We start from the raw sequence: 57,671 nt of genomic DNA, 5'->3' as shown, positions 1-57,671 counted from the left end.
GTTGAAGTAGACCAAGATAGTAAGAGTGTTCGTATTGATATGACATTGACTGCACCTGGTTGTGGTATGGGCCCTGTGTTAGTCAGTGATGTGGATTATCGCGTTGCTATGGTTCCTAATGTAGAAACAGTTAAGGTCGAGCTGGTGTTTGATCCACCTTGGTCTCGTGAAATGATGAGTGAAGAAGCGCAGTTAGAAGCAGGGCTTTTCTTTTAACTGACTTTAATCTGATTCAAGAGGTTCACCCTCAGCAGTGTTTCTCATACAATAGCGACCCTAGTTGATATTCCAACTAGGGTTGTTTTGTTTTAGACCGAAGTTTTTATGGCCACAATTAAAGAACTGGTCAATTCCCCTTCTTATTGAAAGAGATTTTTATTTATATGTCATTACCAAGCACAACTGAAATTATTGAAGATTTAGAATTTTTCGACGACTGGGAAGACAGATATAAATACATCATAGATTTAGGTAAATCTTTACCTGCTATGGATGAAGCGCTAAAAACTGAGTTGCGCTTAGTTAAAGGCTGTCAAAGCAGTGTTTGGATTGAGCCAGGTCAAGACGGCGAACGGATGACATTTGTTGTTGATAGTGATGCCATTATTGTTCGTGGTCTTTTAGCTTTGGTGATGGCTGCTTATGATAATAAAACAGCGACAGATATTGATGCATTTGATATTGATGCCTATTTTGCTGAGCTAGATCTTGAGCGTCACTTAAGTCCGACTAGAGGTAATGGTCTTAAATCTATCGTCGCTAGAATTCAGGCAATGGCAAAAGCAGCACTTTAGGTCTGCTAGTTTAATAAAGCTTATAGAATATATGATCTAAAGTAAGTTAACACTTACTTTTATGGAGAAGAAAATGCGTTCCCCTGTTTATCTTGATTATTCAGCAACTACACCGGTTGACCCAAGAGTGGCTGAGAAAATGATGCAATGCCTTTCTTTAGAAGGCAATTTTGGTAATCCTGCATCTCGTTCACACATGTTTGGCTGGCGTGCAGAAGAAGCCGTTGAAGATGCAAGACAACAGGTGGCGGATTTGATCAAGGCTGATGCGAGAGAGATTGTTTGGACCTCAGGTGCAACCGAAGCAAATAATTTGGCATTAAAAGGAATTGCTCATCAATATGGAAAGAAAGGTAAGCATATTATTACCTCCATGATTGAGCATAAGGCTGTTTTAGATCCTTGTAAGCAGCTTGAGCTTGAAGGTTTTGAAGTCACTTATTTAAAGCCTGATGAGCAAGGTGTTATTCAGCCTGAAATGGTACAAGCGGCATTACGTGAAGATACTATTTTAGTTTCTTTACTGATGGCAAATAATGAAATCGGTATAGTGACTGATATTGCTAAAATTGGTGAGTTAACGCGAGCGAACGGCACTTATTTACATGTTGATGCCGCTCAAGCAACAGGTAAACTTGAAATAGACGTTAATGCCATGAAGGTAGATCTCATGTCTTTAACTGCCCATAAAACTTATGGTCCTAAAGGCATAGGTGCTTTATATGTACGCCGCTCTCCAAAGGTAAAAATTGAAGCGCAAATGCATGGTGGCGGCCATGAGCGCGGTATGCGATCTGGTACGCTTGCTACCCATCAAATTGTGGGTATGGGTGAAGCGTTTGAATTGGCTAACCAAGATATGCAAGCTGATAAAGAGCGTATTACTGCTCTTAGAGATAAGTTATGGAATGGCATTAAAGACTTAGGTGGTGTGCACTTAAATGGTCACCCTGAGCAAAGAGTTGCTGGGGTGCTTAATGTGGGTTTTGCCGATGTTGATGGTGAAGTCTTGTTGATGTCTCTTGGGGATATTGCTGTTTCTTCTGGTTCTGCTTGTACATCTGCAAGCTTGGAACCTTCTTATGTACTAAGAGCCATAGGTTTACCAGATCAATTAGCCCATGCTTCTTTACGTATTTCAGTTGGTCGTTTTACGACGGAAGATGATATCGATTTTACGATCGAAACGATTACAAAGGTAATCAGCAGTCTTAAGAGCTAATCCCTTACTTTTATCTACCAAGTATAGGCATAAAAAAACGGGGCAATAAGCCCCGTTTTTTTATGCCTGGTTAACTGGTTTTCCAACTGGACAGTTGCAAACATTCGCCTTTAAAGAGAACTGGATCAGTTTCTTTATTCCCTTTCGTTAACCAAAGTTCTTTGCTGTTTTTTATTAGTTGCCATTGAGCAACACTTAATTTTTGTTTGTTGTTTGTGTTGACAAGAGGCCCTAAAGAGACTTGCTCTCCAGTGCTTTTATCTATGGTCCAAAGCGTGAGGTTTTGATCTCTTTCCAGTTTGAAATTCTGCTGATTATCCGTATTTTTATTCCACTGAATATGCAATTCAGATTGACCTGCTTCTGGGCTTTTATAGGCACTAACAATCAGTTCAGGGAGTGTTTTATTTGATTCCTCTGTGGATGTTAAAACCGCTAAATAACTTGGCCCTTGTAAGGCTAAACTTGGTGGCGTGTTGGTGTGCTCTAATCCAAGTTTACCGATAAATAGACTGAGCATGAGAGCGAAACTTATAGCACTCACTCCTCGCCATAAGAATAGAGATTGCCACCAAGAGGGTTTCGTTTGTTTGGTAAAATTGAGCTCGCGACTTAGTTTTGTCCATACTTTTTTTGGTGGAATGACTTCATCTATGCTGGTGTTAATTGGCTCTAGCCGACTTTGCCACTGATAAATAGCTTGCTCTAGTTCCTTATCAATCTTCATTAGGCGGATAACTCTTTGCTTTACCTTAGGAGATAAGGTGCCTAAGACGAATTGGCTGGCAAGGTGAGAGCGTACTTTAGGGTTTTGATAGCGAAGGGCTAAATTTAATTTTTGAGACATAATTCTAGCTCCTTTAGTCCTCGTCTTATCCAAGACTTTAGGGTGCCGATTGGGGTGCTTAACTTGTCTGCTAACTCTGAATGGGAAAAACCATGAACATAGGCCAATACAATCACTCGTCTCGGCTCTTGCTTTAGTTGGTTTAGGCAGTAATTAAGATCTCTTTGTTCTGCTATTGCCATGCCTTCGTCCGTAATCTGGTTTATATCAGTTTCTTCTAGAGGAGATTCAGGGCGACGATTTGTTTTTCTTATGTGATCTAGTGCTGTATTTCGAGTAATTTGACACATCCAAGCCCAAGCCCAGTTTTCACCTAAATCACTACGATACGAGGAGGCTTGGTGCCATATCTTATTAAAGCTTTCTTGCAAGATATCAGCAGCAATCTCTTTATCTTGAATCATCTTCAGTATTAAGCCATATAGCTTTGGGCTGGTCTCTTGGTAAAGACTTTCAAATGCTGTTTGGTCTTTTAAACAAACCTGTGCCAGCAAGATTTCAACTTTATGTTTAAAACTTTTGTCCTGTGTCTTATTCGTTATGGCATCAAAACTCAAAATAGTTTCCTTGTAAGGCTCGGCCTAAAAGCCGAGCTAATGCTGACATTGAAGGTTTTAAGGTTTCTTTGCAAGGTGCCAAACGCCTTTAACACCATCGCCTGTGATATCACCAGGTTTAGTATCTCTAACCCAAGTATAAAGTGGCTTGCCGTTGAGAGCCCATTGTAAATTTCCATCATTACGGGTGATGCGTGTATAGCTTGCAGGTTTTTCCTCTCCTTCTTTTACCAAGAGTGGTGGCCAAAGGGTTGCACATGCGCCATTGCAGTTTGACGTATTGGCTGTGTCTTTATCAAATGTATAAAGACTCATGCCATTTGCATCTGTAAGGTGTGTTTCCATTTTGCTGTCGCTGCTTTTGCTACTTGAATAGTAAGAATCAGAGCTCGCAGCACAAGCAATAAGAGAGTGAGCTAGGCCAATAACGCAAACAGTTTTAACGAGAGTTTTCATATGATTTTCCATTTTTATTTATGTCGTCCCAGAGAGAAACGTTTGCTGTGGCGTTTTGGATGCATAGGGCAGAATTTTTTTATAAAACTTTTTATAAAAACACCGCCTTATTTGTATGAGAAATATCAATATCTCTTTTGCCTGTAATCTTGAGTAATAGCCATATTAACTGGCACAGCTTATCGTCATTTCCAAGTTAGGTATGAGTGTTTTTGAAGTTGGGTTCAGGGTTACAGAATCATTTTTTGAAAGCCTAAAGAGATGAACTGCTGAGTCCTACAAATTGAGCCTTATCTTAAAAGGCAATACAGGAGCTTTTGTTTATTTTTATAATTCGGTTGGATTCTAAGGCTGGCTAATTAATAAGGTGCATTGTGTTTGCGTTTATTGTGATGTTTGAGTTTGCTTCTATTTTTTTATTAATGGCTTTTTGTTTTTTGCTAGAGCTTGGCTAATTCGCTCGGCCGTTATTTATCCTCCTTTTTCTTTTTAGTACCTAATCACTTAAATAAAGTATGCATTTTCAAAATAAATGTAGGGATAACTGCGCCCTAAATTTATCAAATATAGAACTAATCGTGTTTTATATTTTTCTAAGTAACTGATATTTATAAAAATATTAAATTAAAGGACTAGAGATGGATCAATATGTAGAGTTAATGGAACACAACAAAAAACTTGATAGGAAGCAAGATATTGTGCCGCCAAGTGGTCAGTTTACCCAAGTTTGGATAGATGATCAGAGGGTGGATGCAGTGCTTGGGGAAAATATTTTAAGTGTACTTTTTGCCGTAGGTAAGAATGAAATAGCTCAAAATGACCATGCAAAAATTACTGGTGCTTATTGTGGTATGGGAATCTGTCATTGCTGCAATGTTCAGGTAAACGGCAAGCATAAGATGAAAGCCTGTCAAACCTTGATTGAACCAGGTATGCGTATTAATACCCAAACAAACCGTTTAGAAGAGGGCTTCTAAATGACTCATACATCACCTGTCGTTATTGTTGGAGCTGGCACAGCAGGTATTTCCGCTGCTGTTGAATTAGCGCAAGCGGGTATTCATTCTATTGTATTGGATGAAGCACCGAAAATCGGTGGCGCTGTTTTTCGAGGACCTTATCGAGAAGCGATTGAACTACCTCATTTAGATTCTAAGCTACGCAAAAAAATTTCAAATATCAGACAGCAATACCATGAACATCAAGCCTTTATTGAATTAAGGCTAAATACACGAGTATTAGGGCCAGCTGGAAAATCTAGTTTGTTAGTTCGCCATAAGGAAGAGGTGAGTGAACTTAGCTATGAAGAGCTCATTATTGCTACTGGGTGCCATGAACGTAGTGTTCCTTTTGATGGTTGGCAAATGCCGGGTGTCATGCTTCTCGGAGGTGTTCAGCTTCAGCTTAAGTCAGGGTTAGTAAAGCCGGGGCAAAAAATGGCGGTTGTGGGTACGGGGCCTTTGTTGCCTCTTGTCGCTTGCCAGCTATTCAAAGCAGGTGTTGAAGTATTGGGTGTATACGAAGCGGGTAAGTTTAGTGACTTTGCCAAGGAGAGCCGAGCTTTACTTAATCGCCCTGTTCTTGCCTTAGAAGGGATGGGCATGCTGAGTTACCTAAAGGCAAATGCCATTCCAATGCATTATGGCCAAGGGATTGTATCTGTTTCGGGAGAAGGTAACCTCAAAAAAGCGCATTTTGCGAAATACACAGATGATTGGTACCCCATTGAAGGAACGGGAACAAGTTTAGAGCTAGACTGCCTTGCTGTGGGCTATGGATTTGTATCACGTAATCAGCTCAGCCAGTTGTTCCAGTTAGAGCATGATGTTTGCCCTATTAGTGGTCTTAAACCTAAGATAGATACTTGGCAAAAATCTAGTCAGGAAAATATCTATATTGCAGGGGACAGTGTTGGCATTTTAGGAGGGGAAGGAGCCATGGTAGAAGGGCGTATCGCTGCCTTATCTATTGCACAAACTCGTCAAAAAGTAACATCGGAGCAAGCAAATAGTAAAGCAGATGACTACTTTACATTATTGCAAAAAGTGAAAAGTTTCAGAGCTGGTTTTGATCGAATCGGACGTCGTCGAGAAGGTCTTTTATCTTTATTGAAACCAAATACCATAGTGTGTCGTTGTGAGAATGTCACTCGATCGGATATTGATGACGTGATTGAACAAGGTGTGAAAGATATCACATCTTTAAAAATGAGGACGCGAGCAGGTATGGGAGACTGCCAAGGCAAAACCTGTAATAGCTATTGTCAGGATAGATTAGGACATGAGTTAAAAAATCCAGATGTCGGGCATATTAAGCCACGTTTTCCACTTGATCCTATTCCTTTTTCTGCCTTATCTGATGGAGTGCAATTATGAGTACTAAGACAAATAAAAAATATGACATAGTGATCGCGGGTGGTGGTGTAATTGGCGCTGCTTGTGCTTATTTTTTGAGTAAAGAAAAAGACTTAAAAATTGCATTGGTCGACCTTAAAAAACCAGGTAATGCCTCTCGTGCTTCTGCTGGTGGTTTGTGGGCAATTGGTGAATCTGTTGGTTTAGGATGTGGTGTTATTTTCTTTAATCGCATGACGATGCAGCAAGCAGACGCAACCGGTGAAGACTTACCGCCAATGAGGCCGCATGTTTTACCTGATTACTTTTTTGAGTTTGCGTTAAAAAGTAATGCTATGTACCCAGCTTTATGGCAAGAATTAAAAGACAAACATGGCGTTGATTTTAAGTTTGAAAAAACGGGCCTGAAATATGTCATGTATGATGAATACGATAAGATGTATGCCGATTCTATTGTAGATCATATTCCTGGGTTAATAGACCAAGTGAGTTGGCTAAGCGCAGAAGAACTTGCTGAAGATGAACCATACATTAATAAAAAGTCTATCGGTGCATTAGAGTTTAAATGTGACCATCAGGTTAATCCTTATCGTTTAAATGAAGCTTATCTAGAAGCCGCTCGTCAAAATGGTGTTGAGCTCTTTTTAGAAACTGAGGTCCTTTCGATCGAAAAACGTGGCAATAAGGTGATTGGTGTTGAAACTGATGCTGGTTTTATTGCTTGTGATACCTTAATTAATGCTGCAGGCAGCTGGGCGGCTCAATTGAGTAAAATGGCAACGGGAATTGAGTTACCTGTCTATCCAGTTAAGGGCCAAATTATCCTATCTGAGCGTTTGCCAAAAATTCTTAAGGGCTGTGTTTCTACAACAGACTGCTATATTGCGCAAAAGGATAATGGTGAAGTCTTGATAGGAAGTACCACTGAAGAAAAGGGCTTTGATACTACTAATACCCTGCCAGAGCTTAAAGAGTTAGTAAATGGTGCGGTGAAGTGTATCCCTATGCTGAATGATCTGAATATTAAACGCTGTTGGGCTGGGTTAAGGCCAGGTACACCTGATGAGTTTCCTATTTTAGGAGAAATGGAAGGTGTGGAAGGTTATATCAATGCTTGTGGTCATTTTAGAACAGGTATTTTAACTTCAGCTATTACGGGTAAGCTAATTAATGACTTATATCGCGGTTTGCCTTTAGATATGGATATTACGCCATTTAAATACTCCCGTTTCTTGAAACCAAAAGAAGATACAAGTGAAGATTCGAAGATGATTGAAGACGCATTAGTTTGATTTAATTTTAGCTAATCTGACTAGTCCTGATATAGGTTGACACTTATTTCAGTTAAAACGCTCGATGTACCTCATCGGGCGTTTTGTATTTTAGGCTTAAATGCGGCCTACTTTCATTATAAAGTGTGATTGATTCTTTCACCATTTTCTTCGCCTCCTGTAAATTCATCGGCTTTTCTAATAAATATTCATTCTTCAAAATTCCGTTAACTCTTTCTGCTAACGCATTCTGATAACAATCATAACCATCTGTCATTGAGCAACGAATACCATATTTATTATGTATTGCTTGATACATTGCCGAACAGTATTGGATACCTCTATCAGAGTGATGAACAAGCCCCCTTACATCTCCTGCGCACTTAATTGCTTTCTTTAAGGCAATCACAACATCACATGTTTTAAGGCTACTATGCACATAATGGCCTACTATTTTTCGTGAGAACATATCGGTAATCAAACTAAGGTAGGCTTGCCCTTCTCGTACCGGTAAGTAGGTAATATCGGCCACCCATACTTGCTTTGGCTTATTCACAACAACCTGATCTTTACTTGCTTTGATTAAGTTGGGATGACACCAAAAGCGATGATTGCTTTGAGTGGTTTTATGATATGCCCGACGACATGGCACTAGCAGTCGTGCTTCTCTCATTAACTGAAACAGTTTGTCTCGACCTATCGCATTAGATAACGTTTTGTTCTGTTTCATAAAATAAAGAAGCTTACGCCCACCCATTCTGGGGTGTTGCATTCGCTTAGTTCGAATAAAACGAATGATCTCTTCATTGCGTTGCTCCTTTTCTAAGGCACAACGACACTGTTTATAATAGGCTTGTCTGCTTATGTTCAAAAACACACATGACTGAGTCACGGTTAATGCTTTGATCTTTTTTTCTTGGATAACATCTCTTGCTGCTTTTTTGGCAAGCTGACACCATAATCACGTTTCATAACGGTGACGACAGCCTCAAAGAACTCAGCTTTCAATTGTGTTTCAGCCAGTTTTTGTTCGAGTTCTTTAATGCGTTGCTCGGGTGTTTGTTCTGTTTTTTGATCTTTCATATGACTACCTTTTAGAAAAAAAGGGGGAGTCCCTAAAGACCAATCTAGCTTGCCATGCTTACGAAGCCAAACTAAAACAGTAGAGCAACCTTGAATGCCGTACTTATCTTGAGCTTGTTTATAAGTTAATTCGCCTTTTTCTACCTGATCGACAATCGATAATTTAAAAGCGAGTGAATAGTCGCGCTGAGTACGCTTAGATGTTGATTGCATAACACTCTCCAAATGATTAATTGGAAAGTGACAACCTTATTCAGGACGGGACAATCAAGTTAAATAAAAAGTCAGCAACTGCTGGCTTTTTATTTATATAAATTCAGTAATTTTATTAAAGTTTCATATACTTATTATTGGTGGTCAGAAAATGCAGGAGGGAATATGCGATTATTGACTCTTTTATGTTTTATTAGCTTTTCTCATTTTCTTTATGCTGATGAAGAAATACTTGAATCTGATGTAAATGATACTTTTTATTTAGGTGGGGCATTTGTTACCTGGAATTATGATGAATCTGGTGAGGTTTATTCTCCTATATCGTTTGAAGGTATGTTTGATTACGAGCTATTTAATCCCCTAGAGATTTCTTTAAGGCTTGGAATGGGCTTTGGGGATGCTGAAAATGAAGATGTGTCAAATCGTACTGTTGGAGTAGACCTATATAAACTCTTGTATTTTAAGCCTTACTTGAGTTTTGAGGATGCTCGTTTATATGCTCTTTTTGGCTATGCTGACTATGATATTTCTTCCAATACCAAGGCTCAGGCATCCGGTGTCAGTTATGGCATAGGCGCAGATTATAACCTTTTTGATGTCAGTAAATTGTTTATAGAATGGCGAACCATGCCAGATAATAGTGCGTTTGAGTTGAGTTCAATTAGTATTGGTCTGACGTTCCCCTATTAGTGGGAATAATTTTAAAAGGGAGCTTATTATCCAAGCTCCCTTTGTATGTTAATGATTCGAAATATCGTATTTACCTTCTTGATAAAACCAGCTTCCAAGCAGAGGGTAAGCCATTGCTTCTTTGATTAGATCTGTCTTATGTTGTGCTGATTTAATAAGCTCTCCTTCAATATATTTAAAGCTTTTAGGGGCTTTATTTGGCTGTAAAACCACCACATCATTACCTTTCATATAAGCTTGGTTGCTCGCAAATTGCATCATAGCTCGTCCTTGGTAGTTATCATCAAGCTTGGTGAAGTCACGACCTACCATAGGGTGGATACTATTAACCCCAATTAAAGATAAGAGTGTGGGGGCTAAATCGATATGACTGGCAATACGAGAATCTTTTTTAGGTTTGATATCTTTACCCAAAATAAGCCCAGGAATGTGGAAATTATTAATAGGTACTAGATTTGCCTTATGCACTCTAGCGTCATGGTCAGCCACTACAAGGAAAACTGTATCGTCCCAGTAGCTGGATGTTTGGGCCTTTTCAAAGTACTTACCTAAGGCATAATCAGCGTATTTAACAGCATTGTTGCGTGTGTTTTTAGTTTCATCATAAAGCGCTATCTTATTATCGGGAAACTCATAAGGATCATGATTGGAAGAGCTAAAAACTAGGCTGAAGAAAGGCTTGTTTTGCTTGGCTTTTTCCGTAAAGATTTGATGGGCTTTATTAAATAAGTCTTCGTCACTTACCCCCCAAGAGCCTTTAAAAGTTGGGTTCTCATAATGTTTTTCTTCAATAATTTGCTTAAAGCCATTACCAATAAAAAAGCTACTCATATTATCGAAATGAGCACTGCCCCCATAGATGAAGCTAGTATCAAAACCTTTTTGATTAAGTAACTTTGCAATGGTAAAGAACTGAGACTGTGATTTTGGCAGTTTTACAACGCTTCTTGCCGGTGTAGGAACAAAACCTGTTATAACGGCTTCAATACCTCTAACCGAACGAGTACCTGTTGCGTAAAGGTTTTCAAATGCCCATCCATCTTCACTTAAGGCGTCATAATAAGGCGCTAGGTCAAGCCCTCCTAGGCTTTTTACAAACTGAGCACCAAGGCTTTCTTCTAGAATGATGACAAGGTTTTTTGGTTTGTTATAGCGCTTACTGGCAAGGTGTTTGTGTAGGGTTGGGTATTCTTCAGATACAAAGTCTGTTGGCTCTACCCCCATACTCTGTCTAATCGTATTTGTAATTTCCTGCTTGGACATTTTTGGATAAAGGTCAAAAGAGCTCACTTCATTTTTCATTCCCTTAGCTGCGTAAAGCACAGAATAACTTGAATTAAGAGTGAGGCTATTTACTAGTGGATCATTTGTAAAAGAGGTAAAACTTGGGTTGATTGGCCTGTGCTCTAGTGAGGATCTTGCAACAGCAACCGCTAATACAAGGACAAAGGCAGCAAAAATCGGGCGTTCAAACCACTTAGGATTATCTTTTGTCAGTGTGCTACTTAGATAAAACAGTTTGTAGCAAAAATAAACCGCAGCAACCGTCACAATTGAGCTTAAAAATAATGTCAGTTTATGGCCTGACCATAACATTGAAAATACTTCTTTTGGATAAATTAGGTATTCAATGAAGAGACGGTTGGGTCTTAAACTGTATTCTAATATGAATGCTGGAGTTGAGACCTCCATAAAGATAAAGAAGACAAGTACAGCCATAAGCCATAGCTGACAAACCTTATCCCAGACTCTATTTACCCAAGGGATACCTGAGATGAGTAAGGTGATTACAGCTGGAATACCAATAAACATTGCAATGGTTACACTGTCTATCCTTGCTCCAAAACCTAACAAAGTGATCCAGTCGGTAAAAGATTCAATTCTTGCTTCCTGCCAAATACTTAAGCCAATCCTGCAAAGAGAAAGAATAAGCATAGCGACGAAAGTGAAAAGAGCGAAGGGTTTGAGAGGGGCGTAAAACCGCCTTAGCAATGTATTTGAGGATTCCATTAAAACCTTACTTATCTAAAAGATGACTATTAAGTGTTCGATTTAAAATCCCTGTTTACTGCTAGGCATGTCCTTGCTGAATAGCCCAAGTCTAAGGTGAGTTAAAAACTTGGAGGCTCAGCATAGGTGAACCTATGTGAAATTTTTGTTGCTTCTGCTTAGGGGAGTGCTCTTGGAAAATAGAGTGATATAGATGTTGTTTGGTCTTCTATGCTGGAGGAAATTGACTGATTAAGTGGTTCGTTCTTACTTTTTAGTTGTAGGAGCTTTGTTCATAGTATGGATGTTTTTTCATAATACGAATGCTATGAATTGGAAAAACACCTTATTAGCAGTTAATGTTTTATGTATATCGAAGCGAAAATCACTAAAAACTGAATAAAAACACCTAACTCAAGCTTTCCTGCTTTTAGACAAATTTGTCCTAGCGTTTTTATGATATGTATTTAAGGGTGATTTATTTTTTAACTGAGTCTCTTTGTAAGGAAAATCGTATGAAATTAGGTTTATGGATCTCTGCAGTTGCGATTGCTTGTTTACCTTTTACTGTAAACGCCGCTGATATATCAGCGGGTAAAGCAAAATCGGCTGTGTGTGCGGCATGTCATGGTGCAAATGGCATTGCAATGATTCCTACTTATCCAAATCTAGCGGGGCAAAATGCTGGCTATATAAGTGCTGCATTAAAAGCCTATAAGGCAGGTCAAAGAACGGGTGGTCAAGCGGCAATCATGACGGGAATGGCAGCACCTCTTTCCGATGCAGATATTGCTAATTTAGCGGCTTACTACAGTTCATTAAAATAGCGAGTTTGTTCATCGTTAAAGCGAGCCATTCGGCTCGCTTTTTAGATTTATGCCTTAGTAAACTCAAAATTCTTGATATCAGTTTCGACTTCTTTCAATCGAAAAGCCTGAAAATTACCAGTGTGTAGAAAATTCCATTTTCTTATGTGAGCTTGGCTCAACTTCTGTAATTACAACTAAAAATCATTGTTTTAAATTGAAACTGAATAAAAAGGCGCTAATTCTAACGAGAAAAATCAAGTGAAATGGAAGGCTCTATTTTTATAGGAGTTAACAAAGAGGGCTTTTTCTAAATATTGGTTAACTGTCTTACTGCATTTTATTTATTTCATTAAAAACATGTAGTTACAAAATTTCGAAAATGCTTTCTCTCGTCTTTTATTTATCAAGTAATGCATATCTTACTGATTGATCACTTTTTAAAAAATGTCCCAGAATTAAAATTTCATAAAAAATTTGGCATTTTTATTGTTAGCTTTATATTTTAAAAGTTTATGTTTCGTTCTGTAATCAAAATTCTGTTTTTTGTTTTTTAATGGGGTTATTAACCAAAACGACTAGAATTGAATAATTAAAGTGGTCGATAAAAAAAATTGCCAAGCTAATAATTCTGCAATTGAGTAATTAATTGATTGAAATAAACAGAAAAGATATGCCTATGTTTATAGCACCTACCGAAACCAGAAAACCAGGACGACCTTTAAAAAGCTTAAATGGAGATGAAAAAAATCAATCCAGAAAGGCTTTGTTACAAGCTGCAAGAGAGCTTTTTGCGAAAAGCCCTTATGCCAAAGTATCAACTAGAAAAATTGCAGAAAGAGCAGGGGTTAATCCTGCCCTGATTCGTTACTACTTTATTAATAAAGATGGCCTTTATCAGCAGATGCTGATTGGTATGGCAGAAGAGTTGCAACGCCATATCCTCAGTTCAGACTGGAGTAAAGTCTCAAGTCCGATTGAGCCTATTGTCCGCTCTTATGCTGCAATGTTTGCTAAAGAGCCTGGTATTGCAAAATTAATTTTTAGAGAGTTGCTTCTTAATGATGAAGGGAGTCGCTCTAAGGTCATTGATTTAGTGATTCGCCCAGATAAAGAGTTTGTACTTAAATTTATGCAGACTCCTCACTTTAAGCCTCTAAAACTAGGTGTAAACCCTGTTTTCCTTGTCTTTCATATTATGGGGAGCACTGTCCTTCCTTATTTGATGAAAGAGTCAATAGAAGAGGTAGAGGGGGAGCCTTTAACCCATGACCACTTTGAACAAATGATTCAGCAAAGTATTCAATTTATAGAAACCGCATTTATTGATCAGGAGAAAAGTGAGTGAGTATATCTAAGCTTTTGCAAACAAAAATTATGCTGCCAATAGCTGCTGTGGCTGGCGTGGCTATTTTAGTGGTTTCTAGCCAAACACCTGAAAAAATAGAGATAAATGAGACTCGTAAAAAAGGTCCTTTGGTTGTGATTGAAGAGGTTCAGTATGCTCGACTAGACCCTGTAGTAACCGGGTTTGGGCGTGCAAAACCTGTCACTACTTGGGATGCTATCAGTGAGGTTAGTGGGCGTGTTGTTTATCAACATCCAGGTTTAAAAAATGGGGCCTTTATCACTGAAGGGACTTTAGTGTTAAAGATTGATCCTGTTGACTACGAGCTGGATTTAGCTCAAAGCCAAGCAGACTTACAGACAAAAAAAATAGAAATTAAGCGCGTTAATTTAAATGAGCAACAGTATTTACGTTCCCTAGAGATTGAAACAAGCCGTCTCGCATTGACTAAGAAAGAGTTAACAAGAATTGAAACCTTACAAAAGAAAGGCGTTGCTTCTAAATCTTCCTTAGAGGATCAGAGAAATGCAGTTCTATCTCAAGAAAAAGTTGTATGGGACTTGCAGATGCAGCTAGACAATATTCCTACCGACAGGGCGGTAAGCGAAGCGAATATTAAGGTAGCAGAAGCAAGCTTAGCTGACGCTAAGCGCAACCTTGAAAGGACCGAGTTTAGGTTACCATTTGATGCGCGAGTTGGAGATGTGAATACAGAGCTACAGCAAGTTGTGAACTTACAAGAGCTACTCATTTCAGCACATGATATGCAAGTCATGGAGGTGACGGCAAACATGCCTGTCGCTGCTTTTGTTGGTGTAATTAGAGCTATTTCTCAGCAATCCACAAAAGAGAATCCCGTTACCTTTAGTGATATTAGTGGTTTTAACTTTAATGCTGTGATTACCGCAAGGTTAGGTAATAAAAATACTCAATGGGATGCAAAAGTCACCAGTGTGAGTGATGGCATTGACCCATCGAGTAATACGATTGGTGTCACCGTTGAAGTTAAGAATGATATGGATAATCTTAATCCTGTGGATTCGCCACTTATGGTGAAAGATATGTATGTTCAGGTGGATGTAACAGGGCCTGCTAAAGAACAAATAGTGTTACCTGTTAAGGCTATTCATGGAAATAAAGTATATCTAGTGGATGAAAAAAATGAGTTAGTAATTAAGACAATTAAAGTGGCGTATGTCCAAGGTGAATTTGCCGCAATTATGGAAGGAGTACAGGCTGGCGATAAAGTTATTCTTACTGACTTAATTGCACCTGTTAGTGGTATGCCTATTCGTACTGTGACACAGGAAATAGAATAATGATTCGATTTTTTGCGATACACCCAACCGTAGCTAACCTCTTAATGTTGGTATTGATTTTATTGGGATTGAATTCTTTATCTGACCTTAAGCGTGAGACTTTTCCTGACTTCAGTATTAATGCCATTAAAGCCACAGTGGTTTATCCAGGAGCTACACCAGAAAGTATTGAAAGTGCTTTGTGTATTCCAATGGAAGACGCTGTTGATGGTTTAAGTAATATTGATGAAGTTAGCTGTGAAGCAACTGAAGGTTTAGCAACCCTGACGGTTGAAATGCTTGAAGGAGGGGATTTTAGTAAATTAATGTCAGAGGTGAAGAATGAAATTGATGGCATAAATACCTTTCCAGAAGATGCTGAGAGCCCTTTTATTACAGAAGCAAACCGAACTGACGAAGTAATTGATCTTGCCATACATGGTAAGAATATGAGCGTCACTGAGCTAAAAGAGTACAGTGAAGAAGTAAAAAGAAAGCTTAAACAAGAGCCGGGTATTTCTTTAATAGATATTAAGGGCTTTTCGACACATCAATTACAGGTTGATGTGTCGTTACCTTTATTAAGGCAAGTCGGTTTGTCTATTAATGATTTGTCGGATGCTCTCTCAAATCAAAATATTGAAGCGCCAAGTGGTGAGCTTAAAAATGAAAATAGAGCTCTGTTAATTCGAATAGACCAGCAGCAAGTAACCGCTGATAAATTGGGCCAAACCGTTATTTCTGCTAGCGAGGCTGGTGGTCAAATCTTGCTTTCAGATATAGCGACCATTACAGATAAGTTTGAGTTGGACGAAGATAAAATATGGCAAGATGGCGAACGAATTGCGCTTTTAAAAATTAATAAAAATAAGTCACAAGATGCTATAGATATTGCAAGCACTGTTAGAGAGTTCGTGGTGAAAGAGCAGGCGGTCTCACCTGCGGGGATTTCTCTTGTTTTGTCTAATGATCAATCCATTAATATTCTCGATCGACTGTATATGTTGCTTGAAAATGGTTGGCAAGGAATACTGCTCGCCTTTTTCGTCATGTGGCTTTTCTTCACTTGGCGATATGCATTCTGGGTTGCTATGGGGTTACCGGTTTCTTTCTTAGGCGCCTTGTGGCTGATGTCTATGTTAGGGATCAGTGTCAATATGATTTCCATGGTGGCTATGCTAATTGCGATTGGCCTTTTGATGGATGATGCTATTGTTATTGCAGAAAATATTGCCTCACAAGTCGCAGCTAATCAGGATATTAATGACGGTGTTGTTAAAGGTGTCTCTATGGTTTTCCCTGGGGTGCTTTCTTCCTTCTTAACCACATTGGCTATTTTTGGGGGGATGGCGTTTATTTCCGGCACCATTGGCCAAGTATTAAGAGATATTCCAATCGTGTTAATTTTGACATTAACGGTCTCCTTGGTTGAAGCGTTTTTGATATTGCCAAGTCATCTTGCCCATGCATTACATAAAACGCCTAAAGCAGATGTTAAATTGAACCTGATTAATCGCTTTAAAGAAGGCTTTATTAATGCCTTCGAAGGTTTCCGCAATAACCAGTTAGTAACGATTGTTGAGGCTATAATTCGTTTTAGGTATCTCTTTGTCGGTGGCTTAGTGGGTATGTTATTTATCTCTGTGTCCTTGATGGTGAGTGGCACTTTAGCCTTTAAAGCTTTCCCAAATACTGAAGCTGATATTCTTGTGGCTAGGATTATCATGCCGCCAGGAACCGCTTTGCAGCAAACTGAGAAAGTGGTGAATCATGTCGTTGATGCAGCAAATAGAATAGAGGCGAATTTACCTGCAAGTGGTGAGCAAAAGTTGATAGAACATATCAGGGTTGAGTTTAATAAAAATGCTGATGCTTTTATCACAGGAGCCCATGTGGCGACGGTACAGGTTGAGTTTCTGACAGTCGCTAAGCGAAAGTCGAGCATTTATGAAATAGAAACCGCATGGGAAACAGAAATAGGTGAGTTACCTGGCGTCGTTGCCTTATCCATAAAAGAGCCTTCCAATGGTCCTGCTGGTCTTGCAATCGATATCCAATTACAAGGGAATGATATGCAGCAGATGATGGAAGCAGGGAATCGCATTCTGTCTGAAATTAACCAATATCAAGGTGTGTCAAACGTCATCTTGGATGTGCGTCCAGGTAAGCAAGAATTAGAGTTAAAGCTTAAGCCTGGTGCCTTATCTTTAGGTGTGAATGCTGCCACTTTATCAAATCAAATAGGTACGGCTTTTAACGGGGTGAAAATTGATGATATTCAGCGTGGCTCAGAGCAGCTTGAAATTGAGTTAAAACTATCAAAACAAGATACTCTTTCTCAAAGTCAGCTTGAGCAATACCCTATTCGGTTAAGTGATGGTAGTGAGATCCCTTTATCTGCTTTGGTAGAGTTTAATTATGAAAGAGGTTTTTCGCGTATTAACCGTGTAAATGGGCTACGCACTTTGAGTGTGATTGGGGATGTTGATAACCAAGTACTCAATACCAACGTATTATTAGCACGCCTTTCTAATGGTATCCTGAAAGAGATTGAAAAGGATTATCCAAATATTAGGGTTAATCTTGAGGGGGAAAATAAAGAAGGGAATGAAACATCAGGCTCAATTGTTGATAAATTCTTAATGGGATTAGTTGGGATTTTTATTATTCTAAGCTTCCAGTTCAGAAGTTATATTGAGCCATTGATTGTCATGATGGCGATACCGCTTGCCTTGATAGGCTCTCTTTGGGGGCATTTCTTTATGGGCTATGATATGACTATGCCAAGTATGATCGGCTATGTTTCCCTCGCTGGGATAGTGGTTAATGATTCAATCTTATTGGTTGATTATATTAAACGGAATGTCGCGGCAGGTGTGTCTGCTCATATTGCCGCCGTGAATGCATCTAAGGCAAGGTTTAGAGCCGTGTTTATCACTAGTGCAACAACCATAGCAGGTTTAGTACCTTTAATGTTTGAGACAAGTACTCAAGCGCAAATTATGCAGCCTATGGTGGTTAGCATCATTTTTGGTATGGTTACGTCTACCTGCTTAATTCTCTTTTTGCTGCCAAGTCTGTATGTCATTTTAGATGACTTTGGTTTAGTAAAAAAACCATCTCCTTCTCATTAATTAGGTGACTAATGGGTATGAATGGAGTGTCGCTCTAATCTTAAGAGCTAATTAATATAGGGCCCTTGTTATAGGGCCCTTGTTGAAGAAGCCTAGTACAAAGAGGCGTGTTTAGTTACAGCTTCTTTACTTATCACCTCTAAAAAGTTTTGTTTTTACCTCAACTTTCAACTCTCTTCACTTTGTGACAAAAATTTGCCTTGTTCTCAACTAAGCTATAAATCATGTCTTTGATATTGGTGTGCACATCATCTCGTTTTTTTAATGCTATATGAGTTGGGTTTGCACCTTCTTTGTATGCTTGTTTGGAGCGTTAATGACTGACACTTTAAAGCAAAAAATCAAACAAATTTCACATGAGCTCTCGATACATCAAACCGCATTAGACAATGTGAGTGCCTATATTTTTATGAAGGACCGTGAAGGTCGCTACACCTATGCAAATAAAATGGTACGAGAACTCTTTGACTCTTCTTTAGAGGAAATTATTGGTCAAGATGATAGTGCGTTTTTTTCTTTAGATGATTCAGATGAGATCACAGTTAACGATACCTATGTGATGGTGAATGGCGTCACCATAGAGAAGGAAGAGCGTAATGTCATTATGGAAACGGGTGAGGTGCGCTACTACTGGACGATAAAAAAACCTCTGTTTGATGAAAACAATAAGGTGATTGGTTTAAACGGTATCTCTACAGATATTACCGAGCAAAAACAAATGCAGATTAACCTTAAAGATAATGAGCAACAATTAAAGACCATTATTAACCATGTCGATGCTTATATTTATATGAAAGATAGGGAAGGGAAGTTCTTATTTATTAATGATAAAACGGCTGATTTGTTTGGAGTGAAAGCCTGTGAGGTTAAAGGAAAAACAACGAAACAACTTCTTCCACCTGAGTTGGCTGATAACTTTGATATTTTGGATCACAAAATACTAGCATCAGAAGAAAAAGTAGAAGGAGAAGAAGTCTTCTCGAATGAACTTGGTACTGACAAATATTATTGGTCTACTAAAATTCCGGTTAAAAATGAAAAGGGAAAACTCGTTTCTTTTGTTGGCTTTTCAACAGAAATAACTCAGATAGTAGAACAAAGAAAAGAGTTTAAAGCGCAAGCCTCGACAGATGAATTAACGGGAATTGCAAACCGGAGACACTTTATGTCTGAAGCTTATACCAAGCAAGTTAGTGCGATTCAGAGTGGCTCAAGCATGTCGGTGATGATTATTGACCTTGATTATTTTAAACAAGTAAATGATAGCTTTGGGCATCATGTTGGCGACACCGTATTAAAAGAAATTGCCTGTGAATTAACTAAAAATGTTAGATCAAATGACCTAGTGGCAAGAATGGGTGGAGAGGAATTTGCCGTCTTATTACCCTGTACTAGCTTACATAAAGCTAAGTTAGTGGCTGAAAAATTACGTTTAAAAATAACCTCTTTGGTGATCCCTGAAAAAAAAGATTTGAGCTTAACAGCCAGTATTGGTGTCGCAAGTTGTGAGTTGCACCCAGAAGGGGTGGGTACTGCTATGATTAAAGCTGATGAAGCACTTTATCGAGCGAAACGAAATGGTCGAAATCAAGTCGCTATATAAGGTCAAGTGCTTAAACGTTAGTTTTAATCGCAATAGATTTTGAGCTTTTAGGGTTGATGACAGCATGCAAAAAATAAAACTAATACTCAGTTTCTGCTTACTGATTTGCCCCTTTTTACATGCTGAGGTTTTGTCTCTTACCCATATTCGTCCTCATGATGAGAATGATGTTCGTAATGCCTACTTTATTGATGTTCTTAAACTTGCTCTGTCTAAAACAGAGGAGCGTTATGGTCGCTTTGAGTTGAATAAGGCTGATATAGAGATGAATCAATTACGGGCTCTGAAAAACCTTGAGAATAAAAATAATATTGATGTGGTTTGGACTATGACATCAATTGAAAGAGAGGAATTGCTTGAGCCAATTAGAATCCCTTTATTGAAGGGGTTGCTTGGGTATCGTGTTTTCATTATTAGAAAAGGCACACAGCCAAGTTTTTCGGCAGTTGAAAGTCTATCTCAGCTTAAAGCTCTATCAGCAGGACAAGGAGCTGATTGGCCTGATACCAGTATCTTAAAAGCGAATGGGCTGACGGTAGTGGAAGCAAGTGGCTATTCAATTTTATTTAGCATGCTAGAAAGAGAAAGGTTTGATTATTTTCCCCGTGGTGTAAATGAACCTTGGGCGGAAGTGAGTGCACATGCGGATAAAGGCCTGGAAGTGGAAAAGACATTGATTCTGCAATATCCAGCCCCTATCTATTTTTTTGTTAACAAGGATAACCAAGCGCTCGCCGAGCGAATTGAACTTGGCTTGAGAAGAGCAATAGAAGATGGTTCCTTCGATATTATTTTCCGTAATCATCCAGCCAATAAAGAAATCTTTAATTTAGCTGAGATAGAAAAGCGTCGCATTTTTAAATTAGCTAATCCTTTTTTACCCGAAAAGACTCCAATTAATGACGAGTCGCTTTGGTACCAAGGTAACTAGCTTACTTTAGTCTTGTTACCTGATATCCAAATACGATAGTTCCATTAGTTGTTTAGGGTTAAATAGAGGAGGTGTTCGACAATGGCTTTTGTCTCATTCTGAAAAATAAAATAACGACAATGATAATGGGAAGGCCATGGAATAGGCCTACTACATAACCATGTGCTAGATATTCGAAGGCAAAGGCGCTAATTAGCATACCAACCCCAAATCCTGTGTTTTGCATAAAGGATATTGAACTAAAAAGCGCTAATCTGATTTTGTTTTCCGTATTTTGGGCTCGGGTGATAAAGCATACTTCTGAAATACCATCACCGGCTCCAGCAATAAAAAAACAGATCAGGCTTGGTATTAAGGAGTCTTGGTTAAAAGCCAAAACAAAGCCTGATGACATTAAGAGGATTGCGATGAAAAAACTTTTCTCCATGCGCCTTTTATCATCTTCGCTAGCCTGTTGTTTGGGGATTAATCGTATGTATTTACTTAATAAAGCACCACTTAATTTGCCTATGGCCCATATCGCTATGATGTATCCCATTATTTGAGGTGCTGAGTTTTGGTCAAAATATTTAGCAATAATAGGGAAGCCAACATTGTGAGATGCGCTGCCTAGAGTATCTGCAAGAGTTATTAGGAGCATGGCAGATATGATAGGGGACTTTGATAGAGTTTGTTTTAATACCCTAATATCTTCTTTAAGCGATTGCTGTGATTCGCCTTGTTTAATTTCTTCTGGGTATAAATGAATAACTAAAGCAATACAGGCCGCAGCACCTAGGTAACCTAAAATATTCAAAAGAATGACGGACTCATAACTGAATACGCCTATTATGATGCCTGAGCTAAGTGCTCCTAGGACCATACCAATGGAGGAGAGTGTCGTTATCCATGAGTTTGTATTTCCTAGATTTTGGGTACCAACAAAGGAGGCTAGTTGGCTATTAAGTCCTATGCTAAATAGGCTGTTACTCATGCCAAGAATGAAACCAATAAAAGGAATGATAGTTAAATGATTATCCATATGTGTGATTAAAAGAAGAGATAAACAAGTCGCACGAATGATGTCTAGGCATACAAGGGATACTTTGCCTGGGTAAAGGCGAAAAAGGCGGTTAGAAACTAGGCTAGCAAGCATACCGCCAATGACGCGACAGGCTAAGAATACGCCTACCATAATGGGGCTTTCTGATAAGTAATAAATATATGAGCTGAGGGCAACCATATTCATGAAAGCCGCAAAATCAGAGAGGAATTTTGCACTGAGAATAAAGTTAATGTTCGAGAGAATTCTATCGTTTGGCCATCTACTGGGGTTACTGCTTGCGGGCATTAGTTGGTCGTCCTGTCCAAATAGTCTAATGAAAGGGTACGACTGTAAGTTTTAATGAGTGTTCAGGATAGCTAAGATTTTTTTATATGTATTGAGTTTAATATTTTGCTCTTCATAGACTCAGTATTTGAGCCCCTGTCTTGTATAAAGACGGTTAAATCTCATATTTACCCTCAAGGAATGTAAGAGACTTTTTGAGTGCTTTTTCGACTTGGAATTCCATTGCCATTCTTTCACTTTGAGGTAAGTAGAAGGCCATATCAACTTCGTGCCTTATATATCTTGGTGGAAGATGATTTAAAGTAAGGCAAATCAGGTCGGCAATAAAATTGTCGGAGTGGTCTTCTGCAAAGTGTGTATTGATATAATCAAGTACGAGATGCTCATAGTAATTATGGATACTGTTATCTAACCTCACCGTCTTAGCCTCTGCTTTTGTTATTTATGGATGTGCCATATTTCAGTATAGGTCTCTTGATATGAGTTGCCTTGGGTTTGCCTAAAAAAACTATGTTTCAAGCTTAAAATTTGATGCTGGAAACTAAAGGAATTTATAAAAATCACTATTAATTGTCGCTTTTGTTAAAAAAAGCATTATTTGCATACAATTTTAATAAATAGATGCGTATAATCTGCGCGCTTATCATTTTTTGGAAACTGATAGGTACTAAATTCGTAGGAATTACCTATCAATTAATTAAATTTTTTGGAGTTTAAAATGGCTGTAGAACGCACTCTATCTATCATCAAGCCTGATGCTGTTGCTAAAAACGTTGTTGGTGAAATTTACTCTCGCTTCGAACGTTCTGGTCTTAAAGTTGTTGAAGCTAAAATGGTTCAACTAGATGACGAATTGGCTGGTGGTTTTTATGCTGAGCATAAAGAACGTCCTTTCTACAAAGACCTAGTTGGTTTCATGACTTCTGGTCCTGTAATGATCTCTGTTCTTGAAGGTGAAGGCGCTGTACTTCGTCACCGTGAACTGATGGGTGCTACTAACCCTGCTGAAGCTGCTGCTGGCACATTACGCGCTGACTATGCTGCGTCTATCGATGCTAACGCTGTACACGGTTCTGACTCTCTAGAGTCTGCTGCTCGCGAAATCGGTTATTTCTTCGGAAAATAATTGCTTTTTTGCAGCGATTTAACTTATTAAATTTTTACTTTGTATCTGTTTGATAAGTAAAGAATCTCCTAAAAGAAACAGGCTTTAGCCTGTTTCTTTTTAGAAGCTTCTGAAAAGGATGTCTTTTTCAGAAGCTTTTTTGTTTTAAACTATTAATACCTAATGCTGAATTTTGGCAAGTGACATGACTATGACTGATGTTAAAAAGGTGAACCTACTGGGTTTACCACCTAAAAAAATGATTGAATTTTTTGAGTCTATTGGCGAAAAGAAATTTCGTGCTACTCAAGTGCTTAAATGGATTCATCAAAAGGGTGCTGACGATTTTGATCAGATGACAGATGTTAGTAAGGCTTTGCGTCACAAGCTTAAAGATATTAGTGAAATTCGCGCCCCTGAAGTCGTTTCTCAAAATATCTCAAACGACGGCACACGTAAATGGATTATTCGTACCGAAGGTGGTGGTAACAACTGTGTTGAAACCGTGCTTATTCCTGATGGTGATAGAGCGACATTATGTGTCTCTTCTCAGGTGGGTTGCTCCCTTGATTGCAGTTTTTGCTCAACAGGTAAGCAGGGGTTTAATCGTAACCTAACTCCAGCAGAAGTGATTGGACAGGTATGGGTTGCTATCAAGTCGTTTGGTCCTTTTGATCCAAATGGCCCTCGTCGTGTAACAAACGTTGTTATGATGGGCATGGGCGAGCCCTTGATGAACTTTGAACCCGTTGTTGATGCTATGACGTTAATGATGGACGATAATGCCTATGGCATGTCTAAACGTCGTGTCACATTGAGTACATCTGGTGTTGTACCAAAAATTTATGAGCTAGCTGAAAGAACCGATGTATCTTTAGCTATTTCTCTGCATGCTCCAACAAATGAGCTGCGTGATGTTTTAGTGCCTATCAATAAAAAGTATCCAATTAATGAGCTATTAGGTGCTTGTCAGCATTATTTGACCAGCTTACCTGATAAGCGTCATATCACGATTGAATACACCATGATGGCAGGTGTGAATGATAGTGAAGATCAAGCTAGAGCGCTTTCTAAGCTATTAAAAACCTTGGAATGTAAGGTTAACCTGATTCCATTTAATCCATTCCCTAATTCTGGTTATGATAAGCCTTCAAATAATCAGGTACGTCGTTTCCAAAAAATTCTAGCAGATGATGGTTATACCGTGACTGTGAGAACGACACGCGGTGATGATATTGATGCTGCTTGTGGCCAACTTGTTGGTGATTTTCATGATAAGACTCGCCGTAGCCAAAAATATATTGAGCTAAAGGAAGTGCAAGACTAGTTAGATCACTTATTGCTAATTTTAGATGAGTTAGACTAGCCACCACTATTTATCGTATTCGAATGACAAGGATGTCAATGATGCGTGTTTTACCATTACTTGTATTAAGTTTGGTGCTGTTTGGCTGCAGTCATCAGTCCACTCCTATTGCAACTTCAAATCCCCCTCCAATTGATGTGACGACAAAGTTAGACTTTGTTCAGAAGTATTTAGCATTAGCCTCCTTCCCTCAAGCAGGTGCAATTTTATCCTCTTTTACATCATCCGAGCAGAGTTATTTGTCTCAACATTCGTTGGACTATTTACGCTTAAAAGGTGTTTATTTAACTCAAACGAAACAAATTAATAAAGCTGAAAAACACTATCAAACAGCAGTGAAAAGCTTCCCTAATGATATTGTTCTGTTGAACAACTATGGCGTCTTTTTACTTGGGAATGAGCACTTTGTTCAAGCCTGTAATTATTTTGAAAAAGTTGTTCTGTTATCGTCTCAAAACTCATTTTCTGGACTAATTAACCTTTCTCGTTGTGAACTTGGCTTTAAAAAGGTCGATATGGCGAGAATGTACTTGCAACGAGCGAAAGAAATCAACAATTTACCCTATATAGGTTTGCTGACTGAGCTCAATCTTGCTTTAATACTGGGTGATTTAAGTGGGGCGCGTCAATCTTACAACAAAATCCAGGCTAAACAAAAAAATGCTCCTTACATCGAGCATAAAAATGAGTATGAATGTCTATTGCAGCAGTTCAACGCAGCGGAGTTAGACTCAACACATTACTCATCTTCGCGCCCCCCTTTTGCCTGCGTCGTTCAAGGTATTGAATATGGAATCTGGAATTCAAGAAAACAATGAAAATAAGATCATTGTTAATATAGGTAAAGAGTTACAACGTAAGCGTAATGAGTTAAATCTAGATGAGCGTCAGATAGCGACTCAATTAAAGATTCCAATTGAACAAGTCCGTGCTTTAGAAGCAAATGAATTTGATTACTTTCGTAGCTCAACTTTTGCCCGCGGTTATTTGAAAAATTATGTCCGTTTATTAGAGCTGGAAGAAAGTCGATTACTTGGTGCTTTCGATAGCGCTCTTGAAGAATGCGAACCTAGTGTTCAACCTATTAATAAGAATGGCAAACAAGCCCAAATGGCCGATCCGATTGTCATTCTTGTATCAGTGGTGATTGGTGCTATGCTAATTTTTCTTGCATTTTGGTGGCCGACCATGATGCAAGAGTCTCCTATCATTTCTACTGAAGAAATTATTGAGCAAGAAACCCAAATTGAAGAGACTCCTTCTGAGCCAACACTAGTGGCACAAAACGAAAATGCTGAAACTCTTGTTGAGGAAGAGCAGGTATCTGTAGATGCTGAAGCCGAAACACAGGTTGTCATAGAAGAAACTGCTCCAGTAGCTGAAGACGTAGTGAAAAGTGAACGTTCTGATACAGCAAGTAATGAAGATGCTGATGTTGTAACTGGGCTATCTGCTGAAACCATTGCTATCTTGAAAGATGCTGGTGTTAATCCTGATAATATTTCCTTACCTGCTAATGAACCAAGTCTAGCTGAAAAAGCAGCAATTGAAGCAAGTTTACCTACACCTTACGATGATGATGTTGTAATTAATTTTAGTTCTGACTGTTGGACTGAAGTAAGAGATGGTAACGGCAGTATTTTATATTCAGGCGTTAAGAAAGCGGGTACAAATCTAACACTAACTGCACAAGGTCCATATAAAGTCGTCCTTGGTTTTGCAGGTGGTGTGTCTTCCCTTATTTATAAAGGTGAAGAGTTCGACTTTTCATCTTTTACCCGAAAAAACCTAGCTCGCTTCGAGCTTAACTAGAGAAAGCTATGCACTTTGAATCTCCCATAAAACGACGTCAATCTCGCCAGATTATGGTAGGAGACGTTGCTGTAGGTGGTGGTGCGCCTATCAGCGTACAGAGTATGACCAATACTGAAACCTGTGATGTTGATGCAACCGTTGCTCAAATTAGAGCGATTGCAGATGCCGGTGCTGATATTGTTCGTGTTTCGATACCTTCTATGGATGCGGCTGAAGCCTTCAAAAAAATTCGTCAAGAGATCTCAACACCTTTAGTTGCTGACATTCACTTTGATTACAAAATTGCTTTGAAAGTAGCGGAATATGGTGTTGATTGTTTGAGAATCAACCCAGGAAATATTGGTAGTAAAGAGCGCATTCGTTCTGTTGTCGATTCTGCACGTGATCATGGCATTCCTATTCGAATCGGTGTTAATGCAGGATCTTTAGAAAAAGATATACAAAAAAAGTATGGCGAACCAACACCAGATGCATTGGTTGAATCTGCTTTTCGTCAGATAAGTTTTTTTGATGAATTAGATTTTCAGGAATTTAAGCTTAGCTTGAAGGCATCTGATATTTTTATGACGGTTGAGGCTTACCGTAAGATAGCTAGCCAGATAGATAACCCTCTTCATCTAGGTATTACTGAAGCAGGTGGTTTACGTTCTGGTACGGTTAAATCTTCTATCGGTCTTGGTATGTTATTAATGGACGGTATTGGCGACACTTTACGGGTTTCTTTAGCGGCTGACCCAGTGCAGGAAATTAAAGTAGGCTGGGATATGTTACGTAGTTTGAAGCTGCGTAATCGTGGCATCAATTTCATTGCCTGCCCGAGTTGCTCTCGTCAAAACTTCGATGTTATTAAAACTATGAACCAGTTAGAAGAACGTCTTGAAGATATTAAGGTGCCATTAGATGTTGCTGTGATAGGTTGCATTGTAAATGGCCCTGGTGAAGCTAAAGAAGCCGATTTAGGCCTTGCTGGTGGAACACCAAACAATATGGTGTATGAGGATGGTAAACCATCAAACCAGTTACAAGCAGATGAGATTGTCGACCAGCTCGAAAAGCAAATAAGAGCTAAAGCTGACGCGAAAGAGAAAGAATTAGAGCAAATTATTGCAAAGGCATAAACTGCGTTAGCAATCTAAGGAATACAAAGTGGCACGTAAAATACAAGCAATTCGAGGCATGAACGATATTCTGCCTGGACAAACTTCTATCTGGCAATACCTTGAAGCTAAGGTTGCAGATGTTGTAAACAGTTATGGTTATGATCAAATCCGTTTTCCTATCGTTGAAACAACAGATCTTTTTAAACGAGGTGTTGGTGAAACTACCGACATCGTTGAGAAAGAAATGTATACCTTTGACGATAGAAATGGTGACTCTTTAACTCTAAGACCTGAAGGCACTGCAAGTTGTGTTCGTGCTGCCGACCAAGCTGGATTACTGTTTAATCAGGTTCAGCGTCTTTGGTATGTTGGTCCTATGTTTCGCTATGAAAGACCACAAAAAGGACGCTATCGTCAATTTCATCAAATAGGCGTTGAAACCTTTGGTATGGCTTCGCCTGATATTGACGCTGAATTAATTATTCTGACAGCTCGTTTATGGCAAGCATTAGGTTTATTAGAGCATGTTGAACTTGAATTAAATACCATAGGTACTGCAGCTGCACGTGAAGCCTATAAAGCAGCATTGGTTGCGTATTTAACTCAATATAAAAACGAACTTGATGAGGATAGTCAAAGACGCTTGGATACTAATCCACTGCGTATTTTAGATTCAAAAGATGCTCGTACTCAGGAGATTCTTAATGATGCACCTGATCTTGCTGATCATATTGATGATGAATCTCGCCAAGAGTTCGAAAGGTTAAAAGAAATACTAGCGTCAAGTGGCATTGCTTTTACGGTTAATAGTCGTTTGGTACGTGGCCTTGATTATTATGGTAAAACTGTTTTTGAATGGGTCACAACTCATTTAGGTGCTCAGGCAACAGTATGTGCCGGTGGACGTTATGATGGTTTAGTTGAACAGTTAGGTGGTAAAGCAACACCAGCAGTTGGATTTGCAATGGGCATTGAGCGCTTAGTTCTATTGCTTGAAACGCTTGAGTTAATTCCTGCTGAAGCAAAAAGCCAAACTGATATCTTTATCGTGAGCATGGGTGAAACTGCTGAACTTTCAACCTTCACTTTGGCAGAGCGTTTGAGAGATGCCGATAAAGGGTGGCGAATTTTACGTCACTGTGGTGGCGGTAACTTTAAGAAGCAAATGAAGAAAGCTGATGCATCTGGTGCCAAATTTACCTTGATTATTGGGGATACTGAGATTGAAGAGGGGATCTGCCAAATTAAGGATATGAGTACAGGCGAACAGAAAAACTGTGTAATTGATGCCGTTGCAGATTACTTATCTACGAAAGAACAAAATTGAACTAATTCTGCAAATTGGGTACTAATCCAAAAGAGTTTAAGTGCAGAGTAATGCAAACAGAATAAAGAGGAATGTTAGGTGTCAGAACTTAAGACAGAAGAAGAACAGATAGAAGCGTTTAAAACTTGGTGGAAGAAAAATGGTACTTCACTTGTGCTTGCCGTATCTGTTGGTGTAGCGGGTTATTTTGGTTTTCAGGCTTGGCAACAAAACCAAGAAAACCATTTGGCTGAAGCCTCTTCTTTATTTGAGTCTATGAGTCAAGCAGCGACTGACCTGAGCGAAGAAAAGAACCTCAAGACAGTGTCTTTTATCGCTGATCAGCTAGTGAATGATTTTGATGATACAGGCTACGCAACTTTTGCTCATTTATTTCAAGCAAAAGTAGATGTTGTGGCTGAAGACTATGATGCTGCTATCGATACGTTAAATGAAGCAAAAGCAAGTACAGATGATGTGACCTTAAAGGCCATCTCTGATTTGCGTATTAGTAAAGTGTTAGTGCATCAAGGGAAGTTGGATAAAGCGCTTACTCAACTGGCTATGATTAATTTAACCGAATTTGACAGCCTTAAACTTGAGTTAAAAGGTGATGTTTTGCTTGCTCAAGGTAAAACTGAAGAAGCAAGAGCTTCTTATCAAGCTGCACTTAGTGCTCAAACACCACAAGTTCAGAACCCTTTGTTAGATATTAAACTGCAAGACCTAGTAGAGAGCTAAGATTCGTGAATAAATTTTCTCTGTTACTAGTGGTTTTGACAGCATTTGTTTTACAAGCTTGCTCACAGTCTCGTCCACCCTTATCAGCCCCCGCTCGTATGGTTAACCAAGTTGACCTAAGAACGGACTGGCGAAGAAGTGTTGATGGCGGTTTTGGTGAAGCAAGTGAGCGTTTTAATATAGTAAATGAAGATAGCAGTTTATTTTTTGCTACTAAGCGCGGCGTAATTTACCAAATTGATGCAGAAGATGGTCATCGAATTAAACGTATTAAAGTAGACAATGCCGATGTCAGTGCTGGTTTGGCAAAGAATGCAGACCTTGCATTTATTTCTACATATGATGCTGAATTAATTGCTGTTTCATTAACACAAGAAGCTGAAGTTTGGCGTAAAATGCTCACTTCAGAAATTTTGTCAGAAGTGGCTGTTGTTACCAATAAGCTAGCAGTTCAAACCTCGGATGGCTGGCTAAGTGTATTGGACGCTAATACGGGTGATACACTTTGGCGTACAAAAGAGTCTGTGCCAGCTTTAAGTGTACGGGGCACGAATGTTCCTATCATTACTGACGGTAAAGTGATTGCTGGTTTCTCTAATGGTCAACTTAAAGCATATAGCTTACTAAATGGTAAAGATGCTTGGTCTTTTGAAGTAGGCAAACCAGAAGGTAAGTATGAAATCGAGCGTTTGACTGATGTTGATGGACGATTATTACTTTCTGATAATACACTCTTTTCAACCGCATATAATGGTACAATCAGTGCCATTGATGTGAGCAATGGAAATGCATTGTGGCAGCGTAGTATTCCGAGTGCTTTATCAACCGCTATCATAGATGATTTGCTTATTGTTATTGATCAGGAAAGTAAAATCTTTGCTTTGAATGCCAGATCTGGCAACTTAGTTTGGCAACAAGATCAGCTAGCAAACAGAGATTTGATTTCACCTGTGATTTTTAAGAATCAGATAGCAACAATAGATAGAGCGGGTTATGTGTACATATTAGATAAAGACTCTGGTGAAGTGATTGCTTATAAATTGGCTGATCAAAATTTACCAGTAGGCAGTAGGATGGTGTCTAATGGTGAACAATTGTTTATACTTACGCCAAATGAACATGTAACCGCCTTAACGATTGATTAATTAGCTATCGAGAGTCCTAATCTCTAGTTAAAATCCGCTAAGTTAGGTTTTTTAAGTGGCTAGCGTCTTCATATAGGCGCTAGCCACTTTGTATTTATAAAGGTAAAAAAATGATTCCAGTTATTGCATTGGTTGGTAGACCCAATGTTGGTAAATCCACTCTGTTTAACCAATTAACACGATCTCGTGACGCCCTTGTTGCAGATTATCCTGGCCTAACTCGTGATCGTAAATACGGTGATGGTCGTATTGGTGAGCATGAGTTCATTGTTATTGATACTGGTGGTATTAGTGGTGATGAAATGGGAATTGACGAGAAAATGGCGCGGCAATCCTTACTTGCCATTGAAGAGGCTGATACCGTTCTATTTCTTGTGGATGGTCGCCATGGTCTAAACCCCGCTGATGAAATGATTGCTAATCACTTACGTCGTTCTAATAAACCTACTTTCATGGTGGTCAATAAGACAGATGGTATAAATGAAGACGTTGCGCTAGCAGACTTTTATAGTATTGGTCTAGGTGACCTTCACCCGATTGCTGCATCTCATGGTAAAGGTGTCCATAAACTAATTGATATCTGTATGCTGCCTTTTGCCGAGCAAGTTCAAGAAGCCAAAGGTCAAATTGATATTGAGTCAAAAGGGACTCGTATTGGTGTGATAGGCCGTCCTAATGTGGGTAAATCGACTTTAGTTAACCGTATGTTGGGTGAAGACAGGGTTGTTGTTTACGATATGCCTGGTACAACACGCGATAGTGTTTATATACCTTACATTCGAAATGAAAAAGATTACACCTTAATTGATACTGCAGGTGTACGTCGTCGTAAACACATTAAAGAAGCTGTAGAGAAATTCTCGATCGTTAAAACCTTAAAAGCAATTCAGGATGCGAATGTTGTCATTGTTGTGATTGATGGCCATGAAGACTTGGTTGAGCAAGACTTGCATATGATAGGCTATGTACTAGATGCTGGCCGCGGTCTTGTTATTGCTGTCAATAAATGGGATGGGCTCGATCAGTATTCTAAAGAGAGAATTAAGACGGAAGTCGAGCGTCGTTTAGGTTTTGTTCCTTATGCTAAAGTGCATTATATTTCAGCTCTTCACGGCACGGCTGTAGGTAACTTGTACGATACAATTGATGAAACTTATGAATCTTGTTATGCGAAATGGTCAACTAATCGTCTAACACGTATTATGGAAGATATTGTTAGTGAGCATCAGCCGCCGCTTGTGAGAGGGCGCAGAATCAAGTTGCGTTATGCTCACCAAGGTGGCTCTAACCCGCCAAGAATTGTTATTCATGGTAATCAGGTTGACTCTTTACCTGGCAGTTATAAAAAATATTTAGAGAATAAGTTTAGACAGGTTCTTAATATTACAGGTACACCAATTTCTTTTGAGTTTAAGAGCTCAGAGAACCCATACGCGCCTAAAAAGCATTGGCGTACAGGTTCAGGAAATGGATAAATAGGATAGTTTGAATAAGTTATTGATTTATAATGATTAAAAGCAGCCTTCTACGGCTGCTTTTTTTTACCTGAATTTTTATGTTACTAAATAGGCGCTTTTTTAATATTTTGATTTAAAACCAAAAGTGATATTTCTTATGACTTTAGTGGGGATGTTTGGAATAAGAACGGATGAAATTAGCGAATGTTAAGAAAACATCTGAGGTGCTACTTCAAAAGGGGTTAAATGCTCAAACTTTGAGTAGTTACTTTACCCAGATAGTTGAGCACCCTTTAAATCATGGAAAACGACTCGGAATGATTCGTTTAAGTCGTGATGCGCTATTGCAAACATCTGTCATTATTCAAATAGAAGAGCAATTAAATAATTGGCAATTTAACTACAAAATTTTAGCTATATGGTTTGAAGTGAGTGAGCAATCTAAGCTTTTAGATGACTATATTGGGTCAGAAAATGAAACCATTCAAAATCGCTTGCTCAAAAAGATTAAGAATTATTCAAAACCTAGTGTACTTTGGTGTGGTCAAGGCGCTATTTTATCAAATTCCTTATTCAGTAAAGTGAGTTATTGTTTGGTGGAGCGTGATGCTGGATACCCACTTATAGGATATAAACCTATGTATGAACGGGCTAAATCGAGTTTTATGTTAAATCACAAGTTAGATTACTCTAATGCTATTTGTAAAGGTTCCCATACTTGTGTGTTACCTGTACTAGATGGTCGTAGAGGCTTATTAGAGCGTTTATCGAGCCAGCCTTGGCAGAAGCGGGTATGTTTAAATCCTAGTGCTAAAATGAAGGAGATTTTCCTTCAGGCAAATATTAGCTAAACACGCTGCGTTTCATCTATTAGATGACATTAGATTTCATCGGTTTTAGTCATGTTACTATTAAGCTTTGCTTTATAGTCTTCCAACACAATACTGAGAGCTGCTATAGCCGTTTCATTATCAACTTTGTTGGTTTCCAAAATTTCTATTAGGTCAACAGCCAGTTGGATATGTTTAGGTGCACTTTCTAGAGACATTTTAGTTTTTACTTCCTTCCTATTTAATTAGTCGAAATATACCATATAGCCAAGTTTTAGTTTTATTAACAAGATACATATAGAGGCGATAGTTTGCTTAAAAATACGTTTTGGTTAGAAAAATGGCAATCAGGACAAATAGGGTTTCATCTTGATGAGGTAAACCCATTATTAGTTGAGTACTGGCCTGAGCTTAATCATGATTCAAAAATACTAGTACCTTTATGTGGTAAGACAAAAGACCTTATCTGGCTCGCAGAGCAGGGCTATAAGGTAGTTGGAGTTGAATTATCAGATATTGCTATACGAGACTTTTTTAAAGAGAACCAGCTTACGTATGAGCAGAATTGGTATGATGGTGTTGCTTATTATCAAGCGAAGGAGCTTGATATTTTGTTAATTGAACAAGACTTCTTTGAGTTTAGAGAAGCTGATTTTGATGCTTGTTACGACAGAGCATCTTTAGTTGCCATCACTCAGACCGCTAGACCTAGTTATATACGGCATCTCAAACAAAGGCTAAAACCTAGTGCCAAGCTTATGCTGGTAACACTCGACTATGCTTATCAAGATGGCAGAGAGGCTAACTCCCCCCCTTATAATGTCATGGATGATGAGGTTTTTGAGTATTGGTCAAGAGTTAAAAAACCACTATTTAGTCAAGACCTCTTCTCACAAAATCCACGATATAAAGCAAAGGGGTACTCTTATTTCGCTGAAAAGGTTTGGTTGATTGCTTAGCTGAATGTGATCAATTTGTGCTCTTGTATGAGTTGATTCTTATCATCTGAATTTAGGTGTTTCCCTATCTCATTCATTAATCAAGCTTTTTTAGAATAGAGATAGGAAGGCAGTCAGGAATGTCTAATTTTTACTTAAAAAAAGCTTTATATAGAGGGTGCTTTAACTTGGTTTTCAGGCTTAAAGCCCTTTGAAAATAGGCGTAAACACATAAAAAAAGCACATATCTAATCAATTGTGCAAGTGTAATAAAAAAATCCCTCATCTTCATTCCAAAAGGCTATTACTAACTAAACTTAAGTACTAAAAAATGATGCTAAAAGTGCCTAATAAAGGCTAAATTCAGCCCAATTATAAACATTTCTTTCACAATTTATTCTTCTCTCCCTATATGTGCATATTCATCACAATATATGCACATTTAATCAAATTAGCACATCGCTTTTCCAATTTTGTAAACACAGGGGAAGAGAGCGTTTGGCTATTTTATTTATTTTTGAAAACGCTATTATATATTTCATCAACAGGGGGGAACAAATCTTCCCAATTAAAAACTTTAAAGGTAAATAAATATGAAATCTATTATCTCTTCTTTTTTAGCAATTGCAGCATTATCAACAACCGCTACTACAAGTATGGCAAGTGATTATTCTGATGAAGTTAAAGATTTAAAACTAAGTGTATCTGCATTAGAGAAACAGCTTGAAATTATGGATGTTGAATATAATAACATCGAAATTAAATTAGGTTTAAATAGAGCTCAAGAAGTAAAAGCATTAGAAGGTAAATACTCTGCTCTAAGAAATGAGTTTGTTAATGCAACTTACTCTAACTAATATTTTAAATTTTAAAAGGTTAATCAAAATGAAAAAAATCACATCATCACTACTAGCAATCGCTGCGTTATCTACTGTAACAACTTCTGCACTTGCAAGTGATTACTCTGATCAAGTAAGAGATATTAAAATAAGTGTTTCAGCTCTGGAAAATCAATTAAAAAGCATGGACGTTGAATATCATACTGTAGAAATCGAATCTGGTTTAAATAGATCTCAAGAAGTAAGAGCATTAGAAGCTAAATACTCTTCTTTGCAAAATCAATTTAACAATGCTCAATACTAAAACTAGTTTAATTTAAAGGTAAATTATTATGAATAAAACAATCGCGACAATTCTTGCTGCTACTGCTTTATCAACTACTGCTAGTTCAGTGTTGGCAAGCGACTACTCTGATGAAGTAAAAGATATAAAGATTAGTGTTTCTGCTCTAGAAAGACAGCTTGAAAGCATGGGTGTTGACTATAACACAACTAACATCGAAGCTGGATTAAATAGAGCGCAGGAAGTAAAAGCGCTAGAAGGTAGATACTCTGAGCTTCAAGCTCAATTTAACAATGCACACTTTGCTAACTAATATATTAATTTAAAAGGTACTTTATTATGAAAAACTTTATCGCAACCACATTCGCTGTAACTGCATTATCTATGGCCGCAACTTCAGCGTTAGCAACAGATTATGCTGACGAAGTAGAAGATATTCGAATCAGTGTTTCTGCACTTGAAAACCAACTTGATAGTATGGGTGTAGACTATAACTCATCAGATATCGAGTCAGGATTAAATCGCTCTCAACAAGTTAAAGCTTTAGAAGCTAAATATGATTCACTGCAAACTATTTTTCAAAATAACCATGTAGCTAACTAATATGGGCTGCTTAAGGAAAGCTAAGTTTATTCATTAAACTTAGCTTCTTTAGTTTTTATTACCTCAGTTTATTCCTCTTCACTTATCTTTTTTACATATTACCACCTCTGCATTGTTTTATTTCTTTTGTTTTTTTCTCTACATTCATTTTGAATTTTTCTTTCAATTTCAAAGTTTTTTTACACAATCTTTTGAAATCTGTAAATACAGTGGAAAAGGGTTTTAACTACATATTTAGTAATGTTTTACATATATAATTAACTTAAATATTGAACTTATCGGAGAAAATAGAAATGAAGTTTTACAAGCTAGGTTTTATAAGTCTTGCACTTGTGACTTTTATGTCTAGTAATGTGCAGGCAAAATCAAACCCAGATAAAGAGATGTATGATCTTAGGGTTGATATTAGTGTTATGGAGAAAAAATTACATACATTAGGTGTTGATGTAAATATTAATGAAGTACCTAACTATGGTTCGCAATACTTGCAAGATCAAGCGTTAAGGTCTCAGTATACAAAGCTTCAGAAAATGATGGAGCAATTTGATTAGAAAAAGCTTGTTTATTAAAGCTAGTCGAGAGCTTGAGCTTAGACTCCCTTTAGGGCGGTTACTAAAGTGCCTTGTTTAATTATATTGAATAAAGCCATATTAATTGAATACAGCTTTATACTTTATTGAAATCATTTAGTTAGCGTAATTCACAGATAAGAATGCGAACTTTTTTCTTAACTCATTTAGCATGAGTATTGCGAGTAGGATAGCAGGCATATAAGTTAGTGTTTCAGGTAGTAACTGATGTTCCATGCCTACAAGTGGGACAACACTAAAACCATAGTTCTGTACTAGATAGTCAACGACTGTTCCAAAGAATAAAGCGCCTCCTAATACACCTGTTAAATAACCAATTAGAGATCTAGATCCCAGTTCCTTATAGACAACTCCTAAAGTGGCTATATTTGTCGCAGGTCCTGCCATCATGAAAACTAAAACTGCACCAGGGGAAATACCACTAAGCAATAATGCAGCTGCAATAGGAGTGGATGCTGTTGCACATATGTACATGGGAATAGAAATTACTACCATGACTAACATAGCTAGAATGCCACTCCCCCAAGTTTCCAAAAAGCTTGCTGGTAAATAGGTCTGAATGGCAGCAGCGAAGAATAATCCTACCATCAACCAGATACTGATATCTTTTATTAGATTCGTACTGGCAAATGTTAAGCCTGTAATAAGTTTTTGCTTGAATTCTGATTGAGTTTCCCCATGCTCGCTTTCACAGCAAGAGCTCTCTTGCTCATTTTTTTTCTTATTGCCACAACTTGATCTTGTTATATTTTCCTCTTTAGAGCAGGGTGTCTTCTTGGTGCTAGAAGATACTTCCTTATTGCTTTTCTTAGAGGCGCAACATGAGTCAGTATTTGTATCAGTCTTAATATTACTGCTTTCTATTTTAATTTCTTTTTTGTCATTACCAACTAATAGCCCAGCGACTATCGCACTGGAAATAGCTGCTATGGGTCTGATCACAGCCATAAATGGCCCTAACATGGCATAGGAAACAGAAATAGAGTCGATACCGGTTTCAGGTGTCGAGACTAAGAATGATGTGGTGGCTGATTTTGATGCTCCTGCACGTCTTAAGCCAACAGCAGCAGGAATAACGCCACATGAACATAAAGGTAAAGGCGCGCCAAAGAGAGCGGCTTTTAGTATAGGCTTAGTGCCAGTACCACCAAGTTGTTTTTGCATCCAGTTCATGGGGACAAAACTATTTAGTATGCCAGCTAAAATAAGACCAAGTAATAACCAAGGGGCAGAGTCTAAAAAAAGTTCTAAGAAGTTTTCTGCGAATAACATGCTATATCCTTTTTATGTTTGATTAAGCAATGACATCCAGTTCAAAGCTTGCTTGCTGAAGTTTGATTGTTTGCTAACGCTTCTAATATTGTGCAATGAAGAGCACTTTCGGCTCCGCCACAACAGGCATCCGATAAGCTTTGTAATGAGTTTTCAAGACGCTCTAGCTCAGCGAGTTTTTCCCTTACTTGGGTTAACTTGTCATCGACAAGCTGTTTTGCATCACCACAGGTTCGATTAGACTTATCCAAATTAATAGATAATAAGTCGGCTATTTCTTTCAAACTAAAGCCAACAGACTTTGAGGTTAAGATAAACTCAAGGCGGCTTTTATCCGATTCTGTGTAAAGACGATAACCTGCATTGGATCTTTTAGAGGCTTGGAATAAGCCATTCTTTTCATAGAACCTTAAAGTATCTGTACTGATTTGACATAACTCAGCAAGTTCACCAATTTTAAACATAGTGATGACTCCATAATTGCGATAATGCATTGAGTATAAACCCTAGACTAAGATCTAAGGTCAAGGCTTTAAATGAAATATGAAAGGTTCCCTATATAGTACTCAGCAATGCAGTATTCGAGATGTTTAATTTAATGCTGAGAAGTTGTTATTTTTTCACTTTGTCTTGAATTATGTGGTTAATTAAGGCTATTTGTATTGAATTTTAAGAATCGTGAAAAGCTGAAATTGACAAGCTAACATGGCCTAGATAAGGTCACAGTTAAGACACGGTTTAGGCCGTGAGAATAATTACTTTTTGGTTTGTTTTATGACGTCTCTTCCTCACTTTGAGTTCCCCTTTACCGCTGTTGCCGGCCAAGAAAATTTTAAACTTGCCCTTACGCTTGCTGCGATAAACCCCTTATTAGGTGGCGTATTGGTTAGTGGGCCAAGAGGGAGTGCAAAGTCGACGCTAGCACGTGGCTTAGCTCATGTATTACCTGATTTAGAAGCCCCTTTTGCAACTTTACCTTTAGGAGCAAGCGAGGAGAGACTATTAGGAACGCTTGATCTAGATAAAGTGCTAAAAAACAAAGAAGTCGCTTTTCACCCAGGCCTATTAAGTAAGGCTCATGGTGGTGTGTTATATGTAGATGAGGTCAATTTATTAGCTGATAATCTTGTCGATCAACTTTTAGACGTTGCCGCAAGTGGTGTAAATAGAGTTGAACGTGATGGTATTAGTCATGAACATGCCGCTAAATTTATACTTGTTGGTACCATGAATCCTGATGAAGGGGAGTTGAGGCCTCAGTTACAAGATAGATTTGGTCTCATGGTTGAGTTGGCTAATAACTATACTTTGGAAGAGAGGGTTCAGATTGTTAAATTGAGAGATGAATTTGATCAGAACCCTCAAGCCTTTTGCGAAAAATATAGAGTCAAACAGAAAAACCTTAGGCAAAGTATTGAAATAGCACAGCAAAAATTACCACATATTGAGTGTAGTGATGAGATGCGCCTATTAATCGCTAAAGCTTGTTTCCAAGCGAATGTTGATGGAGTAAGAGCGGATATTGTTTGGTTAAGAGCAGCAACGGCATATACCGCTTGGCGAGGTGGAAAATCTGTCACTCGAGCAGATTTAGATATGGTTGCAGAGCTAGTATTAGCCCATAGAAGGCAAGTAGGATCATCTTCACCGCCAAGTGCTGGCAGCTCAACTCATCAAGACATGACTCAAAAGCCAAACTCATCGCAGAATAAGACTAGGCGACCAGATACCTCAAGATTGAAAGACTCTCATAATCCTGTTGAGCAAAATCAGCAAGGACAAGTTGATAAACAAGATGAGGATGAGAGCCAGCCAAATCAAACTGAGGATGATTGGGGGAGCATGCCTGCCCAATCTCAAACTTTAGATAACAATATTCGTTTTGATACAAAGCTAGAATCTAAACGAAATAATGAATTTAAAACCTCTATTGAAGAGCAAAGTTTTTTTTTAAGTAAAGGCGATAGTGCTCAAGGAAAAGGCCTTAATAACAGCTTGCCTGGTAAGGCAGTGGATTGGCATCAAACAATTTCGCAATCGGCTGATAGTGAGGGTTTTCAATGGCCTCCGACAAAGCTTCATAGACAAAAAGCACGGACGAGTCAGGGAATGTTACATCTGATTTTACTTGATTGCTCTGCTTCCATGTTAGGACAAACCGTCTTTGGAAAAGCTAAGGGCGCTATTTTAGATATTGCACATCAGGCCTATATAAAGCGTGAACAAATCGCCATGTTTATCTTTGGTAATAATGAAGTTAAGCAAGTACAGGCGAAAGTAAGAGCACCTAAAGATATGAGTGAATTCCTCAATAAAATTGAAGCAGGAGGTGGGACGCCCTTTCGTGATGGACTATTAGAAGTCGCATCTTGGTTAAAGCGTTATTATAAGCAATCTCCAATGAGCGTCAGTCATACTTATATTTTTACTGATGGGCGCACTCAAGCAGATGTTGCTGATATTGAGCTAAAGGGTAGTTGTAGTCTGATAGATATTGAAGCTAGCGCCATCAAAAGGGGCCGAGCGCAGCAGCTCGCCCATGCGATTAAAGCTGAATATTTTACAATTTAAATGATAAGCCATTTTATAACAGCAGGCTTATATTAAGTATTAACCATATTTGGGGACGGTTCTAAGTGAGTAATCAAGTTAAAGCAAGTATTTCTTGTCCAGCATTATTTTTATCTGCACCTGCATCCAACCAAGGTAAAACTACCATTACAGCTGCACTTGCAAGGTATTTTACTAAACAGGGCAAGCGCGTTCATGTGTTTAAAACTGGACCAGATTACCTAGACCCTCAAATCTTAGCTCAGGCATCTGGGATAGCGGTTGAGCAACTTGATATCTGGATGGCAGGTGATGCTTATTGCCAGCAAAAGTTTTATGAAGCAGCGCAAGAGGCTGATCTTATTCTAGTAGAAGGAGCCATGGGCATGTTTGATGGCGAACCATCAAGCGCCGATCTTGCCGCTCGCTTTAATATACCGCTTGCTATCGTGATGGATGTAAAGGGCATGGCTCAAACTGCAGCGGCACTTGCCTCAGGTATGGCAAACTTCCGCGATGATATAAAAATAGCAGGTTTAATTGCTAACCGTTGCGGTAGTGAACGCCATGCTCAGCTGATAAGAGATGCTTTACCAGAAAACCTCCCATTACTTGCCAGCTTAAAGCGGGATGAGGATATTGTTTTGCCTGAGCGTCATTTAGGTTTAGTGCAAGCCAATGAAGTGCAGGATGAGCTTGAGCAAAAGTTTGAGGCCGCTGTAGATTGGCTGATGCAGTCAAATGATAATCAGCTTTTAGATTTGCCTGAGCCCGTGACCTTCTTCCCTGCTGAGTTAGAAAAGAATGAAGAGCACCTAGGATTATTAAAAGGGAAAACCATTGCAGTGGCTTCAGATGCTGCATTTAGTTTTATCTATGATGCTAACCTTAAATGCTTAACTGAGATGGGAGCTGAAATATGCTTTTTCTCGCCATTAAAAGATAAGGTTTTGCCAGACGCTGATGCGCTTTGGTTACCAGGAGGCTATCCTGAATTACATACTCAAGCCTTGGCAGAAAATCAGGAAATCAAACAAGAAATTCAAAATTTCTTTGCTCAAGGAAAAGGTATTTTAGCTGAATGTGGTGGCTTGCTTTATAGCCTAGAAACCCTGACTGACTTAAATAATAATACTTATCCTATGCTAGGCATTTTAACGGGAGATGGTGCCATGAGAGGTAAACGAGGCTGCCAAGGAATGCAAACAGCCATTTTGCCAAGCGGCGAGGTGAGAGCTCATGCACACCATAGGTCTCGTAGTGAAAATACACCAGAGCCTATTAGCTTTGGCCGTCGACAAAGGCACCCAGCACCGGGTGAAGCTGTCTATAAAGAACAAGGCTTAGTTGCTAGCTATTTACATTTATTCTTCCCATCCAACCCTGTAGCCGTCGCTGCGATTTTTAATCGAGCTTAATGTTATATGTGGCCTGAAAGCAGCGAAAAGGTACAAACCTTACGAACAGGGCTGACAACTGGCTGTTGTGCTACTGCTTGTTGTGTCGCTGCAGCTCAAGCTCTATTAGTAAAACCAGATAACCTAGCTCGAAAAGTTGAAGTGAACTTGCCTAAAGGGCAGTTAGTTAGCCTAGATATACTTGCATACCAAGTGCTCAATGAAGGTATCAGAGTTAGCACAATTAAAGATGCTGGAGATGACCCTGATGCCACCCATGGTGCAACTATTTTTGTCGAACTTACGCTAACAGCTAAAAAAGGCATTACTTTTTTAGCTGGAGAAGGGGTTGGAACTGTTACCAAAACGGGTCTGGTATTGGCGATAGGGGAACCCGCTATAAACCCTGTACCAAGAAAAATGATGCAGGAGCATCTACAAACCTTGGCTGAAGAGCTGGGCTATCAAGGTGGTTTCCAAGTAAAAGTAGGGGTTGAAAATGGTGAGCAAATTGCGCTTAAAACCATGAACCCTAGGTTAGGCATATTGGGCGGCTTATCCATTTTGGGCACGACTGGGATTGTTAGGCCTTTTTCTTGTGCTGCCTATATTGCTTCTATCCATCAAGGGATTGATGTAGCAAGAGCTAATGGTTTTACTCACCTTGCCGCGACAACAGGTAATGCCAGTGAAGCGGCGATTAAAGCGCATTATCAGTTAGATGAAACCGCATTAATCGAAATGGGGGATTTTGTTGGTGCACTTTTAAAGCATACTCGTAAGTTGGAAAAAACGAAAAAAGGTTTAACTAAGCTGAGCATTTGTGGTGGTTTTGGTAAGTTGACCAAATTAGCTAATGGTCATATGGACCTGAATAGCAGAGTTTCAAGTATTGATTTTGAGCAGTTAGCGCAAATAGCAGCAGAGCAAGGGGCGACTGAAACTTTACTGACAAAGATTAGAAGTGCCAATACCAGTATTGAGGCCTTAAAGCATTGTAATGAGAGTGATATCGATTTAGCGGCTTTTGTGTGTGAAAAAGCGCTTACTTTTTGTCGACATTATATTCCTTATCATATTGAACTTGAGGTATGGGCGATTAATCGTAAAGGAGAGTTTATTGCTAGTGCGAAAGAGGCCGCAACACGATGAAAATACTTTTGTTAGGTGGCACAGCGGATGCCCGTCGACTATGTGATCGTTTAATTACGCAGAATTTAGACGTGATTTATAGTATTGCAGGTCTTGTGAGAACCCCTGATCTTGATTGCGAAATACTAGTCGGAGGTTTTACTCAGTTCGGTGGGCTAACTCAGTATGTTAAAGAAAATGGAATAGAACTAATCTTAGATGTTACTCACCCTTATGCTCAAAAAATGAGTGATCAAGCTGTGGTTACTGCTAAAGAAACTGAGGTGCCAGTATGGCGCTTTCATCGACCTGCTTGGGTAGCGACAGATAAAGATGACTGGCAATTTTATCGAAACTTTGACGAATTGGTTGCACTTCTAGAGAAGTATTCTTGTCCTTTATTAAGCGCAGGGCAATTGAGCTTAGAGGCGCTAATGTGCTTGCATGAGCAAGATAATTTGAAAAAACTTGTATGGAGAACGGCTGTACCACCCAAATTCTGTTACGAAAAACTGACAAAACTGCATTGGGTAAAGGCAATTGGACCCTTTTTGTATCAAGATGAAAAAATATTGATTCAAACGCAAGATATTGATGTTATTGTAAGTAAAAATAGTGGTGGTAGCTCAACATCAGCAAAACTACAAGTTGCTCAGGATATGGGACTAAAAGTTTTAATCTTGGAACGGCCAATATTATTAGAGCCAAATCGAGAGTTTGACTCATTAATTGAATGTGCTGATGCTATTATGCAGAGTCGAATAAAACCTCGCTAACATTGCTGCTAAATACGGATAAACTTTTGAAATTTGAATACGAGTTAAACCCCCAAACTATCGAAAAAAACAGCTTCCTACAAATTAGAGAACTGACTCAACTAGATAGCTTTAGTCTAGATGAGCAACAAGTTGTTATGCGAATTGTACATAGTATGGGGTTACCAGAAGCAGCATCTCAGGTTAGGTTTAGTTTGAATGCCTGTACTGCTGGTAGAGATGCATTAGCTCTCAATGCCAACATTCTATGTGATGTAGAAATGGTGAAGCAGGGGATTACTAAGCGAATGGTGAATAAAGAGCCTATGTGCTTTTTAAACCATGAACAAACCCCCGCTCTAGCTAGGCAAAAAGGTGAAACGCGTTCTATGGCTGCACTAGAGCTATGGCGTCCTTATTTAGCTGGTAGTGTTGTTGTTATTGGAAATGCACCTACTGCCTTATTTAGATTAATGGAAATGATTAAAAAGGGGGCTGAAAAGCCAGCCCTTATCATAGCTATGCCAGTAGGTTTTGTGGGAGCGGCGGAGTCCAAGCAGGCTTTGTGGGATTGCCACCAAGAATTAGGGGTTGAATGTATTACCTTGCTGTCTCGAATAGGAGGCAGTGCGGTATCGTCAGCCAGTTGTAATGCTTTATTAAGATGTAATATTGGTGAGTACTACTAGCCTCTTGTATCGAAATTTAATGTTAGTGCGTATTTGCAACGGAGTGGAAAGTGCCAGAATTAACCTTATCTGAGTTAGATTCTACAGGTTCAACAGTGAATGAACTGCTGATACATGTGGTTGGATTAGGCGTAAAAGAAAACGTTAAACTCGATCAAGAAACACAAGATATTTTGAACCAAGCTGATTATGTTATGGGGTCAGTACGTCAACTAGAAACTGTCGCAGACTATCTAGATGCAAGTGATAATGGCCAAGTGAGTGGCTATCGTCAGGTTTTACCGCCTATTAAGGAGCTTAAAGCAAGGTTTGAAAGCTTTAAACAAGATGGCAAAAACAATATTGTTGTTTTAGCCTCCGGAGACCCATTATTTTTTGGAATCGGCGGTTGGTTAAGTCGCCATTTTGACGCTAAACAATTACGTTTTACTCCTGCCGTTTCGAGCGTGCAGGCAGCGTGCCATAAACTAGGTATTTCACTACAAGATGCTCAGGTTGTCAGTGTTCATGGAAGACCTGTTGAAGCCATACGTCGTCATTTACAAGCGAATAAAACCCTTGTTCTATTAACTGATTCTAACAGCACGCCTCAAGTGCTCGCAAAAGAATGTATTGATGCTGGCCTTTCTCAATCCAAATTGCATATTTGTGAAGCAATTGGTTACCAACAAGAAAAACTCAGCCACTTTATTGCTGCGGATCTTGTTGAGCTTAAGTCACTGGTTTTTGATTCGCTAAATGTTGTGGTGATAGAAACCTCAAATCAGACGAGCTTTTTTCCTGAGTTTCCAGGTATTGAAGATGAGAAGTACATCACGGATAAAGGTGATGGCAAAGGCATGATTACTAAGCGTGATGTTCGCTTATCTATCCTTTCGTTACTGCAGATTTGTGATACAGATGTGGTTTGGGATGTTGGCGCAGGTTGTGGTGGTGTTGCGATTGAGATGAGTTACTGGCACGAAAAAGCCCATATCTATGCAGTAGAACATCATCTAGGCAGACAAGAGTGTCTCTCTGCTAATCGTACTCGTTTTGGTGTAATGAATAACCTTTCTCTTGTTTCTGGCAGAGCCCCTGAATCCTTATTAACCTTGCCTAAGCCAAATAAGGTATTCATCGGCGGTAGTGACGGTAATTTAGATTCGATACTTTCACATGCTTGGCAAACACTTGATACGAATGGTGTATTAGTAGCAAGTGCCGTGACTGAGAATACTAAGTTAGCGTTACAGCAGTTTTTCCAAGCTAGGTTAGAGGCGGGCGATGCAGAAACGGAATCGAAGCAAGTCTCTCAATCTAAATTAGATTTGCTTGCTGGCCAGCAAGTCTATCGCCCAAGTTTGCCTGTCACTCTGTTTAGATTTAGAAAACTAAACTAGTCTTATTCTCTATTAATCCATTGCCCCTAGCTGTTTTATTCAAGGTATGGGGCAAACAATTCTCTGTGGTGCCTTATGCCTTCTGTGTTTACTTCTGCAAGTATTCAAAACTCTCGGACAGACCTAATTAAAGGCCGTTTTATTGGGGTGGGCGTAGGGCCAGGTGATCCAGAACTTATTACGTTAAAGGCACTAAGACTAATTCAAGCGGCGCCTGTGGTTTGCTATTTAGCCAATGATAAAGGGCAATCTCAGGCATTAACGATTGCCAGTGAAGCGTTTGGTTCATGTTCTCGTGAGCAAGTGCATATCGGCATTCAGATGCCCATGTCGATTGATAGAGGCTTGGCTAATCAGGCTTATGATGAGGCGGCGATCTCTATTAAGGCTCAGTTAAAAATGGGCTTAGATGTGGCTTTTTTATGTGAAGGTGACCCTCTGTTTTTTGGTTCTTTTGCATACCTGCTAGATAGATTAAATACTGAGTTTGACTGTTTGTCTGTACCCGGTATTTCGTCTGTACATGCTGCATCCTCTGCTTTAGTCCACCCTTTAACCATGCTTAAAGAATCCTTTACGATAGTTAGCGGGCGTCATACTCAGGGGCAATTAGAATCGGCTCTTACTCAGAATGACACGGTAGTGATTATGAAGGCAGGCCGTGCCAGATCAAAGATTCTAGCTGCATTAGAGCAAACAAAGCGTGTGAAAGAGGCCCAATATTTAGAATATATTGGACGTGATAATCAAAAAATAGTTACAGATATTACTAACTTAAAGGATGAGTCAGGGCCTTATTTTTCATTATTCCTGGTGACAAGAAGTGATGAAAAAAGGCATAAGGATAGCTATTCATGATTCAAATTTTTGCTTTGACTGAACTAGGTTTATGCCTAGCCAAAAAATTAGAACAAGTCTTGCCTAGTGATGAAATTAAGGTGAACTATAAGCCAAGCCCTTTTGCAGAGCAGGTACAAGAAGCTTTTAAACAAGGTGATAAGCTGATCTTTATTTGTGCTACTGGCATTGTTATGCGCACTTTAGCACCTGTGTTAGAAAACAAATATCAAGACCCACCAGTGCTTGTTCTTGATGAAATGGGTGACTTTGTTATACCACTTCTGTCTGGTCATGAAGGGGGAGCAAATGATTGGGCCTATCAAGTATCTTCGCTGATCAAGGCACAGTTAGTTATTACTACTGCATCTCCTTATTTAAGGCCTGTATATAGTATCGGTATGGGATGTGAAAGGGATTGTGCTCTGGTGTATCTAGAAGAGTTAATGCATGAGAGCCTGCTAAAAGCTGGCCTTTCTATCGAGCAAATAGATAGCTTCCATAGTATTGATATTAAAGCGGATGAAGTGAATTTAATTGCTTTAGCGCAAAAGTATAATAAGCCTTTTAGAACTTGGAGTATTGACGAGTTAAGCCCAATGAAGCGCTTACTAAGCACACATTCAGATTATATTTTTAATACAGTTGGAGTCTATGGTGTGGCTGAGTCTGCGTGCCTCGTTGGTTGTCAAAAAATTACTGAGACTGAGCCAGAGTTAGTCTTACCTAAGCATAAAAATGCAAAGGCAACCTGTGCTATCGCAAGAAGCTTTCCCGCTAAAGACGCCTAATTTAATAAAGAGTGAAAACGAATATGTCTAAATTTACCTTTACTCAACTAGAAAAAGATAAATTAATCCCTAAGCTAAAGCAGCATATGTCAGCAGAGTTTGAATTAGATCTTGGCGGTTTTGAAGCAGAATTTTTATTAGATTTTATTGCTAAGGAATTTGGGTCTAGTTTTTATAACAAGGGTCTTCAAGATGCTCAAGCGGTTGTCCTTGAGCGAATGGAGGTCATCAACGAAGAGATCTATGCATTAGAGAAATAGCAGGTTATCTGATAGTCAGCTACTTCTCCTTATGGCCAGCTTTTAAAGTTGGCTTAGATCTGCATAGACTAAATAATCGACTATCTTGTCATCTTCTAGCTTTAAAATAGTGGCAAAATTCGCACTCGTCTTTGTTTGATCTAATCGAATATAACTTACCTCACCATGGCAGATGAGTCCGCCTTCCACCTGCCAAATATTGTCTAACCTATGTTGCATACTTTGAATGCTAGTAAAGAAGGCTTTGTTTGCTTCTAGTACAGCGACCTTGCCTTGTGTGCAAGGAAAGTTTGCTAGTTTAAAGTTGACCTGATCAGCTAGAAAAAGAGAGAGTTTCTCTAGACTTTTTTCATCGACAGCCTGATATAGACGCTTCATAAACTGATTTGCTTGCATGTGAGTATCTCCTGATATTTAAGTTTTACCTTGTTAGTCTTAATGGCTTTTTAAGCGCTTGCTACTCGAGTAATGCCAGACGTTTCACCACCGTATAAATTTCTCTGTGCGTCTTGATCTGACAAGTACTCGATGAACTCAAATTCAAACCCCGCTGGGTCAATAAAATATAAAGTTTTACGATAGGGATGGTCGGCGCCAATCGTCGCAATTTCATAGCCCTTATCCTTCAGACGCTGAGCAATTTCTTCAAGTTCTGTTACCTCAAAACCTATGTGAGCTAGGCCCATATCATGGCTTTTTAAATTACGGTTTTCTGATGTGCCACCATCATTTAGGGTGATGTAGTTTTCCTGGGTACCCACATGGCACCAACGACGAAAAACGCCATACCATTCACTTTTACCTTCTCCTCTAATTTCCCATTCAGGAAAGGCTGTTAGAAGAAAAGAGCAACTAGCTTCTATGTCCTTTACCACTAAATTTACATGTTCTAAACGGATCATATTTCTCTCCTTACATGAGTTAGTAGGTAAAGCTTAGTGCTAGGGTGATTGTTTGATAAGCCCGCTTATGGGAAGATGATTAATGAAAAAAAGTTAATAATTGGTGGTTTTATGTTTGAAATTAACAGTATTCCTGTCTTTATTTCAGTAGTTGAGCAAGGTAGCTTCTCAAAAGCCGCAGAAGTGTTAGGTTTTTCTAACTCTGGTGTGAGCAAGCGGATTAGTGCTTTAGAGGCTCAGTTAGGTGTAAAGCTTTTATACCGATCTACCAGAAAACTGAGCTTAACTGAGGCGGGTGAGCGCTATTATCAACACGCTCAAAGAGCCTTTGAAGCGGCAAAGGAGGCTGAAAGTGCGGCAACGGGTTTGCAGCAAGAAGCGCAAGGTGTATTAAGAATCAGTGCGCCTATGTCTTTTTCGCGTAGTCATATTGCCCCTATTATCCCTAAGTTTTTAAAAGCTTACCCTAAGATCAGTATCCAACTGGAATTAAGCGATACCTGGTCTGATGTGATATCAGAGGGATATGATCTTGCGTTAAGGGCGGGAGACCTTCCAGATTCCAGTTTGGTTGCTAAGCCTCTAGCGCCATTACACAGTGTGATTTGTGCTGCCCCAAATTATCTAGAAGAGTTTGGTTCCCCCAAGGAACCTGCTGACTTAGTGCAACATAACTGCCTTTTATACTCATATCACTCGACTTCAAATGAGTGGTTTTTTAACCGCAATGATGAAGACGTTAGGGTCGAAGTAAAAGGCAATTATCAGGTAAACAACAGTGACGCATTGAAAGAAGCCCTGTTAACGGGTTTAGGAGTGGGGCGCTTACCTAGTTTTATTGCAGGTGAGGAAATTAAAAAAGGGAATTTAATCCCTTTATTAACAGGCTATCAAATGCCGTATAAAAACCTCGTTGCGCTTTATCCCCAGAGGCAATACCTTGCTAAAAAAGTCAGTGTATTTTTGAGTTTTCTAGAAGAGCAGTTTGATCAGAATTTACCTTATTGGGATGATTGGAAAAGGTCACCATCATAGCTGTGATCCTGTATGTTTATAGACATCTCAAATTGAATTTATATGATTTGTGGGTTTATCTCCGATCTTGTTTTGAATAAGGATAAGCCCAGTAAAAATATAACAATTAATGCAAAGAGTGATGCCATTACAACCCCGTTCCAGCCATAGGCTTGCCAGAATGGATCAAGGTAAAAACTGCCAAAACTTGCACCCATATAATAGAAGGTCAGATAGAGGGCACTTGCACTCGCATTGGCTTTTACTTTGGAGCGACTTGCTTGTTTACTGACCCAAGCACTTGCAGTGGAGTGAGTCAGAAAAAAGCCAAAGCTGTTTATTGTTAAGCCAAAAATGATGGCAAAGAGACTTAATTCTAGCGTGATTAGAGAGCCAAGTATTAAAAAACTTGTACCCAGCATCATACAAGTAGGCTGAGAGTATTTAAGGGCTAGTTTTCCTGATAAAGAAGAAGCACATGTGCCTGCTAAATAGGTTAAAAACAGCATGCCTATTAATTTACTAGAGAGTGAATATGGGGCTGACTCAAGAACAAAAGTAATATAGCTATATTGATTAATAAAAATAAAAAAGCTTAAACCTCCAATGAGATAGGCGATGATGAGGTACTTATTTGCTAGATGCTGTCTAAAGTTGCCTAAAATAGTACTTAAACTTAAGGTTTTTGCAGAAAAGTGCTGAGAATTAGGCAGTAAATAAGCGAAGCTAATTAGGCAGAAACTTGAGATACCAGCCATGATAAGAAAGGTATTGCTTAAGCCTTGCCATTCTCCTAGAAAGCCTCCTAACAGACGGCCTCCAATGCCTCCTAAAGAGTTTCCTGCAATGTATAGACCCACAGCAATTGTCATAGCATCAGATTGATATTCTTCTGCAAGATAGGCTATTGCCATGGCAGGCAGACCGGCTAAAAAGAACCCCTGTACACCTCTCAATATTAATAAGTCTTGATATTGGGAGGCAAAAGCCAGAGCAAGGGTGGTGATAATAATACCCAGCATGGCCGCTAGCATTAGCCACTTTCTACCGAGTGCATCTGAAAGAGGGCCGAATATCAGCAAAGACAAACCTAAAACAAAGGTTGTTATAGTAAAGCTCGCATTTGCTTCTAGACTAGAGATGCCAAATTGGCTGGCTATCATTGGCAACAAAGGTTGGGTCACATAAACATTGGCAAATACCATAAAAGAACCAATAAGTAGGGCTAGGTTCGCTCGCCAAAAAATTTTACTGCCTGTCTGTATCACTGTCATTACTCTATTGTGCTTAAGATAAATTGACTATACGCAGACATTTAAAATCAATAAAATTCATATTAATGATCAAATCTATAAGGATTGTTGATGGAAATTAAGCAGCTTAGATATTTTTTAGCCGTTTCAGATGATTTAAGTTTTACCAAAGCCGCATCAAGACTAGGTGTGGCTCAGCCTGCTGTGAGCATGTCTATCCAAAAACTTGAGCAAGATCTTGAATTAACCTTACTTCATCGCGCTGATCGTAAAGTCAGCCTGACTGATGAGGGCAGAGCGCTTTATCAATATGCTCAAAGAATTATTCAGACACATGATGATGCGGAATTGGAGATGAATGAGCGCAGGGGCTTAGTAAAAGGCGATGTGAGAATCGGTATTTCTAGCATGCTGGGTTCATATTATTTTCCGCCTATTCTGATGGCATTTAAGCATCAATACCCAATGCTCAACCTTGAAGTCATAGAGGGTGGAACCTCAGACCTTCAACATAAGATAGAAAAGGGAGAAATTGACCTTGGTGTTGTTGTCGCAGAAGATGTGCCAGACAGCTTGGAAATGCGTTCTATTTTAACCGAAGAAATGCTAGTCACAGTGGATGAAACACACGCCTTCACTGAACTTGAAAAAATCACCCCAGAGCAGTTTTTTTCACAAGAATTAGTGATGTTTAAGCAAGGTTATTTTCATCGAAAAGCGGTTGATAGATTAGCAAAAGAGACGGGAGCAAGTCTTAACATTGGTTTTGAAACAAACCTACTTCCTCTTATAAAATCTATTATTAAACAAGGGTTTGGTATCTCCACCTTGCTTGCTATGGTAACCCAAGATGATGAGGCTTTGATTACTCGACCTTTTGATCCTCCTATTTTTTTAGATCTAAATATAGCGTGGCGAAAGCATGGTTATTTATCCCATGCTAATAAGGCATTCTTGGACTTTTTATTAGCCTATACGCTTACTCAAAAGAAAGATTTGTAATGGCGTAAATTGAGCAAGATTTGCTAAATGGGCACTTGTTAAACTGATTTTACTGAAACCATGAAGGGAAAGTTTGAATGGCGGTATCTAAAGTACGTTATGAATCACGATTGCAAAAGCTTATTGATTATATTTACTCACACTTAAATGAGAGTTTGGATTTAATCTCAATGGCTGAGGTAGCGGGTATTTCCCAATATCACCTGCATCGAATTTATACCAGTATTTATGGAGAAAGCCTCTCTAGTATGATCAAACGCCTACGGTTGCATAAATCAGCTGGCTTGTTGGTGAATACTGATTTAGCAATTGAAGAAGTGGCAAAACAATCGGGTTATCGTCATCTTCAATCCTTCTCTCGTGCTTTCAGTGCTGAATTTGGTCTTCCTCCAGTCGGTTTTCGACAGCAAAGGCAGGTTAAAACCAATCATCAAAGCCATTTATTAACGCCACATGAAGTGGCGAGGGAGAAAATGAGTATGCAAGATGCCAAATTGAATAATGAGTTTTCGGTCACACTAGAGCAAGTCGAGCAAGATCTAGCCTTAGTGGCTTATCCACATCAAGGTTCTTATATGAACATAGGGCAGGCATTTGAAAAACTCTTAGGTTGGGCGGGAATGCGTCAATTATTTGATCAAGATAGCCGAATGATGGGGGTATATTTTCATGACCCTGATAATACGCCAGAACAAGATTTGCGTTCTCTTGCTGGGTTAACGTTAGCGTTAGAAAAGCAGCCTAGTTTAGATGCGCCTTTAAAGCAGTATCAAATAGATGCCGGTAAATACGCTGTTTTGCATTTTAAAGGCCCTTATGCGGATATGCACAGCGCTTATCGTTGGTTTTTCGGTACTTGGTTACCTGAATCAGGCCATGAAGTTGCGGATAAACCGCCTTTTGAAGAGTACTTGAATGACCCTAGGCAAGTTCCTCCAAGTGAATTACTCACTGACATTTATATGCCACTTAAATAGCGATCAGGTGCTTGTTAAATGGAATATAGCAGCTAACCATAAAGCTAAACTGCTTTACGGTTAGCTGGTTTTGTTAGGCCAGACGTCGGAATTGCTTAACCAGGGAGTCTTGATCTCCTAGCTGCTGACTTAAACTAGAGCACTCTTTCACGGTTTCATTTGCTAGCGATGAAGTGCTGTTACAAACGTCGCTGATAGATTGAATATTGGCATTCATTTCACTTGAGACTTGGGCCAGCTCATGAATAGCGCTGGCAATTTGATCGTTTTTATTTGAAATGTCTTTTACCTGATTAGAGGATGCTCGTAACTTTTCACCAGTACGCTCTGCGCTTTCTACACAGATATCCGCTTGGATATTACCTTCTTTCATGGCTGATACTGCATCTAAAGTCGCTCCCTGAATTTGAGTAATAACCTCCTGAATCTCCTTGGTCGAATCTTGACTGCGTTTAGCCAAAGCCCTGACTTCATCAGCAACTACCGCAAAGCCGCGGCCTTGTTCTCCCGCTCTAGCCGCTTCAATTGCAGCGTTAAGTGCCAGTAAGTTAGTTTGTTCTGCAACGCCTTCGATAACACCTAATACATCATTAATTGTTTTGCCGTGCTCTTCTAATTGGCCTATCACATGTGATGCATTATTGAGTTGGCCCGCAAGACTATGAATTGAGTTAACGGTTTCACTTACTGCTTGTAATCCATCTGTGGCGGCATCATTAGCTTGCTTTGCAGCATCAGACGTATTGACTGCATTTTCAAGAATTTCATTGGCAGTGGCATTCATTTGGCCAACAGCAGTAGCAACCAGCTCTGTTTCTTGGGTTTGTTTATCCAAGTTATCTGCTGTCATCGAGCCATTATTACTGGATATTTGGGCAGAGGAGCCTAGCTGGATATTCGAATCTTGAATTCTACCTACTATGGCATTTACTTCGAATTGGCGCATTTTTAAGGCTAACTTTATTTCAGAAATATCGTTGATTTTGTCGTTATAAATCAGTTCCATAAGTGGATTATCAAAGATCTTCCTCGACTCTTTACTTAAGGCTTCTAATGGTCTGGTAAGCCAATAGGTTGCTAATGAGCTAGTTAAGAATAAAAATGCCAAAGCGCCAATTGGCGACACACTTTGGATAAAATAGGAAATAACTAAGCAAGGTAAGAAACTGAGGCAGGCTCTTTGCCAGAGTCGTGTACGAGGAAGCTTAAATGCGAGAGGGCTCTTACCAGAACGGATTTTTGCATAAATCCTTTCTGCATTTTCCACATGTTTTCTTTTTGGCGTTAAACGTACTGATTGATACTCGGTTGTTTTACCATTCTGAATAATGGGGGAAGCGAAGGCATCAACCCAATAATGATCTCCGTTTTTACAGCGGTTTTTTACCAGCCCCATCCAAGATTTTTGCTGCTTGAGGTTATCCCATAAATTTTCAAAAGCCGCTTCTGGCATGTCTGGGTGTCGAACAATATTGTGAGGCTGCCCCAATAGCTCAGATTCACTGAACCCAGAAAGGCTAACAAAGTCCTTACTGACATGGGTAATATGACTAGAAGGGGAGACAATAGATAGGATGTTAAAATCTTCGGGGTAGCTTTGTTCTTTGCCTGTGACTGGGTTGTTTATTCTCATAGTTTTCTCAGTAAATACTCTAAAGCTAATACAAATGTCGGTAAAGTTTTCACTAGTTCACGAACAGTGTATATGCCTTGAAAGCGCTTATTTGTAGTGAAAAGTTTACTGAAATAATGGCAATTTCATTTTAGTGTAAACTTGTGTTTTAAAAATGATATGGGTCAGACGAAGGCCAAATGAGTGGTTTTTTGAAGGTCTTTATTTCTTCAATTATGTTCACTTTTTCCACTCTTTTAGAGGCAAAAAAGCGCTTTTTAAGGGTAAAGTACAAATTTATAATGAGACAGGTAGCTTTGCTTTAACCCTAAAGAAGCCCTTAGGTAGGGATGAATAACAGCTTTCTTTTTATAAATCCTTAAGGCTTCCTTAAGCTTTGATGGTTAGGCTAGATAACCTGAAATTAATCACCTTTTAATGTAAAAGGTGCGAGTAAGCTGCTATTAGCATTCGAGTTTAGATTCTCGTTTTATGTAAAGGATTTTGAGCAGGCAAGAAAATCGAGGAACTTATTCGTAGGTTACCTTGTTATTAATTAATATTTGAGAGAATGAAATGAAACTACTAATTACCTGCCTTTTTATCGCAATGACTAGCTTTGCAAATGCTTTTTCTTATACGCAAAATTTTACTCAAGCAGAGCTGCAACAAGAAGTTGAGAAAGTAATGCCGATTGTTAAAAAGAAATACTTTATGACAATCACCTTATCTGATCCAAAAATTGACTTGATAGAAGGTTCTGATGAGCTAGGCCTTAAATCTCATATTAATGTGAGTGCTCCGGGCGGCTTGCAAGGGGATGGGATAGTTCATGTGGTAGGTCAACTTGATTACAATCAGGCTGAAGGAGCACTGTATTTCAAAAATGCTCGTTTAATTGAATTGAGCCTTAATGGCGTTCCACCAGAAATTCAGCCAGAACTGAAAAAAATTGCCCAGTCTAGCCTGACTAGAACTTTATCTCAGCGTCCTGTTTATGTACTAAATGATCAGGATGTAAAACAGAAGATTGCTAAAGCTACCTTGCAATCCATCATTGTGAAAAACCAAGAGTTAGAAATTACCTTTGGTATTCTTTAATTCGCAATAAGCTTGGTATAAGGCTCAAATGGAAGTTTTAGAAAGAAGGTGTTTTGCTAAAGAAATGCCTTCTTTTTTTGTGTCAGTATTTTTTATCTATTCTTTTATTAAGGTCGCCACGGACTGAATATTAATGGCATCGTGGCGCCAATATTCTAGATCGCAATCGATTAAGCGGCCATTTTGGTCATGATTGACTCTTTCTACTAGCATGGCTGGGCTTCCTGATGTTGCTCTAAGTGCTTGCGCAATCTCCCCCTGTAATGAACTAGTTCGAATATGATATCGGGTTTGGCTATAAAGAATGTCGTAATCTTCCTTATAGGTATGGGTAAGAGACGCTATAAAATCTTTTTCTTGTAACTCCGGGAAATATTCAGCGATCACATAATTTATTGTGACAGCAACGGGCCTATTATCTAAAAAACGCAACCTTTCTAACTTATACACCTGGGTAAAGGCTTCTACTCCTAATAGCTTGGCAGCATCCCTTGGGCAAGGTAATAACTCAGCATTCAGCAACTCAGACCTAGGTTCACGTTTGGCTTTAATTGCCATAGTTTTAAAGTTGTCGGTATTTGTTGGGTCATAGGCAAGTGCTGTAGGTGATACAAACCAACCACGCCTATCTTCACGGAAGATTTTTCCATCAGACTCTAATAAGGAGAGGGCTTCTCTTAATGTTACTCGGCTAGTATTAAAGGTCTCTGCTAGTTTTCTTTCAGCGGGAAACTTACTTCCAGGGGCGAGTAATCCAGCTTCAATTTGTTCATTGATGGATTCCATTATTTTTAGATACTGCAAAAAAAGCGTTTCCTATCATTAAAAGCGAGTGGGGTATTTGGGGAATCATAACAAAGGCACCTTCTTTACTAAAGTAGGTGCCTGAAAGTTAACTAGGGAACCTGCGAATAAGTCCTCCCGCCTCAGCGTGTGGATAAAAGCCTCTAGATTTATGGCGAGGAGCGCAACTTAATAGTGATTCTATTGATAAGGTTCTCAACATAAAGATAAGGCTTTTAGGCCACGCCCTTCGGGTCTTTCAGAAAAAGTAACACCCTGTGTTGTCACTTCTCGAAAGGTGCCTACATTACGTCAAAGTAACGCCTTGTGTGATACGTTTTCTGAAAAGACTGAGAAGAGGTGACTTAATCGCAGGTTCCCTAGGTTGCCGCCAAGCTTGAAACTTAGAATAAAAGGTCTGTTGTAACAGCCCATGGACTATTTTTACGAGTACACAAGTGAGCATGATAAGACTGGCCATGGCCGCCGCTGCCCCCAAGTTACCTGTATCACTGATATTCAATACAGCAACAGCAGCAGGGAGCGTATTACTTGAATATAAGAAGATGATGGCAGAGGTGGTCGTCATGGCATTGATAAACAGATAAATACCAATGTCTAAAATCGCAGGAAAGCACACAGGCAAGGTGACTTTAAAGAAAATCTTATATTGAGGAACCTTGAGAGAGGCTGCAACAGATTCAACCTCTTGTGGCAGTTGTTTTAATGCGCTTAATGCCGTGAGATGTCCCACTGTGTAGTAATGAACCAGCGTATTGATGACTAAAATGGCTAAGGTGCCATACAGTAAATTAAGAGGATTACTTGGGTGATTAAAAAAGAAGATATAACCCAAACCAAGTACCATGCCAGGTACGGCCATAGGCAGTAAGCAAAGCATTTGTAATACTTGTTTTAGGCCTTTGTTTAACTGTCCCTTGTCTAGTAAATAAGCACCAACAAAGATAAGCAAAGCGCCAATAATAGCAACTAAACTAGCTAGTTTGAGCGAAGTGAAGTAAGGCTGCCAGCCGTATACACTGAATTGGCTAAATTGGTAGTTATCTAGGCTAATACTCATATTCCAGGGCCAGAACTTGACCAAGGAAGCATATAACGCCATCCCCAAGATACAAAGAATCAGTAAAGCAATGGTGCTGCAAAAAGCGAAGCAGGCGAGGTCTTTCTTCATATTTGGTTTAGGCTTATAAACAATTGAGTTAGAGCTAAAGAGCTGCTGTTGTTTCTTTTGTACTCTATTGTCCAAGATGAAGGTAATAAGTGCGGGTAAGAGTAATAACACACTGGTAACCGCTGCCATTGAAAAATTCTGCTGACCGACCACTTGCTTAAATATGTCTGTGGCCATCACATTCACATTTCCACCTATTACTTTAGCAACACCAAAATCACAAACAGCTAAGGTAAAAACCACCATAAACGCACTAATTAGACCATATTTTGCTGTGGCAAGAGTGACGGTAAAAAAGGTTTTAATCGGTGACAATTTTAGTGCCGATGCGGCTTCATATAACCTTGCATCTGTCGTCTTTAATGCGGTATTGATAATCATAAATGCGTGGGGGAAACACCAAAACACAAGCCCTATCATTATGCCTATCATGCCGTAAATCGAATGACCTAATAGCACCTCTTTAATTAAACCTTGATTGCCAAATAAGTAAATCAAGCTAATAGCAGGGAGCAGCGAAGGGGCGAAAATAGGGCCTAAAGCAATATTGGCAAAAATGTTTTTGCCCGGCATACAAGAGCGATTAATCGCATAGGCATAAACAAAGGCTAGAACTGAAACTATGCCACTAACCGAAAACCCGAGTGTTAATGTTGTGATAAAGGATTGCCTAAGGGCTGGGCTTTGTAGGTAATGGATAAAATTGCTTAGTGCGACAAAACTTCCT

The 57,671-nt window shown here is 39.1% G+C and carries 58 protein-coding genes (2 of these 58 cut by a window edge); 42 read left to right on the top strand and 16 right to left on the bottom strand.

Annotated elements, in window-relative coordinates; genetic code table 11:
* The 3 genes from sufT to OA91_RS07845 form a co-directional block, all read left to right on the top strand.
* Positions 1–216 carry the 3' portion of a putative Fe-S cluster assembly protein SufT gene (gene sufT, locus OA91_RS07855; RefSeq protein ID WP_063337493.1) on the top strand. The gene continues 315 nt to the left of window position 1, outside the view, so only the last 216 of its 531 coding nucleotides appear in the window; its start codon lies beyond the left edge, outside the window; its stop codon occupies positions 214–216.
* 167 nt (positions 217–383) lie between these two features.
* Positions 384–794 carry a SufE family protein gene (locus OA91_RS07850; RefSeq protein WP_046017509.1) on the top strand — a complete coding sequence of 137 codons (411 nt, stop codon included), beginning with the start codon at positions 384–386 and terminating at the stop codon, positions 792–794.
* A gap of 73 nt (positions 795–867) precedes the next feature.
* The gene (locus OA91_RS07845) at positions 868–2,016 is read left to right on the top strand and encodes an IscS subfamily cysteine desulfurase (RefSeq protein ID WP_063337492.1); all 1,149 of its coding nucleotides are present in this window, start codon (positions 868–870) and stop codon (positions 2,014–2,016) included.
* A gap of 70 nt (positions 2,017–2,086) precedes the next feature.
* Here OA91_RS07845 and OA91_RS07840 read toward each other — a convergent pair whose 3' ends face one another.
* From OA91_RS07840 to OA91_RS07830, 3 genes are read right to left on the bottom strand one after another with little or no spacing between them, the layout of a single operon-like run.
* Positions 2,087–2,863: an anti-sigma factor gene (locus tag OA91_RS07840; protein WP_063337491.1), complete on the bottom strand. Its 777-nt coding sequence runs from the start codon at positions 2,861–2,863 to the stop codon at positions 2,087–2,089.
* On the bottom strand, positions 2,848–3,420 hold the full coding sequence (locus tag OA91_RS07835; RefSeq protein ID WP_063337490.1) for an RNA polymerase sigma factor: 573 nt from the start codon (positions 3,418–3,420) through the stop codon (positions 2,848–2,850). The genes OA91_RS07840 and OA91_RS07835 overlap by 16 nt, the downstream gene beginning before the upstream one ends.
* A 57-nt stretch (positions 3,421–3,477) precedes the next feature.
* Positions 3,478–3,876, bottom strand: coding sequence for a COG4315 family predicted lipoprotein (locus tag OA91_RS07830; protein ID WP_063337489.1), 399 nt, complete (start codon positions 3,874–3,876; stop codon positions 3,478–3,480).
* 638 nt (positions 3,877–4,514) lie between these two features.
* Between OA91_RS07830 and OA91_RS07825 the strand changes: the two genes are divergently transcribed.
* The 3 genes from OA91_RS07825 to OA91_RS07815 are packed head-to-tail and all read left to right on the top strand — an operon-like array spanning position 4,515 to position 7,522.
* Entirely contained in the window at positions 4,515–4,853 is a 339-nt protein-coding gene (locus OA91_RS07825) for a 2Fe-2S iron-sulfur cluster-binding protein (protein WP_052702143.1), read from the top strand.
* Positions 4,854–6,251: an FAD/NAD(P)-dependent oxidoreductase gene (locus OA91_RS07820; RefSeq protein ID WP_063337488.1), complete on the top strand. Its 1,398-nt coding sequence runs from the start codon at positions 4,854–4,856 to the stop codon at positions 6,249–6,251.
* Positions 6,248–7,522, top strand: coding sequence for an NAD(P)/FAD-dependent oxidoreductase (locus OA91_RS07815; RefSeq protein WP_063337487.1), 1,275 nt, complete (start codon positions 6,248–6,250; stop codon positions 7,520–7,522). Before OA91_RS07820 ends, OA91_RS07815 begins: the two co-directional genes overlap by 4 nt.
* Positions 7,523–7,574: 52 nt before the next feature.
* Here OA91_RS07815 and OA91_RS07810 read toward each other — a convergent pair.
* Positions 7,575–8,797 (bottom strand): IS3 family transposase gene (locus OA91_RS07810; RefSeq protein ID WP_157203794.1). Its coding sequence is split into 2 segments (ribosomal slippage): positions 7,575–8,446 and positions 8,446–8,797, totalling 1,224 coding nucleotides; the frame shifts between segments, so codons are not numbered across the junction.
* A gap of 165 nt (positions 8,798–8,962) precedes the next feature.
* On the opposite strand from OA91_RS07810, the gene OA91_RS07800 reads away from it, so the two are divergent.
* Positions 8,963–9,487: an outer membrane beta-barrel protein gene (locus tag OA91_RS07800; protein WP_063337486.1), complete on the top strand. Its 525-nt coding sequence runs from the start codon at positions 8,963–8,965 to the stop codon at positions 9,485–9,487.
* Positions 9,488–9,535: 48 nt separating this feature from the next.
* Here the strand turns inward: OA91_RS07800 and OA91_RS07795 are convergent, their stop codons facing one another.
* On the bottom strand, positions 9,536–11,497 hold the full coding sequence (locus OA91_RS07795; RefSeq protein ID WP_063337485.1) for an LTA synthase family protein: 1,962 nt from the start codon (positions 11,495–11,497) through the stop codon (positions 9,536–9,538).
* 494 nt (positions 11,498–11,991) lie between these two features.
* Here OA91_RS07795 and OA91_RS07790 point away from each other — a divergent pair, with 494 nt between their 5' ends.
* The 6 genes from OA91_RS07790 to OA91_RS07765 all read left to right on the top strand — a co-directional run bounded on the left by OA91_RS07790 (position 11,992) and on the right by OA91_RS07765 (position 20,596).
* A complete protein-coding gene (locus OA91_RS07790; protein WP_046017500.1) occupies positions 11,992–12,303 on the top strand; it encodes a c-type cytochrome in 312 nt (103 codons plus the stop codon).
* 658 nt (positions 12,304–12,961) lie between these two features.
* Positions 12,962–13,630: a TetR/AcrR family transcriptional regulator gene (locus OA91_RS07785; protein ID WP_063337484.1), complete on the top strand. Its 669-nt coding sequence runs from the start codon at positions 12,962–12,964 to the stop codon at positions 13,628–13,630.
* Positions 13,627–14,949: an efflux RND transporter periplasmic adaptor subunit gene (locus OA91_RS07780; RefSeq protein ID WP_063337483.1), complete on the top strand. Its 1,323-nt coding sequence runs from the start codon at positions 13,627–13,629 to the stop codon at positions 14,947–14,949. Before OA91_RS07785 ends, OA91_RS07780 begins: the two co-directional genes overlap by 4 nt.
* Positions 14,949–18,062, top strand: a complete 3,114-nt coding sequence (locus OA91_RS07775) for an efflux RND transporter permease subunit (protein WP_063337482.1) — start codon at positions 14,949–14,951, stop codon at positions 18,060–18,062. Before OA91_RS07780 ends, OA91_RS07775 begins: the two co-directional genes overlap by 1 nt.
* 316 nt (positions 18,063–18,378) lie before the next feature.
* Positions 18,379–19,665, top strand: a complete 1,287-nt coding sequence (locus OA91_RS07770) for a sensor domain-containing diguanylate cyclase (RefSeq protein ID WP_052702140.1) — start codon at positions 18,379–18,381, stop codon at positions 19,663–19,665.
* Between the two features lie 64 nt (positions 19,666–19,729).
* The gene (locus OA91_RS07765; RefSeq protein ID WP_063337481.1) at positions 19,730–20,596 is read left to right on the top strand and encodes a substrate-binding periplasmic protein; all 867 of its coding nucleotides are present in this window, start codon (positions 19,730–19,732) and stop codon (positions 20,594–20,596) included.
* A gap of 58 nt (positions 20,597–20,654) precedes the next feature.
* Here OA91_RS07765 and OA91_RS07760 read toward each other — a convergent pair whose 3' ends face one another.
* Positions 20,655–21,926, bottom strand: a complete 1,272-nt coding sequence (locus OA91_RS07760; RefSeq protein ID WP_082827822.1) for an MFS transporter — start codon at positions 21,924–21,926, stop codon at positions 20,655–20,657.
* 154 nt (positions 21,927–22,080) lie between these two features.
* Positions 22,081–22,344 carry a late competence development ComFB family protein gene (locus tag OA91_RS07755; protein WP_046017495.1) on the bottom strand — a complete coding sequence of 88 codons (264 nt, stop codon included), beginning with the start codon at positions 22,342–22,344 and terminating at the stop codon, positions 22,081–22,083.
* 300 nt (positions 22,345–22,644) lie between these two features.
* On the opposite strand from OA91_RS07755, the gene ndk reads away from it, so the two are divergent.
* From ndk to OA91_RS07705, 10 genes are all read left to right on the top strand, one after another.
* Complete coding sequence (gene ndk, locus OA91_RS07750) at positions 22,645–23,052, top strand: nucleoside-diphosphate kinase (RefSeq protein ID WP_009832329.1); 408 nt, start codon at positions 22,645–22,647, stop codon at positions 23,050–23,052.
* Between the two features lie 190 nt (positions 23,053–23,242).
* The gene (gene rlmN / locus OA91_RS07745) at positions 23,243–24,358 is read left to right on the top strand and encodes a 23S rRNA (adenine(2503)-C(2))-methyltransferase RlmN (protein ID WP_157203793.1); all 1,116 of its coding nucleotides are present in this window, start codon (positions 23,243–23,245) and stop codon (positions 24,356–24,358) included.
* Between the two features lie 77 nt (positions 24,359–24,435).
* Positions 24,436–25,215, top strand: a complete 780-nt coding sequence (locus tag OA91_RS07740) for a hypothetical protein (protein ID WP_157196942.1) — start codon at positions 24,436–24,438, stop codon at positions 25,213–25,215.
* Positions 25,187–26,209, top strand: a complete 1,023-nt coding sequence (locus OA91_RS07735) for a RodZ domain-containing protein (RefSeq protein WP_063337479.1) — start codon at positions 25,187–25,189, stop codon at positions 26,207–26,209. The genes OA91_RS07740 and OA91_RS07735 overlap by 29 nt, the downstream gene beginning before the upstream one ends.
* A gap of 8 nt (positions 26,210–26,217) precedes the next feature.
* Positions 26,218–27,330: a flavodoxin-dependent (E)-4-hydroxy-3-methylbut-2-enyl-diphosphate synthase gene (gene ispG / locus OA91_RS07730; protein WP_063337478.1), complete on the top strand. Its 1,113-nt coding sequence runs from the start codon at positions 26,218–26,220 to the stop codon at positions 27,328–27,330.
* Between the two features lie 28 nt (positions 27,331–27,358).
* On the top strand, positions 27,359–28,639 hold the full coding sequence (hisS, locus tag OA91_RS07725) for a histidine--tRNA ligase (protein ID WP_082827821.1): 1,281 nt from the start codon (positions 27,359–27,361) through the stop codon (positions 28,637–28,639).
* A gap of 78 nt (positions 28,640–28,717) precedes the next feature.
* On the top strand, positions 28,718–29,359 hold the full coding sequence (locus OA91_RS07720) for a YfgM family protein (protein ID WP_063337477.1): 642 nt from the start codon (positions 28,718–28,720) through the stop codon (positions 29,357–29,359).
* Positions 29,360–29,364: 5 nt separating this feature from the next.
* Positions 29,365–30,504, top strand: coding sequence for an outer membrane protein assembly factor BamB (bamB, locus tag OA91_RS07715; protein ID WP_063337476.1), 1,140 nt, complete (start codon positions 29,365–29,367; stop codon positions 30,502–30,504).
* A gap of 110 nt (positions 30,505–30,614) precedes the next feature.
* Positions 30,615–31,979 carry a ribosome biogenesis GTPase Der gene (der, locus tag OA91_RS07710; protein ID WP_046017488.1) on the top strand — a complete coding sequence of 455 codons (1,365 nt, stop codon included), beginning with the start codon at positions 30,615–30,617 and terminating at the stop codon, positions 31,977–31,979.
* A 173-nt stretch (positions 31,980–32,152) separates the two neighbouring features.
* Entirely contained in the window at positions 32,153–32,812 is a 660-nt protein-coding gene (locus OA91_RS07705; RefSeq protein WP_063337475.1) for a hypothetical protein, read from the top strand.
* A gap of 29 nt (positions 32,813–32,841) precedes the next feature.
* Here OA91_RS07705 and OA91_RS24015 read toward each other — a convergent pair whose 3' ends face one another.
* Positions 32,842–33,009, bottom strand: a complete 168-nt coding sequence (locus OA91_RS24015) for a DUF2496 domain-containing protein (protein ID WP_071210284.1) — start codon at positions 33,007–33,009, stop codon at positions 32,842–32,844.
* Positions 33,010–33,102: 93 nt separating this feature from the next.
* On the opposite strand from OA91_RS24015, the gene OA91_RS07700 reads away from it, so the two are divergent.
* The 6 genes from OA91_RS07700 (at position 33,103) to OA91_RS07675 (ending at position 36,005) form a co-directional block, all read left to right on the top strand.
* The gene (locus OA91_RS07700; protein WP_063337474.1) at positions 33,103–33,750 is read left to right on the top strand and encodes a hypothetical protein; all 648 of its coding nucleotides are present in this window, start codon (positions 33,103–33,105) and stop codon (positions 33,748–33,750) included.
* 572 nt (positions 33,751–34,322) lie between these two features.
* Complete coding sequence (locus OA91_RS07695; protein ID WP_063337473.1) at positions 34,323–34,586, top strand: hypothetical protein; 264 nt, start codon at positions 34,323–34,325, stop codon at positions 34,584–34,586.
* Positions 34,587–34,614: 28 nt separating this feature from the next.
* Positions 34,615–34,872 (top strand): hypothetical protein, encoded by a 258-nt coding sequence (locus tag OA91_RS07690; protein WP_082827839.1) that lies wholly within the window; start codon positions 34,615–34,617, stop codon positions 34,870–34,872.
* A 28-nt stretch (positions 34,873–34,900) separates the two neighbouring features.
* Positions 34,901–35,164 (top strand): hypothetical protein, encoded by a 264-nt coding sequence (locus tag OA91_RS07685; RefSeq protein WP_046017483.1) that lies wholly within the window; start codon positions 34,901–34,903, stop codon positions 35,162–35,164.
* Between the two features lie 26 nt (positions 35,165–35,190).
* Positions 35,191–35,454, top strand: coding sequence for a hypothetical protein (locus tag OA91_RS07680; RefSeq protein WP_063337471.1), 264 nt, complete (start codon positions 35,191–35,193; stop codon positions 35,452–35,454).
* 293 nt (positions 35,455–35,747) lie between these two features.
* Complete coding sequence (locus OA91_RS07675; RefSeq protein WP_063337470.1) at positions 35,748–36,005, top strand: hypothetical protein; 258 nt, start codon at positions 35,748–35,750, stop codon at positions 36,003–36,005.
* A gap of 135 nt (positions 36,006–36,140) precedes the next feature.
* On the opposite strand, the gene OA91_RS07670 is transcribed toward OA91_RS07675, so the two are convergent.
* Together OA91_RS07670 and zntR are read right to left on the bottom strand one after the other, a co-directional pair.
* Positions 36,141–37,316 (bottom strand): SO_0444 family Cu/Zn efflux transporter, encoded by a 1,176-nt coding sequence (locus OA91_RS07670; protein WP_063337469.1) that lies wholly within the window; start codon positions 37,314–37,316, stop codon positions 36,141–36,143.
* 41 nt (positions 37,317–37,357) lie between these two features.
* On the bottom strand, positions 37,358–37,780 hold the full coding sequence (gene zntR, locus OA91_RS07665) for a Zn(2+)-responsive transcriptional regulator (RefSeq protein WP_046017479.1): 423 nt from the start codon (positions 37,778–37,780) through the stop codon (positions 37,358–37,360).
* Between the two features lie 310 nt (positions 37,781–38,090).
* Between zntR and OA91_RS07660 the strand changes: the two genes are divergently transcribed.
* From OA91_RS07660 to OA91_RS07620, 9 genes are all read left to right on the top strand, one after another.
* Complete coding sequence (locus OA91_RS07660; protein ID WP_063337468.1) at positions 38,091–39,887, top strand: ATP-binding protein; 1,797 nt, start codon at positions 38,091–38,093, stop codon at positions 39,885–39,887.
* A gap of 65 nt (positions 39,888–39,952) precedes the next feature.
* On the top strand, positions 39,953–41,284 hold the full coding sequence (locus OA91_RS07655; protein WP_046017477.1) for a cobyrinate a,c-diamide synthase: 1,332 nt from the start codon (positions 39,953–39,955) through the stop codon (positions 41,282–41,284).
* A 6-nt stretch (positions 41,285–41,290) separates the two neighbouring features.
* Entirely contained in the window at positions 41,291–42,415 is a 1,125-nt protein-coding gene (locus OA91_RS07650) for a cobalt-precorrin-5B (C(1))-methyltransferase (RefSeq protein WP_063337467.1), read from the top strand.
* Positions 42,412–43,170 (top strand): precorrin-6A/cobalt-precorrin-6A reductase, encoded by a 759-nt coding sequence (locus tag OA91_RS07645; RefSeq protein ID WP_063337466.1) that lies wholly within the window; start codon positions 42,412–42,414, stop codon positions 43,168–43,170. The genes OA91_RS07650 and OA91_RS07645 overlap by 4 nt, the downstream gene beginning before the upstream one ends.
* Positions 43,171–43,196: 26 nt before the next feature.
* The gene (locus tag OA91_RS07640; RefSeq protein ID WP_046017474.1) at positions 43,197–43,838 is read left to right on the top strand and encodes a precorrin-8X methylmutase; all 642 of its coding nucleotides are present in this window, start codon (positions 43,197–43,199) and stop codon (positions 43,836–43,838) included.
* A gap of 50 nt (positions 43,839–43,888) precedes the next feature.
* Entirely contained in the window at positions 43,889–45,220 is a 1,332-nt protein-coding gene (gene cbiE / locus OA91_RS07635) for a precorrin-6y C5,15-methyltransferase (decarboxylating) subunit CbiE (RefSeq protein ID WP_231870336.1), read from the top strand.
* A 75-nt stretch (positions 45,221–45,295) separates the two neighbouring features.
* Entirely contained in the window at positions 45,296–46,078 is a 783-nt protein-coding gene (gene cobI, locus OA91_RS07630) for a precorrin-2 C(20)-methyltransferase (RefSeq protein WP_063337465.1), read from the top strand.
* Entirely contained in the window at positions 46,075–46,848 is a 774-nt protein-coding gene (locus tag OA91_RS07625; protein WP_046017472.1) for a cobalamin biosynthesis protein, read from the top strand. Before cobI ends, OA91_RS07625 begins: the two co-directional genes overlap by 4 nt.
* Positions 46,849–46,871: 23 nt before the next feature.
* Positions 46,872–47,108: a DUF2164 domain-containing protein gene (locus OA91_RS07620; RefSeq protein ID WP_046017471.1), complete on the top strand. Its 237-nt coding sequence runs from the start codon at positions 46,872–46,874 to the stop codon at positions 47,106–47,108.
* A gap of 42 nt (positions 47,109–47,150) precedes the next feature.
* On the opposite strand, the gene OA91_RS07615 is transcribed toward OA91_RS07620, so the two are convergent.
* Positions 47,151–47,504, bottom strand: coding sequence for a nuclear transport factor 2 family protein (locus OA91_RS07615; protein WP_063337464.1), 354 nt, complete (start codon positions 47,502–47,504; stop codon positions 47,151–47,153).
* Between the two features lie 50 nt (positions 47,505–47,554).
* The gene (locus tag OA91_RS07610; RefSeq protein WP_046017469.1) at positions 47,555–48,010 is read right to left on the bottom strand and encodes a VOC family protein; all 456 of its coding nucleotides are present in this window, start codon (positions 48,008–48,010) and stop codon (positions 47,555–47,557) included.
* Between the two features lie 111 nt (positions 48,011–48,121).
* Between OA91_RS07610 and OA91_RS07605 the strand changes: the two genes are divergently transcribed.
* The gene (locus OA91_RS07605) at positions 48,122–49,045 is read left to right on the top strand and encodes a LysR family transcriptional regulator (protein WP_063337585.1); all 924 of its coding nucleotides are present in this window, start codon (positions 48,122–48,124) and stop codon (positions 49,043–49,045) included.
* Between the two features lie 38 nt (positions 49,046–49,083).
* Here OA91_RS07605 and OA91_RS07600 read toward each other — a convergent pair whose 3' ends face one another.
* Entirely contained in the window at positions 49,084–50,292 is a 1,209-nt protein-coding gene (locus OA91_RS07600) for an MFS transporter (protein ID WP_197477776.1), read from the bottom strand.
* Between the two features lie 96 nt (positions 50,293–50,388).
* Between OA91_RS07600 and OA91_RS07595 the strand changes: the two genes are divergently transcribed.
* Together OA91_RS07595 and OA91_RS07590 are read left to right on the top strand one after the other, a co-directional pair.
* Positions 50,389–51,279 carry a LysR family transcriptional regulator gene (locus OA91_RS07595; RefSeq protein WP_046017467.1) on the top strand — a complete coding sequence of 297 codons (891 nt, stop codon included), beginning with the start codon at positions 50,389–50,391 and terminating at the stop codon, positions 51,277–51,279.
* Between the two features lie 77 nt (positions 51,280–51,356).
* Positions 51,357–52,256, top strand: a complete 900-nt coding sequence (locus tag OA91_RS07590) for an AraC family transcriptional regulator (protein WP_063337462.1) — start codon at positions 51,357–51,359, stop codon at positions 52,254–52,256.
* Between the two features lie 73 nt (positions 52,257–52,329).
* Here the strand turns inward: OA91_RS07590 and OA91_RS07585 are convergent, their stop codons facing one another.
* Positions 52,330–53,889: a methyl-accepting chemotaxis protein gene (locus tag OA91_RS07585; RefSeq protein WP_063337461.1), complete on the bottom strand. Its 1,560-nt coding sequence runs from the start codon at positions 53,887–53,889 to the stop codon at positions 52,330–52,332.
* A 555-nt stretch (positions 53,890–54,444) separates the two neighbouring features.
* On the opposite strand from OA91_RS07585, the gene OA91_RS07575 reads away from it, so the two are divergent.
* Complete coding sequence (locus OA91_RS07575; protein WP_063337459.1) at positions 54,445–54,969, top strand: DUF1439 domain-containing protein; 525 nt, start codon at positions 54,445–54,447, stop codon at positions 54,967–54,969.
* 96 nt (positions 54,970–55,065) lie between these two features.
* Here OA91_RS07575 and phnR read toward each other — a convergent pair whose 3' ends face one another.
* Together phnR and OA91_RS07565 are read right to left on the bottom strand one after the other, a co-directional pair.
* On the bottom strand, positions 55,066–55,773 hold the full coding sequence (phnR, locus tag OA91_RS07570; RefSeq protein WP_063337458.1) for a phosphonate utilization transcriptional regulator PhnR: 708 nt from the start codon (positions 55,771–55,773) through the stop codon (positions 55,066–55,068).
* A 286-nt stretch (positions 55,774–56,059) separates the two neighbouring features.
* Positions 56,060–57,671, bottom strand: the 3' portion of a protein-coding gene (locus tag OA91_RS07565; RefSeq protein ID WP_063337457.1) for a putative 2-aminoethylphosphonate ABC transporter permease subunit. The gene runs 371 nt beyond the window's last position; 1,612 of the gene's 1,983 nt are visible here — the last part of the coding sequence; the start codon falls outside the window, past its right edge; it ends in the stop codon at positions 56,060–56,062.

This window comes from Marinomonas sp. SBI8L (assembly GCF_001624705.1).
GTDB lineage: Bacteria > Pseudomonadota > Gammaproteobacteria > Pseudomonadales > Marinomonadaceae > Marinomonas.
This window is presented reverse-complemented; position numbering and strand designations above follow the sequence as displayed.

Coding starts and splice junctions, on each gene's coding strand:
- ndk (WP_009832329.1), top strand. CDS start 22,645: ATGGCTGTAGAACGCACTCTATCTATCATCAAGCCTGATGCTGTTGCT.
- OA91_RS07760 (WP_082827822.1), bottom strand. CDS start 21,926: ATGCCCGCAAGCAGTAACCCCAGTAGATGGCCAAACGATAGAATTCTC.
- ispG (WP_063337478.1), top strand. CDS start 26,218: ATGCACTTTGAATCTCCCATAAAACGACGTCAATCTCGCCAGATTATG.
- OA91_RS07830 (WP_063337489.1), bottom strand. CDS start 3,876: ATGAAAACTCTCGTTAAAACTGTTTGCGTTATTGGCCTAGCTCACTCT.
- OA91_RS07650 (WP_063337467.1), top strand. CDS start 41,291: ATGTGGCCTGAAAGCAGCGAAAAGGTACAAACCTTACGAACAGGGCTG.
- OA91_RS24015 (WP_071210284.1), bottom strand. CDS start 33,009: ATGTCTCTAGAAAGTGCACCTAAACATATCCAACTGGCTGTTGACCTA.
- OA91_RS07695 (WP_063337473.1), top strand. CDS start 34,323: ATGAAATCTATTATCTCTTCTTTTTTAGCAATTGCAGCATTATCAACA.
- OA91_RS07610 (WP_046017469.1), bottom strand. CDS start 48,010: ATGATCCGTTTAGAACATGTAAATTTAGTGGTAAAGGACATAGAAGCT.
- OA91_RS07740 (WP_157196942.1), top strand. CDS start 24,436: ATGATGCGTGTTTTACCATTACTTGTATTAAGTTTGGTGCTGTTTGGC.
- OA91_RS07770 (WP_052702140.1), top strand. CDS start 18,379: ATGACTGACACTTTAAAGCAAAAAATCAAACAAATTTCACATGAGCTC.
- OA91_RS07660 (WP_063337468.1), top strand. CDS start 38,091: ATGACGTCTCTTCCTCACTTTGAGTTCCCCTTTACCGCTGTTGCCGGC.
- OA91_RS07625 (WP_046017472.1), top strand. CDS start 46,075: ATGATTCAAATTTTTGCTTTGACTGAACTAGGTTTATGCCTAGCCAAA.
- rlmN (WP_157203793.1), top strand. CDS start 23,243: ATGACTGATGTTAAAAAGGTGAACCTACTGGGTTTACCACCTAAAAAA.
- zntR (WP_046017479.1), bottom strand. CDS start 37,780: ATGTTTAAAATTGGTGAACTTGCTGAGTTATGTCAAATCAGTACAGAT.
- OA91_RS07685 (WP_046017483.1), top strand. CDS start 34,901: ATGAATAAAACAATCGCGACAATTCTTGCTGCTACTGCTTTATCAACT.
- cobI (WP_063337465.1), top strand. CDS start 45,296: ATGCCTTCTGTGTTTACTTCTGCAAGTATTCAAAACTCTCGGACAGAC.
- OA91_RS07820 (WP_063337488.1), top strand. CDS start 4,854: ATGACTCATACATCACCTGTCGTTATTGTTGGAGCTGGCACAGCAGGT.
- OA91_RS07825 (WP_052702143.1), top strand. CDS start 4,515: ATGGATCAATATGTAGAGTTAATGGAACACAACAAAAAACTTGATAGG.
- OA91_RS07705 (WP_063337475.1), top strand. CDS start 32,153: ATGAAATTAGCGAATGTTAAGAAAACATCTGAGGTGCTACTTCAAAAG.
- OA91_RS07645 (WP_063337466.1), top strand. CDS start 42,412: ATGAAAATACTTTTGTTAGGTGGCACAGCGGATGCCCGTCGACTATGT.
- OA91_RS07785 (WP_063337484.1), top strand. CDS start 12,962: ATGTTTATAGCACCTACCGAAACCAGAAAACCAGGACGACCTTTAAAA.
- OA91_RS07675 (WP_063337470.1), top strand. CDS start 35,748: ATGAAGTTTTACAAGCTAGGTTTTATAAGTCTTGCACTTGTGACTTTT.
- OA91_RS07790 (WP_046017500.1), top strand. CDS start 11,992: ATGAAATTAGGTTTATGGATCTCTGCAGTTGCGATTGCTTGTTTACCT.
- OA91_RS07850 (WP_046017509.1), top strand. CDS start 384: ATGTCATTACCAAGCACAACTGAAATTATTGAAGATTTAGAATTTTTC.
- OA91_RS07735 (WP_063337479.1), top strand. CDS start 25,187: ATGGAATCTGGAATTCAAGAAAACAATGAAAATAAGATCATTGTTAAT.
- OA91_RS07815 (WP_063337487.1), top strand. CDS start 6,248: ATGAGTACTAAGACAAATAAAAAATATGACATAGTGATCGCGGGTGGT.
- OA91_RS07670 (WP_063337469.1), bottom strand. CDS start 37,316: ATGTTATTCGCAGAAAACTTCTTAGAACTTTTTTTAGACTCTGCCCCT.
- OA91_RS07840 (WP_063337491.1), bottom strand. CDS start 2,863: ATGTCTCAAAAATTAAATTTAGCCCTTCGCTATCAAAACCCTAAAGTA.
- OA91_RS07765 (WP_063337481.1), top strand. CDS start 19,730: ATGCAAAAAATAAAACTAATACTCAGTTTCTGCTTACTGATTTGCCCC.
- OA91_RS07800 (WP_063337486.1), top strand. CDS start 8,963: ATGCGATTATTGACTCTTTTATGTTTTATTAGCTTTTCTCATTTTCTT.
- OA91_RS07590 (WP_063337462.1), top strand. CDS start 51,357: ATGGCGGTATCTAAAGTACGTTATGAATCACGATTGCAAAAGCTTATT.
- OA91_RS07585 (WP_063337461.1), bottom strand. CDS start 53,889: ATGAGAATAAACAACCCAGTCACAGGCAAAGAACAAAGCTACCCCGAA.
- OA91_RS07775 (WP_063337482.1), top strand. CDS start 14,949: ATGATTCGATTTTTTGCGATACACCCAACCGTAGCTAACCTCTTAATG.
- OA91_RS07605 (WP_063337585.1), top strand. CDS start 48,122: ATGTTTGAAATTAACAGTATTCCTGTCTTTATTTCAGTAGTTGAGCAA.
- OA91_RS07615 (WP_063337464.1), bottom strand. CDS start 47,504: ATGCAAGCAAATCAGTTTATGAAGCGTCTATATCAGGCTGTCGATGAA.
- OA91_RS07595 (WP_046017467.1), top strand. CDS start 50,389: ATGGAAATTAAGCAGCTTAGATATTTTTTAGCCGTTTCAGATGATTTA.
- OA91_RS07690 (WP_082827839.1), top strand. CDS start 34,615: ATGAAAAAAATCACATCATCACTACTAGCAATCGCTGCGTTATCTACT.
- OA91_RS07680 (WP_063337471.1), top strand. CDS start 35,191: ATGAAAAACTTTATCGCAACCACATTCGCTGTAACTGCATTATCTATG.
- OA91_RS07795 (WP_063337485.1), bottom strand. CDS start 11,497: ATGGAATCCTCAAATACATTGCTAAGGCGGTTTTACGCCCCTCTCAAA.
- OA91_RS07620 (WP_046017471.1), top strand. CDS start 46,872: ATGTCTAAATTTACCTTTACTCAACTAGAAAAAGATAAATTAATCCCT.
- OA91_RS07575 (WP_063337459.1), top strand. CDS start 54,445: ATGAAACTACTAATTACCTGCCTTTTTATCGCAATGACTAGCTTTGCA.
- der (WP_046017488.1), top strand. CDS start 30,615: ATGATTCCAGTTATTGCATTGGTTGGTAGACCCAATGTTGGTAAATCC.
- OA91_RS07845 (WP_063337492.1), top strand. CDS start 868: ATGCGTTCCCCTGTTTATCTTGATTATTCAGCAACTACACCGGTTGAC.